Below are 57,671 nucleotides of genomic sequence, written 5' to 3'. Positions count from 1 at the left end.
AAATAAGCCAGTAACAATTGATGATTTCGGAATTCCAATCAGTTTCCAAGGAACCTATGTAAAAGACGGTTCTGTCTTTGAAAACAAATTCTAGCATAATAAAGATATCCAAGACATAAATTATCTCATACATAAAAAGAATACCTCAGAAAAAAGCTTTTTGAGCTAAATCTTAATTACAGTATAAGTTGTCTTATATCCTTTATTGCTATTGAGTAAAGCTAAGCCGGAAAATTCTTGATCAAGGAGAAGAATAGACTTAGCTCTGGCATAGAGCTTAAAGTGATATTTACCTTATCTGAACCTTTGAAATGTATAAGATGAGAGCCGAAGTAATGTACACAATTACCTAATGAGCCTCTATCAGGCTCGTGAAAGGGTGAAGTTAAAAACAGAAGAAAATGTCTTTGTGTAGGCTACTTCGGTCGGATTATACAAAGTATAGCCTGTCCTCTACGGGATACCGTCATGAACGATGGAGATATCCAATTCAATGTATGCCAGAAATTTAGAATTCTATGCTACCTCTAGATAATATTGTCATCATAAAAAGCAGACGTTTAATCTATAGGGGTCAGTATTTTCGGATATACTGTAGACAAAAAAGCGTGATACCTCTTGACAAAGGGGGATGCGATGTTGTATCTTTGTGGGTATAGGAACTACAAATGCTTTGATAAAAACTCAGATATGAATGGATCAGCTTATAACAGGATATTACGGATTGCACACAAATATTTTTGTGTGAGCTACCACCATAGACTGAAGCAAAGTGCAGAACTTACATATTGTCAATTTACAGTCGTAACCCTAAAATATCAAACTGTCAAAATAGAGTAGAAAAATTTATTTTATCCACATAATATCCGCAAACAGATGCTTACATAGTACTGTTTGCGGTTTTTTTTACTTTTTCTAAAAGAGCCTATTTCCTTAGTTAAACCACGACACTTTCTTAACTGTAAGACAAATTTATTTTAACTAAGAGACTGAATTTTCTTAGTTAAGAGAGTCTCGAAATGTAGTTATAAAGAGATGATATCTTAGTTAAAAGAATAGAACAAGTATGTTACAATACAGAAATACTCATTACGATAGTTTTTGTGTAAATCAAAAAGAAAGATAATTTCGCTTAAAAAGAAATAAATGACATATTAAACATCGTAATGCTGTCAATAAGGTACCGTGCTGGATTTTATTTGTCGACAACCGGATACCTCCTAAATTGACAAAAAGAAAGAGTACTCAAAAAAATATCACACAAATGGATCGTTGGTATGGCAATAACTATTCATGCCAATCTATCCAAACTATCTATTAATTAAAGTGATAAGTTGCAGCAAGAACCTGTGATAGATATGCTTTAATGAGAGAAGGAGTATTCTTTTTGACAGACTGTGTATCATCTCTGATAACCAATTGATTCAACTGCATAGATGAGATCTTTTTCTGCAATTAACCTATCATGTAGAAATAAATTATACTCATTTATTGTGATGTTTCGAGATCATATTACCTAATAAGAATGATTGCCAGAACTTTCTTTTCAAAATAAATTTGTGGCCATGACACTGTGGTTCTATTATGAGCTAAGAACCTGTGATAAACAGACTTTATAACCACTAACCTAATGAATATAATCGCCAAGTGCTCTCTTTTTGGAATATTGCTTTTACTCTGCACGTCTCTTATGGGCAAGCAACCCGGCACGGTAGTTTACAGCCTGAAAATCCTTGACAAAAACACCAAAGATCCACTGCCCTATGCAACTTTGCGAATATATGACGACAAAGGAGGCAAAGGATATAGCTGTAACAAGGATGGAGAGTTATCAATAGAACTGACAAGTGGCAAGAAACATACATTGATGGTAACCTATGTAGGGTATAAAAAGATAGTTCAAGAGATACTCCCCCAGAGCAATAAACGTATGGTAGTGTATATGACTCCGGACAATACAATGCTCAATGAAGTGATGATCACTGCATCAGAATCCAAAGGGATGAGCAGTGCTTCCGTGATCAACAAGGATGCCATGCGGCACCTGCAACCCTCAAGTTTTTCAGATATTATACAGTTACTTCCCGGTGGTAGATCTCGGGATCCTTTGCTTACGGTGCCCAATGCTATACACATCAGGGAGATTCCTACAGGCGATGAAAACTATGCGACCTCATCGTTGGGTGTTTCTTTTCTGATCGACAACATGCCCGTAAGAGAAGATGCCAACATGCAAGTAGTGCGAGGTGCAACGGACTATCTGTTTAAGAAAAGAAAGTTTATCAACAAAGGAGTGGATATGCGCACCATATCTACTGACAATATTAAAAGTGTAGAGATCATTCGGGGTATACCTTCTGTGCAATACGGCAATCTCACCAGTGGACTCGTCAAGATAAAACGTAAGCGTGACATGGAAGATATAGAAGCCCGCTTCAAAGCGGATATGAGCAGCCGGTTGTTTTATCTGGGTAGTGGAACCAATAACTTGTGGAGAAATTTCAATCTGTCGGGAGGTATAGATTATTTATCGGCAAAAGCCGATCCCCGCAATGTGCGCGAAAATTACCAAAGAATCACAGGCTCACTACGAGGAACCAAAACTTTCTACATAGGAGATGCAAGCCTGCAATGGCAATCTAATGTAGACTATACATTGTCCATAGACGACGAAAAAGTGGATCGAGACCTGATGCATAGCTATATCGACTCTTACCGCTCGTCATACAACAGGTTTGCCGTAGGTCATACATTAGAATACCAAAACCCCAAGAATAAATGGCTTCAGGATATTACGTTAGATTTTTCTTTCAGCACCCAACACGATCGCATCGATGTGGTAAAATATGTAGAGATCAGCGAGATAACACCTCTTTCCAACACAATGAAGCCGGGCGAACACGATGGTAAATATCTCACTGAAGCGTATACTTCAAATTATGCAGTAGACGGTAAACCTATTTATATAAATACCAAGCTCACGGGAGAGTCAAGACTTAACTTCAATAAGGTGGAAAATAAGTTGATATGGGGAGTAGAATGGCAATATGATGTAAATAAAGGAAAGGGCGAACTATTCGATATGGAAAAACCTCTGAGTCCTCGTATGGGCATAAGACCTATCAACTTCCATGATATACCTGCCGGGAATGAACTCTCTTTATTTGCGGAAACCAATACCTCTGTTCCCATAGGCAATAATATCCTTACCATACAGGCAGGGCTACGTAGTCTTTCCATCTTAAACCTTGATAAACAATACACCATGTACAAAAAAGTGTATTGTGATCCCCGATTGAATATTAAATGGGATTTCCCATCATGGAGCATTATAGGAAATCCCCTCCAAGTATCATTGTACGCAGGCATAGGCTGGAACAGCATGGCTCCCACAATAGCACAGTTATATCCTCTAAAAAGCTATTACGACCTCATAGAGCTCAACTACTTTCACACCAATCCCGATTACAGAAGGCTTTATCTCAAAACTTTTATCATACCGGGTCAAAGCGAGAAATTACAGCCAGCCCGAAATCTGAAAAAGGAAGTAAGAGTAGATGCAAGCTGGAAAGGTTATAACCTATCCATGACCTATTTTGTAGAAGATATGAAAAGCGGATTCAGACCCACTGCCGATCTCTCGTTTCTTTCCTACAAACGCTTCCATACGAAAGATCTCGACCATGCACATCTCACTGAGCGCCCCGATATAAATGTATTGCCTTTCTCTGAAGAGTCTTATGTAGCCTTTGTACCCAATACTTCAAACGGAAGCCGCACACTCAAGCGAGGTATAGAATTCATGGCATACACTCCCAGATATCCCAAAATCTACACTCGTTTTACTTTTTCCGGAGGATGGTTCAGGACCACTTACCGCAATAGCCAGGCACAGTACTATAGACCCGACATCGTGCTGAACGGCAAGGAATATAAATATGTAGGAGTATACAATGATTTAGAAGGTAATGTATATGAAATGCTCAATACCGATTTCAGAATAGATACACATATTCCACAACTCGGGCTCGGCGTGTCACTATCACTAGGAAGCGAGTGGATGCGAAGCTCAGAATCTCTGCCGATATCAAGATATCCCAATTACTATATTGATAGCAAGTTCGTCCAACATAACTATACGGAAGCAGATGCACAAGACCTTTATTTGCAATGGCTGCGCAGAAATAATGTATCATCACCCAAAACGCATATCCCCATGGAAAGCAACATAAACCTCAAAGCCACTAAATATCTTTTTGAACGAAAGCTGGAAATTGCCCTTTTCGTAAACAGGATAGTTAATTATGCACCACCTTACAAGCAGCTCGATATGACTATAAGACGAAGAAAGAGTCCATACTTCGGCATGGAGATGAATGTTAAGATTTAAGAGACATTATAAACTATGAAACCTATAACCAATATACTATGCCTCTACAGTATACTTCTTCTCATCATGGGGCTGAGCTCTTGTAAAGAATATACTGAAGATGAGATCATGAGCGAAGCATCCATTGCCTTTGACTTACCGAAGGGAATACTTCCGGAACGCTTGCATCTCGAAATGACTTGCACTAACATCAATAGCAAACTGCAATTTACCAATAACAACATCACAACTGACCAAGTAACACAGAGACTCGTACAAGGTATATACATCATACTCATAGAAGGTGTGATGGTATATAACGAGAATGGAGTAGAAAAAAGCTGCAGACTCAGAGGATACAAGGAGAATATCCATTTCCTGAGACAGAAGGAAGACATCCGCATAGAGGTCATACAATTAAAGATATGAATAAAGGAGTGAAGAATGAATAAAAGATTAATATTACTTTTATTGTCGACAATCTGTGCCAATATGCTCCTGAGAGCACAAGGCAAGCAAGCTACCCAAGACCAAGCTTATACTCTGATACAATCTGTGATGCACAGGTATGACTGCTATAGGAGCTTCTTGTCCGCGGCGACCGGCAATCCTGCACAACAAGGATACAAATATCCGTCCGGCTTATCCTCTTTCTATATTAAAGGAGATATAAAAGCAAGCAAATATCCTGTTTTTTATCAACAAGGAACGGGACACAAGGGATTGCTGTTCGAAGCTCAATCATATCTCAAACGTAAAAAGAATACACACTTATGGGGAGCAGCTCACTATAATGTCCAACACAAAAAGAATCTATCCTGGATCAGCAGTGCAGATGTAGAGATACTTTACCCATATTTCCTGGCTGATACGTTGGGCGGAGACCTCAGAGCTGAGGAATATGCCTTTCAAGGCGGATATTCAAAACAATGGGTAAAATGGAGTATTGGCGGGGAAGTCAATTATAGAGCATCTCAGGAGTATAGGACAGAAGATCCGCGTCCCCGCAACATTGTATCAGACCTGAACATAAAAGCAGGAGGCGCTTTCCTGTTATCAGATTCATATAATATAGGTCTCACGATAAAATACGGGGCTTATCAGCAACGAGGCGATGTGACGTTTTACAAAGAAACAGGCGGAATATCAGAGTTGCAAATGGATGGACTGGGGAGCCATTACGAAAGATTTGACGGCACAAAGTCTGATCTGTGCTATGAAATGTCCACGGTGCAAACATCACTAAACCTGCTCCCCATCAACAAAAAAGGATTCGATCTTAGCATCACTTACTCTCACACTGTGCTGGAAAGAATTATGTACGGGCTCAACCAAGCTCCTATCAACAGCTATTACAAGCATAGTTTACCGGTACGATTGGCTTACGTCAAGGATGGTACAAGCACTTTCTTCAGCGCAGGAATAATGGGAGAGTACAGTCATAAACAAGGTCGCAATAACATCATCAGTGAAAGCACAAAAGGAGAATACCTCCCTGTAGGGCATTTGCCGATGTATGCAGAGGAGTCTATGCACTCATCCGTATTTGCCTCTTATGCCTCCAAAGGAAAATCCGTAACATGGGACATAGCTCCCCGCATAGGAATAAGACATCTCAGCATGGAATATCTGTACCCTCACAGAAAACTTTTGCTCGGAAATCTGAATACTCATATGAGTTCAGGGATAACCTTGCATAAAAACAAATACATACTCCGTAGCGAGATTGGAGTGATGTACGATCACTGTTTTCGTCACACCCTCTCGGTACCAATCGGATTACTAAAGCCTTTTGAAAATAGATATCTGCACACCACTTTTGGCAGAATATCATCGAATCAATGGGCTATAAGTTGCTCAGAATCTTTCCATCTACAACTGAGCAAGAACCTGATCCTCTATACTACTCTCTTTGTGCAGGGACGTTTCTATTCGGACAAGAATAGAAGTTGCTCAAGCTCATTATCTTTTGGAATAAACTTCTAACAAAATCAAAGAAAATGAAGAAATCTTTACTCCCATTATTATTAGTCTTCCTGGCATTAGCTTCATGCCAAAAAGAAGACGTTATAGACATGACTCCGCAGGCATTGGAACTTAAACTGGCAGGTCCAGTAGATGTAAAAAATGCCTTATTCAAGAAAGTAGAAGCCAAGATACTTAACCTTGAAACAGGTCAAGAAGTATCGGTACCGACAGACAAGATCGAAGGCAACACTCTGAAATTGGAGCTGACTCCCGGCAATTATAAGGCAAAAGTAAAAGCCGATATGCAATTCACGAAACTGAAAGGCGAGCTTGCGGAAACAACTCTTACGAGTGAAATATCTTTTAAAATAACAGCGGGTAATACCTTGTCCGAAACGATGACATTTATGTACCGGCCATCAACACAGGGCTTTGTGATAGAAGAAATATATATTGGTGGTAGTATATATCCCAGCCGTGTACCATACAATGAGGATAAATACATCATTATTACCAATAACTCGGACGAAACGCTCTATGCTGATCAAGTAGCATTCTTTGAAACAGAATTCCAGACAATTGACAAACAGGATTATAAACCAAACATCATAGATAAAGCAATCGCTTTGAAAGCCATCTATTGTATCCCCGGCAAAGGAACCGATCATCCGGTAAAGCCCGGTAAATCAATCATAGTATGCGAAGGTGCTATTGATCATACCAAAATATGTGCATCTGCAGTAGACTTGAGCAAAGCCGATTTCGAATGGTATGATGCGGAGGTAAGTGGCATGGCAGAAGTGATCAATAATCCGCAAGTCCCGGATATGATAAACTATTATAGCGCCACAGCTCTGGCATGGTCACTGGACAATAAAGGAGCCACGACATTTGGTTTGGTCAAGCTTCCGATCTCCCAACAAGAATATCTTGAAAAGTATAAATATGATTATGAATATGACTTTTATGGTGCTCACTTTGAAAACAGTTGCTACAAAATACCTAATGAATGGGTATTAGATGCTGTAAATGTAAGCATAGAAACAGAGTTCCAATGGTTGCCCATAACCCCTTCTTTAGATGCGGGATGGACTTGGGTAAGCAAGATATTGTTAGACGAAAATAGATATGGATATGGTATCAAACGCAAATTGGTAGAACCGCAACCCCAGGGCAGAAAATTTCTGGTGGATACCAACAACTCTACCAAAGACTTTCTTCCTCACGAAAAACCTTCATTGAAAACCAAACCAATTGCTGATTATAAATAAAAGATACCATGAATAAGATTATAAAATACAGTTTCATCATCATCACAGCTTTATCATTAGGAAGCTGTCAAGACGAGGCTCCTCAGCCACAACCACAACCGCATATCGCATTTTCGGAATTAAAGGTGACTACAGATTTTGAAGAAGTGACTTTGCAAGTTGTAATTACGAACAAAAATACTCCAGAGAATGCTACATGTGGGTTTGTACTTTCTACACAACACAATCCCACTATACAGGACACACGAGTGGAGGTACAGAAAGATGATACAACCTACAAGGCAAAATTGAAAAATCTGGAGGAGAAAAAGACCTATTATATCAGAGCATACATGCAAAAATCGATCACAGAATATGCCTATAGTGATGAAGTTTCATTTACTACACCGGCATTGAAAGATCGCCCCACGATAATGATCAAAGGAGGAAGCTATATGATGGGTAGTCCCAAAGATGAGCCGGGATTTCCCGAGTGGCATGTAAACCGGGATGAATGCCCTATGCATCAAGTGACTTTAAAAGATTTTCGGATAGATGCCAAAGAGGTCACTTATGAACAATATTGCAAATTCCTCAATACCATACTCGAAAATCCTGATAACGATAAAGGAATAAAACTACCCAAAGATATCATCTCATGGATTTATACAGGCAAAAACGGATCTCCCGATTGTGGTATCCAGTTCGACGGAAAGAAATATATTGTAAAGGAGGGTAAAAACGAGTATCCTGCAGGATGGATACGTTTTCCGGGAGCAGTGGCTTATGCCAAATGGGTAGGAGGGCGTCTGCCTAGTGAATCTGAATGGGAATATGCATCACTGGGCGGTAATCAATCAAAAGGATATAGATATGCCGGAAGTAATGACATTGAAGAGGTAGCATGGTATGAGCTAAACAGTGGAGACAAAGTACATCCCGTAGCACAAAAGAAGCCCAATGAACTGGGATTATACGATATGAGCGGTAATGTGGGAGAATGGTGCGAAGATACCTATCACCTCGAAGATGTAGGTTACCAAGGGGCCCCCAATGATGGATCGGCATGGACTGAAGGCGGACGCGGACATATCATAAGAGGAGGATCATTTCAAAGTGAAAAATGGGATTGTCGCTCAAAATACCGCACATACAATGCTTGGTATTATTGCGGACATAATGTAGGCTTCAGAGTAGTATATGACATCAAATAATAACAAAATAGCCTATTCATGCAAGATATCGTGATTGAATGCAAAGATCTCGCATACAGCTATGGTGACAGACTGATATACGAAAATTTGTCGTTTAAGGTTCCTCAAGGAAGTATTTTGGGGTTATTGGGTAAAAACGGAACCGGCAAAACCACCACAATTAATCTGCTGAACGGCTATCTCAAACCATATCAAGGTGAGTGTCTTCTCTTTGGAGAAGATGCTCGCTCCTTGTCTGTCACAACACGCCGAAAAGTAGCATTATTACTTGAAGGGCATATTCAATATTCTTATATGAACATCCGGCAGATAGAACGTTTTTATGCACCGTTTTATCCTGAATGGGATGCAAGTATTTACTATGAACTGATGGGTAAGATGAGTATCAAACCAACACAAAAGATATGTAAGATGTCTTGTGGACAAAGATCCCAGGTTGCTTTGGGACTTATCCTGGCACAAAACGCCGATCTATTCATATTGGATGATTTTTCTCTCGGCCTGGATCCCGGCTATCGGCAGCTTTTTATTGATTATCTCTACGACTATGTCAAAGCGGAGAGCAAAACGGTCTTTGTTACATCTCATATTATACAAGATATGGAGAAGTTTATTGATGATTGTATCATACTTGATTATGGTAGGATACTCCTTCAAAGCTCCGTACGTGATCTGCTTGATACATTTCACAAATACGAGTTCGGTAGCAACAATGACTTATTACTGCGGCATCCTCACTTGTTACATGCCGAGAACCGTAAGGGACGTACCTCATTATACTCTTTCCTAACCTATGAAGAGGTGGAGAATATTCTCAAAGTATCGGGCGTAGAACACACCGACCTAAGATGTAGAAAATTGAGTTTGGAAGAGGCTTTCATAGGGCTTACCGGGAAATACTAAAAATATAACTATGATGATTAGGTCTATAATAACTAAAGAGTGGATCAAGATACGTAAATATGCCTTTTGGGCACTGATATTATCTATTGCGTTTGAAGGCTATCTGTTTATCCAATTATATGCGGTTTACAGACTCAGAGGATCTGTATTTTTATGGGAAATGGCTATCAGCAGAGATGTCATTTTTGTAGAACTGTACAGATACATACCTCTTATCATAGGAGTACTTGCAGGTCTCAGCCAATTTATACCTGAGATGCAGGACAAAAGGCTCAAACTCACTCTGCACCTTCCTTTTCATCAGCAAAAGATGATAGGCTATATGCTAGGCACCGGTCTCACGGTAACGGCACTTATATTCCTGGTAAATTTTTTGTTAATGGCCATTGTATTGCGTTGGGTGTTTGCTTCTGAGATCGTATGGCGCCTTATGATCACCACAATGGAGTGGTACCTTTCCGGACTAATAGGTTACATCCTTACTGCGTGGATCTGTCTGGAACCGCGATGGGTAAGGCGACTGCCCGGCATATTGCTCTCAGTCGCATGCATCTATATCTTATTCATCTCAAATAATCCCGAAGCATACAACAGCCTCCTCATTACTTTGCTACTATGCTTAGGTTTACTCACTTTACTACCGTTTGGAGCTGTACAACATTTTAAGAATGGCGAACAGGACCACTGATTCAAACATACCCATACAATTGTAAACGCATGATACGCTACTATAAAATAATCCTGTTTTCGCTGAGTTTTCTCTTATTATCCTGGTTGACCCCTCAACTTGCGTTCTATCTTTGGGCGGAGGATGATAGCCAACCCTTTACCGTCTACAGCAGCATCAGCAAGAGCTTTGCCATGTTTATGCCCTCAATAAACGGTGACATCAAATATACCGATTCAAAAGGGAAGCTATACACTGATAAGCAATTCGATAGCATCCTCCCCACTCTTTACTACAGGCAATTACAAGAAGATGGATGTTTTCCCGATTCATTGCACGGCATCCCTATAACACCCTCGCTGATGGAACGAGAGGCTTTCATATTCCGTCATTCCCCCATTGATATCAACCAGAAGAAAGTCGCTTTGTATCCGCTATTGGATTCGGCACCACAGAGGGGAGAATTCAAGATGCCTAACAATGTATTCCGAGTAACGCATTCAGGTCTCGAATTTATAGATATCAAGACAAACAAAGTAAAAGAAAATAAAAGCAGGATATTTACACACGAGCTACGAAAAGAAGGTGCTAACATGCCCATCCGATACATATCGGGAAATCTCACGACAGAAAAAGAATATGATCTGGGCTATTTTGTAGTGGATGAAAGAAATCAGCTTTTCCAAATCAGACAAGTGTCCGAAATGCCTGAAATAAGAAAGATCAGCCTACCTGAAGGACTCTTTATCCGTCATATCTTCGTCACAGAATATATCAATCGCCGGTTTTATGCATTCATCACAGATGTGCAAAACCGGCTGTACGTGATACAAGCTCCCAATTGTGAAGTAAAGAAAGTGCCTATAGGAACATTTGCCCCCGAAGAAGATTATCTGGTCATCATAGGTAATCTTTTCGACTGGAGTGTCCAAAAGATTACGCCTTCAGGTGTTACTTATTATGCACTGGACAGTAAGAGTCATTGCTTGATAGATAGCATGAAAGCAACACTACAACCTGATAAAATAGAAAAGATAGAGTCTTATCTGATGCCTATGGAACTATCTTTCTCATCTCATCTATCTCACCAAATTTATCCTCACTTAAAGTTATTAGGTGGAAATTATCTTTTTCTGAGTTGTATTTTATCCGTTATTTATCTTATCATACAACTCAAATTTAAGAAGAAGAAAATTAAATCAATCACAACAAAGACTCTATTCATATTATTAGGAAGCATACCAGCTCTACTGACTATCATGATCTTTGACCAAGATGATTAATCAACTTTCATTTTAACATCAATAACCCCATCCATCCAGAAAAAAGACAACTATTGCACAACCAAAATATTATTATACCTTTGAAAACACCATATTGATATCTTATTATCAATATGGATGCCATGATTATTTCCCATAAAACAACATTCACATGAAGAAAATCTTTACCATTCTGAGTTTACCGGGACTATTGTTACCGGTACTATTCTCTATCTTCACGTCATGCAAAACCGATGAAGAGCCTGAAGTGCCTATCAGCAAATTTGCACTTTCACAAACAGAGGTCAATATGACAGCAGGTGATAAAATCATACTCACTTTGAGTATTGAACCGGAACAATATCAGAAAGAGCAAGCCGAATGGAGCAGTTCTGCTCCGGCTGTAGCTACAGTAAATGCTAATGGTGAAATAAAAGCAGAGGCAAAAGGCGAAGCAGTAATAACAGTACGCCTCAAAGACAAAAAAGCCGAAGCCAAAGTAGTGGTCAAAGAATTTGTGCCGATTGAAAAAGTAACCTTCGTCCCTGAAAGTTATAAAGCGTTTATCGGTGAAGGGTTCAATGCCAAGGTAAAGTTGGAGCCCACACAAGCATCTATGAAAGCAGTGAGTTGGGAGATTACCGATCCATCCATTGCGACTATTGACAATGGCGGCAAAGTAACGCCGCTAAAACCGGGAAGCACTGATATCGTATATAAAATTCAAGGTAAGGTCTACAAAGCTCCACTTCAAGTCAAAGAACGGATCAAAGTAACCAACAAGGATCTTCAGGTTTTAGTGGGGGGAGAGATACTGATAGAGCTAGACAAAAACTTTGGAGATTATGGCAAAGAGACTATAGATGTAGAAGTTGAAGATAAGAGCGTACTGCTGCTTACCGATGACAAATCACTTACGTTTACAGGCATTAAATCCGGAAAAACAAAACTCAAGTTCAACACAAAAAATGCCGAAGGAGAGATAGAGATAACGGTGTCATATCCCCCAAAACTGCTATTGCCCAATATGGAATGGGGTAAAAAAATCGACGACATCAAGGCCTGGGAGAAAGAACACGGAGGCCAGCCGGAGGGCGAACTGAAATATGATGATGATCTCTGGATGGACTATCAGGATTTCACAGTAAGCACAAGCCCGATGCAACCGGTTCCATTCCGTCGTTACTACTTTGACGAGAAAGCTTTGAGTAAAAGTGTTGTCTTGTATCCTTATGTCCTTTGTTTTACAGACAGAGGAGGTGGTATGGGCAATTTCAGTCAGGAATTTATTGATCTACTTAAGAAAGAAGGTTATTCTGAACCCCAAAGCGCAGGAAATTCTTTTCTGAGCATCAATAAACAGAAAAGCCTATGGCTTATGATAGAAGTGTATAAACTCAAACAAAAGACCTATTTTGCTCTTACTTTCATGAAAAAGCCTTACTAATATTACAATCACAGACAAAAGACCGTAAAAGTCCAAACGTCTGTTACAAAGCGCTTGTGTCGTCAATAATTCCCATTGATTGCACAGGCGCTTCTATTTAATCTAAAATGATTGTAATAAAGCGTGCTTGATCTTTACTTTTATAAGGAAATTTTGGTGTTATATTTTATTTATCCCAATTAATTATAGCATTGTTTATAAACAATCGTACATATAATCCGATATTTACCTAAATGCAATCATATAATCAGGCTCTAAATTGCAAAAATCAACGGATTATTCTACATTTACATCTAAATTAAACCTGAATATGCCATCAAAAAGCAAATAAAAGAATGTGCAGAACTGAGGATTAGTCAACCTTAGATCACTTATAGCTTCGAATGTTATTTTGTGGTAAACCTAAAAAACAATTATGACTATTATCTTACTTCATAAGCCATAGTATTATGGTTCTTTATTCTTGTGGGCAGACTTATTATCACATCAGTCATGCACAAAAATTAACCGGATATTTATAAGATATCAAACTAATAAAAAACAAAACACAATTTGGTATGAGAATAAAAAATCTACCTAACAGCGATATTTCGGGCAAGTTTCTCGAAAGAGTAGCCCGAGTAGGTTGCTCTATATTGCTTTGTACTACATTCGCGACAAATATATACGCAAACAGTAGCAATACGACAAACATTTCTTTACTAAACACCTCTAACGTAACCTCAGTACAATCCCATGACATACAGAATCCGCAAAAAGAGAAAGTAACCGGGATAGTAAAAGATGATAAAGGCGAACCTCTCATCGGAGTAAGCGTTGTGGCTTCCAGCACAGGACAAGGCGGTCTTACTAATGTAGACGGTAAATTTACCATTACAGCAATCCAAGGAGACATGATCAAGTTTAGTTACGTAGGTTATCAACCTGTAACGATGAAGTTCACCGGTAAACCGATGGATGTAATCATGAAAGAGGACTCCAAAATCCTGAGTGAAGTGGTGGTAGTGGGCTATAGCACTCAGAAAAAAGAAAATCTTACAGGGTCCGTGGCCTCCATAACTAACAAGAAGCTACAAGACAGGCCTATCCAAAACCTTACCAATGGATTACAGGGACTTGCTCCGGGACTTACCATATCCGGCACTAACGGGGCACCCGGTATGGACAATGGACAGATACGTGTACGAGGCACAGGTACACTCAACAATGCTTCTCCTTATATCCTCATCGATGGTGTTGAAGCGGGCACGCTCAACGCTTTAGACCCTAACGATATTGCCAGCATATCTATCCTTAAAGATGCTGCTTCAGCTGCCATCTACGGCTCCAAAGCTTCCAACGGTGTTATCCTTGTGACTACCAAGAGGGGGATGAGCGGCAAACCCAGAGTTTCGTATAGCGGTTATGTAAGCTTTCAGAATGCCACTTGCCTGGTGGATAGGTTGAGCTCATACGATTACGCATCCATGCTCAACGGTATACTCGAAGCCGATGGTAAAACTCCGAAGTTCACTCCCGAGCAGCTTCAGAAGTTCAAAAATGGGAATGATCCCGCCTACCCCGATACTAACTGGTACGATCTGGCATATAAAACAGGTGTCATGCACCGCCACAACGTGAATATCACAGGAGGAACAGAAGGGGTGAGATATATGGCATCCGTAGGATACCTCAACCAAGAAGGAATCATGAAGAATGCAAGTCGTGAGCAGGTAAATGCACGAACCAACCTGGATCTGCAGATTACATCAAAACTCAACGCTCACCTCAATCTTGCCTATATCAAGAATCAATACTCTGATCCCAGCTCGGCTTATCTCGGAGGAAGTTCAGATCAGCTCATACGCCAGCTCAACCTGGTAGCTCCATGGATCGTATCGAGATACCCAGACGGCACTTGGGGCACTGTGTCCGATGGTAATCCTATAGCATGGCTTGACAATGGACTCAAAGTAAACCGTGACAATCATAACTTTACCGGTATCGGCAAAATTGATTATGACATTATCGACGGACTGAAATTCAGTATTACGGGATCGTATATCGGAGACTTGCAGAATTACAATTATTTCCAAAAATACTTCCGCTACAATGCAACCAAAGATACCGAGCCCAGCTACCTTGATGATCGATTCTACATATGGAGCCGTAAAAACTTCGACGCACTGCTCAACTATGAGAAAGCATTTGGCGAACACCACCTCAAAGGATTATTGGGATGGCACACCGAAGATTATAACTACAAAGAAGAGCATACCTATCGTAAGAATTTTCCCAATAACGACCTTACCGACCTGGATGCCGGGGATGTCTCTACGCAAACAAACAAAGGATTTACTCGCCAGCTCAAGATGCTCTCTTGGTTTGGACGTATCAATTATGATTTTGCCGGAAAATATCTGTTCGAAGCCAATTTGAGAGCCGACGGTTCCTCTCGTTTTTCCAAAGGTCACCGTTGGGGATACTTCCCCTCATTCTCTGCTGCATGGCGTCTATCACAGGAAGCATTTATGGAAAACACAGCCGGCTGGCTTAGTGATATGAAGATACGTGCATCATGGGGTATTCTGGGTAATCAGGAAGCTTTGACAGATTTCTATCCTGCACTTGATGTGTACGGTCTCAAACCCACTTATCCATTCAATGAAGAGCTACGCCCCGGATTTGCACACGACAACTACCGACTCTCCACCGTGTCGTGGGAGCGCTCGACCAACTGGGGTATCGGTTTGGATTTTGCATTGTTCAAAAACAAAGTCTCAGGAACCATAGACTATTACAATCGCAAAACTACAGGTATCATTATGGACGTAAGCGTACCTCGTGAGTTTGCTTTGGGAGCATACAAAGACAACGTCGGAGCCATGAGAAACAGTGGTTTGGAAGTGACTCTCGCATACAACGACACCAAAGGAGACTGGACATGGGGTGCCTCCGGTAACTTTGCATACAATAAGAATCGCATCTTGGATCTTGGAGACGTAGCTTATATGGACGATGGTACAATACGCAATGCTGTAAACCACTCCTTCAAATCCTATTATATTTACAAAACAGACGGATTTTTCAATTCTCAGCAAGAGGCTGACGAGTTTACGGCAAAGTTTGGGAATCCTTTTGGCGGTGGTAAGTTCAAAGCCGGAGACTTGCGCTATGTTGATGCCAACGGTGATGGTAAGCTCAATGGTGACGACCGTGTAATGTGCAACAGTACTGAGCCTGTATATACCTTCGCTCTAAACCTGAATGCCGGATGGAAAAACTTTGACTTATCCCTTATGTTTAGTGGTCAGGCCAAGGCTTCACGTCTTTATGATGCTTACGAAGTGGAAGGTGCTTTCCTTGGCGACTCTTCTCACCCAGCCACAATATGGAAAAAAGCATGGAGCGAAACCAATAAGGATCATGCCAAGATGCCTAGACTGTTTTACGGAACAGACTCACCCAGCAGTGCGCGACAAGTAAACTCATCTTTCTGGTTGTATAGCACTGATTTCATCCGTCTCAAGAACTTGCAGTTCGGCTACAACCTTCCCAAAAGCCTTATCACCAATTGGGGACTCAGCAACCTACGCATTTACTACTCAGCTGAAAACTTGTTTACTATCGACAGGATGAGAATCAATGTAGACCCCGAAGCTACCAGCGGACGTCTTTCTTCTTATCCTCTATTGCGCACTCACTCTGTAGGTGTTAATGTTACATTCTAATAAGATATATTGTATAACTATGATACGATTAAAAAACTATATAGCACTCGGAGCAGTAGCTCTGATCACAGCCTCTTGCTCGCTCGATACCGTCCCGCATGATGCTCTCCCGGGAAATACGGTATGGACAGAAAACGAAGCACAAAAATTTGCAGTCGGTTGCTATGATGGCTGGGAAAAAGGCCCCAGGCTGTTGTACTGGGATTGTACTTCGGATTTCGGATACAACCAATTCTCTTGGGAGGGATACAATCCCATAGGCAATGGCACCATCAGCCCCAGTAACCCCGGGGTGGATATGTATAATTTCACTATGATCCGTAGGTGTAATGAGTTTATGGGGAAAATAGGTGGCGTAAAGTTTGCAGAGGAGGGGGCTAAAAAGGACCTCACGGCTCAGGTGCGCCTGATACGCGCTTACAACTATTTTATACTCAACTGGAACTATGGCGGGGTACCTATTATAGGAGTATATAATAACTCTGAAGAAGCTAAAGTACCACGTGAAACGGAGGCTAATGTGCGCGCATTCATTGAGAAGGAGCTGGATGCTATCGTCCCTGAACTCAAAGCTACACCGGCCGAACTGGGACGTATGGGCAAAGGCGCAGCTCTGGCCTTGCGTATGCGCCAAGCACTTTACTACGGTGACTGGGCTACGGCCAAAGACCGTGCCAGAAAAATCATGGATCTCAATGTCTACAACCTGGAGCCGGTATACAGTGATATTTTTACTCTCAAAGGCAAAAAATCACGTGAGATAATCTTGGCTGTGGAATATATCCCCAACACCAAACCTCTTAGCAAGCACACAGGATGGGGCAATGGTGAGATCGGCTCGTTATACAACAATGGCTTTGGTGGATGGTCATGCCTTGTACCTACCAAAAACCTCGTGGATACTTATGAGATGGCCAACGGCCTCACCATACATGAGCCACAATCCGGATTTGATGCCACACATCCGTTCAAAGGTAGAGACCCTCGTATGGCTATGACTATCGAATATCCGGGGTGTAATTTTATTACCAATGATGGTTCTACGGTGGTATTGAATACGCTGGACAAGGAAATAAACGGCAAAGCCAATCCTAACTTCCCTACGGCAGCAGACAACTCCTCCAAGACAGCTCTCTCATGGGCAAAGTATACGCACCCCATGACGCAGTATGCCGATATATGGAGTACAGGGGCATCGCCCATTGTATTCCGCTATGCGGAAGTGTTACTCACCTTCGCCGAAGCGTCGAACGAACTCGCAGGCCCATCAAACGAGGTGTACCAAGCTATCGATGCTGTGCGTAAACGTGCCGGTATGCCCGCTGTGGATAAAGCCAAATATGCATCTAAAGAAACTCTGAGGGAGCTTATCCACAGAGAGCGTGGCGTGGAATTTGCAGGTGAAGGCCTGCGCCGTGACGACCTCTTGCGCTGGAAGACGGCTGACGGCAAACTACTTGCCGAGAAAGCTCTCAATGGCGTTTTGGAGCGCTACGTGGGCACTGTAAATGCTTCTGAGAAGAATCCTGAGTTGAGAGCAACTATCAACGTGAATGCATCTCCGAAAGATAAAAAGATAGAAGATCGCTCATTCAAACCTCACAATCGTTTCCTGCCTATACCACAATCAGCTTTGGACAATAATCCCAAACTGAAACAAAATACGGGTTACTAATGTAACGGTCTCTAATAATTATTAACAAGCATAATCCCCGCTTCACCGTATGCACGGTGGCGGGGATTATTGTATTATCCGACATTGAGAGTGAAAGGGTGGTGCAGTTGTATCAAACTCTTAGGATTTAGAGCAAAGCGCTGCTCCATGACAATGTCACATACACCTAAAGACTAATAACACATCTCACAACTCCGGCGTACTAAATAACGTCCCAAAAGATTTATCATTTTTGTAAGCACTCATGCTTCTCATCGGGAAATAAGCGACGATCATTTATGAGAGTACTGCGACAAGAACGGTGAGAATATTATTGAAACAGTGTAGGGTTAGTGTAAAAGAGATATTCTTTCCACTGAGAATGTATGCCCCGGTTAGTATTATGGCCAAGGGGAGATAAGACAGAAAATCCATGAAAACATGCACATGGATCAGATCAAATAAAATAAGAGAGATAGGAGCCAATACAATCACAGGAATGTATCGTGAAAGCTTTCCTATCATAATATGCCTAAAAATGATTTCCTCCACATAAGGGCCTAAGATGCCGAGCAGTAGTAAAGGAAATATGATAGGAACCTCGTTGGATACTTGATTGAATCCTTGTTGATTAAATGAAAGATCGTTATCTCCCTGTAGCAATGAAGTGAGAGCATTTCCCAAAATGGCCAATGCAAAGGCCAGGAACAAAAAACCTATTTTCTTAGCCGGCTTTTCTTTGAAATAGCTGAAATTGTAGAACACTTCTTTCCCATAAAAAACGACAGCCAATACTATGGGCAATGTGTATATAATAACATTAGCAATAAATCCTTGTGCTAATTGTATCGGGAGCAGTGACAAAATAAACATTTGGGAAGTTTGAGAACCCAATAATATAATATACACTACTCCTAAAATGGCGGCTTTGGTAATATCCAAATTATTTTTCATAAAAAAAGTTTTAGTTAGAAGCTGCAAAGTTAGTAAACATAATTATAAAAATAACATATTAACGCCATGAATCGGAGAATTTTATAGTTTAAAATGCTTTGTCAGAGCCAAAATGAATAGAAATCCTGACAAAATGATAGTTTGGAGGATTGTATCGGCACAACAGCATGGAAAATAAAAGGCTGATAAACTTGTAACTAAATAAGTTGAATAACTAGAAGATTTTCTCAAAATTGACCGTTTTTTAGTTACGTCATGAGGCTTATTTGTACAAAGTCTAAATAAGAAATCACTTTTTTCCGCCCTAAATCCATCGAAAAGTATGGCTAAATAAATTGGAGGCTCATATGCTATGAATAAAATTAATAATTGAAGAAAGTATACCTATTATCTTCTATTTGTTTAATCACAATAAAAAATAGTGGATTTGCTACGGAGGAGGATAAATCTATTAGGATAAGTCTATCGTCCGTATAAGATAGGATGATTGACCGTATAGGATAAGTGAGCTGACCGTGTACGATAGGATGGTTGACTGTGTACGATAAGTCGGCCAACTCTGTACATGGATTTGCTGACTTATTATGATAGGTTGGAGAGAAGTGCAAGTGAAGATAAAGATAATAAGGTAGAAGATTGGAGGAGTGAAAGCAACCACTTGGATGGGCTATGGGTTAGGGGGATTGAAGTGATGATGAAACTCAGGCGATAGCATCATTGTATAAGAGCCATACCTTAGTGATACTCCATGTAGTGTAAGGGAGCGAGATACGGGATAAAAGGAGGAAATAATGAGGTGAGATACAACGGGAACCTGTCCGTAGAAGGACAAGCTATGCAATGGATGTGCAGTGATAGAGTATGATGTGTTATAGTCTCCATGTCTTGATAAATTGATCTTAACCGGCATGCAATATTGATCTGTGATTCTAGTAGGATCGTCCAACAACAAAGATACAACATCTTGCCCCCTTTGTCAAGTGCAGATCAGAAGCGTCTCCATGAAAAATAGGCGGATTATGGGAGGATAGTGCAAACTGACATTATGATATCTCAATATGCGTTTTGATATGACAAGTGCAAAGGTGGTGTTATATTGGCTATATATAGGAGACCAAGATATTATCCACAACTTATGCACAAGTTGTTGATACTTTATCGAGAGTTATCAACAACTCAGGTAAGACTGTTGATAACTCTTGATATGGATATCGAGCTAAGACAGACATGGAGTGTGCGCTGACGGATGACGAAACCTTGCAAAGTAAAACCAATGATGAGAAAATGTATGAAAGTACAGGATGAGACCGTTGCATAGCAGGCCAATTGCTTCGTTGCTTGCGAGATTCTCGCTTGGTCATTTACGGGAAGTAAACTCCCTGTGCACTCACTCTAGCGCCTTGCACTTTACCCTCTCTGCCCGGTCAAAGTGTCTTTTGTCGGCTTTGCCTCCAAAATCCATGAGACTGTTGACTTTTGCAACAGTCTCAGGATACTACATCGCACCAGGAACCGACGGATCATAAACAGCAATAGCAATACCACGGAGGTGTCGCTATCATTTATTTATCATATAAGGTAATGCGGGAAGCTTATGGAGCGTCACCTATACGAATGAACCTATACCCCTGACTTTTGAGCCACTGTACAGCACGGGGCATAGCTATACGCATATTCTTCTCTGCTTTGAGAGAGTCGTGAAATACAATGATAGATCCATTTCTGGCATAAGTAACCACATTGTTGAAAACCTGATCGGGTGACAACTTAGCGTTGTAATCACGTGTCACCACATCCCACATGATGATTTCGTACCGTTGCCCCAACTCACGCACTTGCGGGAAACGCAGGTGACCATGTGGCGGACGAAAGTAACGTGATTGTATCAACTCATGCGCCTCCTCCACGTCTTCGATATACGACCTTGTAGAGTGTTCCAATCCTTTGATATGATGGTAGGTGTGATTGCCCACCTGATGTCCTCGTCTTTTGATCTCTTCGAAAAGATCAGGATAGCGTCGTACATTGTCGGCCACACAAAAGAAAGTGGCCTTGACATCCAACTCATCCAATGTGTCGAGCACCCAGGGGGTAACCTCGGGGATGGGGCCATCATCGAAAGTGAGGTAGGCACTCATGCCCTTGTGCGAGGGGATGCACCACCGCGCACCCGGGATGAGGGCGCGGTAGAACATCGGTACTCTACAAAGAAATTTTTCTAACAAATTATCGCTTTTTTATCACTGAGCACTACTGTCTCCCGCTATAGGCTGGGCTGAGGAGTCGGCATGTTGGGACGGTTGCTGTGTGGCTATCTGTCTGTCCGGCTCCGGTGATAGTATCTTAGTATATTGTTCGAGACGAGGTATATAGTTGTTGAGTACAGCGCTATTGTATTGGTTAGCTATTTTCACCACGGTAATAGCTGTACCCATCTCTTTTTCCACCTCTCCTTCATGGAATGCCTGTAGGAACTTATCGCTATCAAGCGTGAAGAACCAGTCTACCGCACGCATCGAGCGAGACATCACCTGACGGGCTACATCTTCGGCCTCTTTCTTCATATCAGCTTCGAAAAGAAGTTGGATGAGATTGAGACTTGACCTGTCATGTGGCAAGACATCGGGCTGGAGTACTGCCAAGCATTTTTTCAATGCTGCTTGTGCTTTAGCCTTGTCTCCTCTATCGAGCAATGCTTTTGCTAAGGGCGCAAACACATGGCTACGGAATGAATACATGGAGTTACGGCAGGTGTAATCGAAATAAACGCCTTTTTTCTCCGCACCACCATAGCGGAACTTATTCATCACTAAGTCATAGGTCTTGTCTACGTCTATAGGCTCCACATCTACGCTGTCCGAAACCAAATCAATAGGTAGCAGTTGCACTGCATATCCTGACTGTACAAGGAAATTGGGCAGGTTGGTAAAGGCGTCACGAGGACTGCTGATAGTCCAGTATATAGGTCGCTTCCATTGGTTGGCATTGATTACATCCAACACGGCTAGGCCATCCAAACCTACATAACGCATATCCTTGAGCGATATAGGGAATTGATTTAGTATCAGCCCCTTCATATTGTCAGGGAAGTGTTTGATAGCATTTTCCTTATTGACGGGAGCAATGAGTGTTCGAGACGGGATTACAGACTCGTTGCGTATATTTTGTGACACCAAAGCAGCTAAGGCATGATCGAGATCCATAGGGGTATTAGTATCCGCTATACGACCGATATCATTATAATAGGTAAACTGCCCGTTCATGTATTTAAGCGGTAGAGGCTTAGCATTGTAGGCCTGGCGATGCTTCTGATCGATATACCAGTTACTGCCCAGATAGCTTAGGTTAGCTGTATGCACATCGGTGCGCACACCCTCAACATCTTGGATGTACCAGAGAGGGAAGGTATCATTATCACCAAAGCAAAAAAGCACTGCGTCTTTGTCACAACTCTCGAGGTAATTGATACCGAGGTCACGAGCGATGGTACGGCCGGATCGATCGTGATCGTCCCAGTTCTGACCCGCCATCTGTATGGGTACTATCAGCCCCAACACGGTGGCGAGGATTGCGGCTGGCACCTCTTTGAGCTTGGCTCTTTGCAGAAGCTCCCAAAGAGCCGCCACACCGAAGCCTATCCATATGGCAAAGGCGTAGAATGACCCCGCATAGGCATAGTCACGCTCTCGAGGTTCGCCGGGAGTTTGATTGAGATAGACCACAATGGCTAAGCCTGTCATAAAGAATAGGAAGAATGTAACCCAGAAACTTTCGGTACCCTTCTCTCCTTTCAAGAGCTGGAATACGATACCTAGTATACCGAGCAATAAGGGAAGCAGATAATAGACATTGTGTCCTTTATTTTGGGTGATGTCATCGGGCATATTATTGGTATTGCCCACGATCATGCGGTCGATAACAGGTATCCCTGTGAAGGCATTACCGTACAACATACCACCGTCGCCTTGTATATCATTTTGCCGTCCGGCAAAATTCCACATGAAATAGCGCCAATACATGTAATTGACCTGATACTTGAAGAAGTACATCAGATTGTCACCGAATGATGGGACACTGTAATCATCGGGAGCTCTATCCATCCAGATATTATAGCCTTGTATATGCCGTGGATTTGAAGAGAATACGCGGGGGAAAAGCATCTGAGAGTCTGATGAGTATTCGTATTCCGATTTCTTATACAGCACGACGTACTTGTCTTTGTCATGAATATCTTTCTTGGGCTGGGAGCTTATCACATCGCCTGTCTCTTTGATGCTCAAAGGTCGGGACGCAAATGTGGGGCCGAAAACGAGCGGTTTACTTCCATACTGCTCACGTGCCAGATATTTACGCAAAGCAAAGGCATTGCTGGGATCATTTTCATTCATAGGAGTATTGGCGACTGCTCTTACCAAAATAACTCCGTATGAAGAGAACCCGATCACAATGACTGTAAGACACAGCTGAATGGTGTGAAGAAGTTTGATATTGAGCTTCTTGGACTTGAACAGCCACACAGCAAGGATGGCGCTCAATACAACACCGATCAGGAGACCATCGCCAAAGAAAGGTATCCCCATAAGCATCACGCTTAGGAGGAAGGATATCCGAAGGCGATTCATATTCCCTTTACGTCCACGCAGATTGAGTTCCATCTCATAGATAGCCCATACCAAGCATGCTCCGAGTACCACGAGATAAATATACAAGCCGGAATTGAAACTGAGTCCCAGTGTATTGACGGCGAATATATCAAAGACGCCGGCTACCTTGGGCACTCCCTGCACTATCCCATACATCATGATGATGATGAGCGCAAAAGAGACCAGAATGGTATATATAGCCCCCTTGGCTGTAGGCTTGGTAAAACGTCTGTAATAGTAGACGAGAGCCATGGCGGGGATACACAGGAGGTTGAGCAAGTGTACACCGATGCTGAGTCCCATGAAGTAGGCTATGAGGATGATCCAGATATCGGCACGCTCTTCGTGCATGCGGTCTTCCCACTTAAACATCATCCAGAATACAAGTGCGGTAAAGAATGAGCTGAAAGCGTATACCTCTGCTTCCACGGCACTAAACCAGAAGGAATCTGTAAAGGTATAGAGCATCGCTCCTACAAGACCGCTTCCAAGAATAACGAGTCCTTGCCCCATAGTCATCTCCTTGGAGTTGTTCTCATCATATGGTCGGAACGTGGGGACAATGACGCGACGAGCCATGTGCGTGATGGTCCAGAAAAGAAGTAATATAGTGAACCCGCTGAGAATAGCACTTGTGGCATTGCACAAGACGGCTACACGTGTGGGATCCGAAGTAAAGTTGGAGAATATATTATATACCAGCATGAAGAAGGGAGTACCGGGCGGGTGACCCACTTCGAGTTTGTTAACACATGCAATAAATTCGGCGCAGTCCCAAAGACTCGCAGTAGGGCCTATTGTGAGTAAATATACTGCTGATGAGATCACAAAGGTGAGCCACCCCAACAGATTATTGGCCAGATTAAAACGTTTCCAATTCATGTATTAAGTTTTGTTCTTACAAAATTCTACTATTTTGAACGAAGGCGTAAGAAATTTTATTATCCGACAAAGATAACAATAAACAAGAATAATGGTATAACGCTTGTGCAAGAATGCAAAAGATAAGGTATTAATGGTCAAAAAGACTACTCAAAAGGGATCAGCGAACCATGATCTTCTTAACGACAGCCGATTTACCGGGTTGCTGTACTCTGAATAGATGTGCTCCCTGGTTGAACCGATGAGGCACAGTGAAATAACCTGATATGCCGGTAAACGACGATGAATATTTCTTCTCCCCGAGAAGGTCAAATACTTCCAGCCGAACATTCCCTCCGGTAGGAGCAAATTGTATATCGATAAGCCCGTCCGAGCCACGCTGGGTGATATTTACCGTATTTCCCGGTATGGCAGAGCGTGTAAAGTTATTGGCATCATAGCTAAGTTTGAGGTTGACCTCCGAGGGTGAAGCCTCATGAGTCTGCACTTTGCTTTGCTCACGCAGTGTTTCCACCTCTCTTACATTGAAGATATAGGGCGAAAAGGCTTTTTTCCATCGTGGGTCACTAAAAGCAGCGGGAAAATCCAGGGATCTTACATCATAAATAGTATAAGGAGATCCATATACAATGTACATGCGATAAGATTTCTCGGGTGTGAAGCTGTACGGATTGTAAAACAGACCAGACGGCAACATCGTACTCGAAAAGGTTTGCGGAGTTATTTGCAAAAAGGATTGTTGAGGGTTGAATGCCTGATTGGGATCATACATCAATGGCACATTGATACCATAGTGATTCTTATTACCCCACAATGTATTGAGCTGAGAATTAAGACTAAAGGGCGTACCATTCTTGGTGTCCGGTTTCTGACCGAATGCCAAGTGAGTACAGGCCACCATATACAGCATCATGAGGGCGCCAACGACAAAGTATTTCTTTAATTCGTATTGCATCTTTATTTTAACGAAGCATAAAGTAAATTATTTTAGGCGAATAAAACAACTTACTCGCACTACATCTGCCTTGTATGACATATCTTAAAATGGATAGTTTAATGAACCTCAGGCATGACTCAAAAATACTTCTTACTACTTCACATAGTCCGGATACAACCGGATCATTGCGCACACTCTCCTCGCATCTATACTAACTACCACATATAGAAGCAGGAGCTGGTAGCTCTTTCTATGAAGCAGATGGGGCCAAACAAATAACCATGTCAGACCCCATCTCACTTATCTGTCCACAGGCAACTCTTACATTACACGCTTGAGCTCTTCAAGATTCTTCTGAGCTTCTTGGTTACCCATACGCGCACTCTGTATGAAACAAGCTTCTGCTTCCTTCAGCTTGCCGGTTTTGGCAAGAGCCACACCTTTGACATTGAGTACGTCTGCATTGTTCTGGTCAGCAGCACTGATCACTTCTAATGCATGAGTGGGATTATTGAGTTGTATCTGAGAAATAGCGTAGTTGATCTTGGCGATTCTATCTTTTGGGAAAAGCTCCATGGCTACACGCATAGCTTTGATATACTCGTCGCTTCCCTTCTCAAATGTATTGGCCACTCGATAAAGTTCCTCCTGGCTCAGCAGCACGGGGTTCTTTCTGTATACTTCCAAGGCTTCGTCTGTGGTAAACTCTTTCACCACGAACGATGCTGTGAGTGTATTGCGGCGCAATTTGGGGTAATATTCATTGAGAAGTAAGTTGTAAGTCACGCCATTGTCCAGCTTTCTGATCTCTGCTTCACGGCGAACATCAGTATTGTTCTTTTCGATGATGGCAAGAATCTCACCTTTGTTGCCGAGATTGCTTCCCGAAACCAAGTTTGAGAGTCCATTCCAGTCTTCACCGTACCATTTTACATTGAGATTCTTACCGGAAAGGTCATAATTGCGTTTCATGTAACTGGCCAAAGCTTCAGCACGACGCTGTGATAGCTTCATATTACTATTGAAATTACCTTCGGGTGATGCGTATCCGGCCAACATAAAGTCTGAAATCTTCAGATTCTTGTCCGTTTGCAACTTCTTCATAAAAGCAGAGATGTTGTCAAGCTCTGACTGGTTGTTCTTAAAGTCTTTGAGTATCTCGGCACGTCCTTGCTTATAATTGATATAAGCTTCCATGCTCTCACTGCGTCTTTTTACCTTCTCAATTTGAGGCACGATGAGAACAAGATGGAACGATGGCTGAAGGGGTTTGAGATGAGCGTCAAGGATGTTTAGGGCATTTTGCTCCACATCACAATTGGCACAGCCTGTTACTTTTTCTTCTACAATAAGCTTTGCGTCGCGCATCCAAGGTTGATAGTCGTACTGTCTGTTGAATACCACAGCCGATCTCTTACCGCTTTTATATTCCTTGAGCGATGCCACCTTACCGGCAGCAAACATAGATGCATAGGGCTCAACTTGATTGAGAGCCACTTGGCGCTTCACTGATTTATAGCGATTGCACCCTGCTACATAGAAGGAATCAACAGGAATTTTATACACCCCATCCTTTGAAACAAGGAAAGGTGTCAGTTGCACCATCTGGCTACTCTTGAGGTTTATCTGGCCGAAATCAGCCGTCAACTTCACATCTACAATGCCTTTGTGATCCTTACCTCCCGGTTTCATTTCCACAGATGCATTCTTATAATTTACTTTACCTCCGTAAGCTTCCTGAGCATATGTGCTCACTGCAAATAGGATCATGGATGCCAACAAAAGCAAATTCTTGTAATATCTATTACTCATAATGTTTAAAAGATTATCAAAAACATACTCAGTTTAAGGTAAGATAAATTGCATATAACCTTACAAATATACTCATTTAGTTGGATAAATATTATATTTTTTAAACATTATCACCCCTTCTGATGAAATATCCCTGATTATTTAACTCTAAACCGTATTTTGACTCCAAAATTATTGCAATATATTAGTTTTTAAGTATATTTGCACATAAGGTAGATTCATATAACAATACAGAAAGAGCGTTTAAGGTATGTTTCCTTTTTCGACAAAAATTTAAATATTCTTAAATAGCCTCTTTGTTTTAATACTTAACATCATTATCGATGTCTTCATGTTTTTTATAATCATGTGTAAGCATTGATATGCATAAAATACTGCACAAAATGAGAAAAATTATAGGAGCACTCCTTTTTCTTGTTACGATGAGTTTTGCATCTGCTCAGCACGTAGCGCTCAAGAATAACTTGTTATATGATGCAACCGGCACACCAAACCTTGCGCTGGAGTTTGCCTTCAGCAAAAAGACCACGCTGGATATTTACGGCGGAGTCAATCCCTTTACATTCTCTGATGGTAAGAAATGGAAGCATTGGCTGGCACAGCCCGAGTTTCGCTATTGGTTCTGTGAAGCGTTCAACGGAGCTTTTATAGGTGTGCACGGCCATGTAGGACAAATGAATGTAGCCAATGTAAAAGGCATACAGCTTGGATACACTACGACCAAAAGCGAATGGGGTGAGATGAATAAATACCGCTACGAAGGATGGTTTTACGGTGGCGGTGTGAGCCTTGGTTATCAATTCATCCTCGGTGATCATTGGAACCTCGAAGCCAGTGTCGGTGGCGGATACATCCACTTCGACTATGACAAATACAACTGTGGCAATTGTGGTACAAAAATAGCCTCAGATCTCAAAAAAGATTATTTCGGCCTTACCCGTGCTACCATCTCCCTTGTATACCTTTTCAATTAAGTAAGGAATATCAAGCAGGATTATTCCTGTAATAAAATATCGCAGGTGTGGCAAAACCTCTCATTTTGCCATACCTGTTTTTATTTATACATATGGAGACTGTTGACTTTTGCAACAGTCTCAGCTTGTGCTCTTGGTGTGTTTTCTAACAAAAAAGCAGATGCCTATAAATGAGACAGCTGCTTTCTTATAATGATATTGTTATACCTTAGGGGGATTCTTAGAATTCCGCATTGTTTGGCGTTCTGGGGAATGGAATTACATCTCTGATGTTTGCCATGCCTGTAACGAAGAGTAATAATCGCTCGAAGCCAAGGCCAAAACCTGAGTGAGGAGCTGTGCCATAGCGACGAGAATCGAGATACCACCAAATATCTTTTTCAGGAACCCCCATTTCGTTAGCTCTTTTGATTAGTTTGTCATAGTCTGACTCACGCTCTGAACCTCCGATGATCTCTCCAATTTTTGGGAACAAAACGTCCATACCTCTTACCGTCTTGTCGTCATCATTCATCTTCATATAGAAACTTTTGATCTCCTTGGGATAATCAGTCATGATTACGGGAGTTTTGAAGTGGTCCTCTACAAGATAACGCTCATGCTCGCTGGCGAGGTCTGCTCCCCAATAAACGGGGAATTCGAATTTGCGACCATCCTTTACAGCCTTCTCAAGGATCTCTATACCCTCTGTGTATGCAAGGCGTTTGAATGGTTTTTCCAAAACAAATTTGAGACGATCGATGAGTTCTTTGTCAAAGTGCTCTGCAAGGAATGTGATATCATCTAAACAATGATCCAAAGCCCACTGCACACAATATTTGATAAAGTCTTCAGCCAAATCCATATTTTCTTGGATTTCCAAGAAAGCGACTTCAGGCTCTATCATCCAAAACTCCGCTAAGTGGCGAGGAGTATTAGAGTTCTCTGCACGGAATGTGGGCCCGAATGTATAAATCGCACCTAGTGCCATAGCAGCCATCTCGCCTTCGAGCTGGCCGGAAACAGTAAGTGCTGTGTGTTTTCCAAAGAAGTCTTTGGAGTAATCCACTTCGCCTGTCTCTGTTTTGGGCATGTTGTCCATGTCCAGCGTTGTTACTTGGAACATCTGTCCCGCTCCTTCGCAGTCACTACCTGTAATCAGTGGTGCATGGAAGTAGAAGAATCCTCTTTCATGGAAAAAGGTATGTATAGCCATGGCCATGTGGTGGCGCATACGATAGATGGCTCCAAACGTATTGGTACGTGGGCGTAAATGCGCTATTTCACGCAGAAACTCCAGTGAGTGACCTTTCTTTTGTAACGGATAGGTGGCAGGATCTGCCGTGCCGTACACTTCTATTTCCTGAGCTTGGATCTCTACATGCTGACCGGCTCCTTGTGACTCTACTAATTGTCCTACCACACTGATGCAAGCTCCGGTGGTGATTTTGGCAAGTGTTTCGTCTTGAAAAAGAGTCAGATCGGCTACTACCTGAATATTATGGATAGTGGAACCGTCATTCAGTGCAATAAAACTTACGGCTTTGTTACCGCGACGAGTGCGAACCCAGCCTTTTGCGTTCACTTGCTGTCCTATCAGATCTCCCTTGAGAAGATCGATGATTTTTGTTCTTTTCATCGTTTAGGCAATTTCAATACAATTATTCAAATGCGCCCATGCGCAGGTTGTTTACTTCTTGTTCGTTGAGATAACGCCATTTGCCGCGAGGCAGGTTCCTCTTGGTAAGACCGGCAAAATACACACGGTCGAGTTTCATCACACGGTATCCCAAATGCTCGAATATACGACGCACAATACGATTACGTCCGGAGTGTATCTCAATACCTACTTGAGTTTGATCATCTTCTTTTACATAGCTAATGGCATCAGCATGTATCTCCCCGTCTTCAAGCTCTATACCATCGGCAATCTTTTGCATATCCTCTATGGATACGGGCTTATTGAGCCATACATGGTATATTTTTTTCTTGAGGAAAGCCGGGTGTGTAAGTTTGGCTGCCAGATCACCGTCATTGGTGATCAGAAGCACGCCGGTGGTATTCCTGTCGAGACGTCCTACAGGATAGATCCGCTCAGGGCAAGCGTGGCGTACGATGTCCATAACTGTGGTACGGCACTCAGGATCATCCGATGTGGTCACACAGTTTTTGGGCTTATTGAGCAATACATATACTTTGCTCTCTATCTCCACTTTTTTGCCTTTGTATTCTATTACGTGCTGGCGTGTCACCCGTGTTCCGAGCTCAGTGGCTACTTGCCCGTTTACGGTGATCTCTCCATTTTGGATTAGCTGATCAGCTTCGCGTCGGGAGCATACTCCGGCATTAGCCAAGTATTTGTTCAAGCGGATCTCTTCGTTAGGATCGGATACTACTTCTTTATACTTAATGGGTCTGATAGGCTCACGGGTCGGCTTTTGCGGACGACCGCCATTGTTAAAAGTTTTTCTCGGGTTACGATTTCTATCGTATCCCCCTCCGCCACCGTTATTGGGCCTTCTTTGCTGAGGGCGTTGTGGTCTTTGCCTTCGTTCTTCATAAGGGCTACCGGCTCTATACCCTTCTGTAGGATAAGGTTGGTAAGAACCTCTCTCATGATATGCCCCCCTATCTTGATATGAACCTCTATCCTGATAAGAGTTTCTGTCTTGGTAAGAGCCTCTATCTTGATATGATGCCCCTCTTTCTTGATAGGAAGGTCTGTCATATGAAGATCTCTGTGGTCTGTTACTGTTTTGGTATGAGGGCCTTTCATCACGATCTCTGTAAGAGGGTGAAGAGTATGAGTCACGTGGAGTTCTGCCTGAAGAGGACGGATAAGAAGGTCTTTGTGGACGTTCGAATCTTGTTGTGTTTTCTTCAGTTGTTTCTCTTCTGGTAAAAGACGGGCTGGTTGCCCTGATCGGTTCTGCACCGATGCGGATGCGGCGACGCTTGTGCGTTCCGGCAGCTTCGCTATCGGAATTAATAGCCGTGCCATTAGCCGAGGCTATGGGACGCGCAGTACGACGGACAGTCTTATCATCAGCAGAAGATTCATCAGAACTTGCCTCGCGGCGGATTCTAAAAATCTGTTCTTCTTTTTTTTCGGGATCTTTCCCTTGTTCGTCATTAATCATTGATACTGAATTGATTTAGATAATTAAGCAGCCTCACGGTTGCGTTACAAATGAATTGTTTATTAAAATTAGATTATTATTCCTTTTTCTAATAATGGAGTAGTTTGGGATCACAAAATTAGCTAAAAGAATTTATAAACCCACATAATTTGAGGGAGTTATTGCTTTTAGCTCTTTTTTTACCTCTTCCGATACATTTAATGTGTCAATAAAACGTTCCATAGACTCGGCTGTAATGGCCTCATTGGTTCGGGTAAGAGCTTTGAGTGTTTCATAAGGCTTTGGATAACCTTCACGGCGCAATACGGTTTGTATAGCTTCTGCAATTACCATATAGTGATTGTCAAGATCACGGGCTATAGCTTCTTTGTTGATCAGTAATTTTCCAAAGCCTTTTCTGAGGCTTTCTAATGCGATCATAGTGTGAGCCAAAGGTACACCGGCATTGCGCAGTACAGTAGAATCAGTGAGATCGCGTTGGAGTCTTGAAATAGGAAGTTTACGAGCCAAAAACCCATAAATAGCATTGGCCATGCCCAAGTTACCCTCCGCATTTTCAAAATCTATAGGGTTCACTTTGTGAGGCATGGCAGATGAACCCACTTCTCCTTCTTTGATCTTTTGTTTGAAATATTCCATGGAAATATACATCCAAAAGTCACGAGCCATGTCTATCATGATCACGTTGATGCGAGTGAGTGCATCAAAGAGTGATGCTAGATTATCATAGTTGGATATTTGAGTAGTAAACATCTCTCGCTCCAGTCCCATCGATTCTACGAAGTTTGCGGCAAACCTTCGCCAGTCGTGCTCTGGATATGCTACGCGGTGTGCATTGAAATTCCCTGTGGCACCGCCAAACTTGGCGGAGTGGGGTATAGCAAGTAATTGTGTACGTTGTGTGCGTAGGCGGTAGATGAATACTTCAATCTCTTTGCCCAGTCGAGTAGGTGATGCAGGCTGCCCATGAGTTTTGGCCAGCATGGGGATATTATTCCATTCGGATGCTAAGGCATCAAGATATGCAATAAGCTTGTCGAGCAAAGGTAATAGGGCGTCGAACAAGGCTTCCTTGATCATCAGAGGGAAAGCTGTATTGTTGATATCTTGTGAGGTAAGCCCGAAATGTACAAATTCTTTTTCTTCACCTATGCCCAAAGCTTCGAATCGTTCCTTGATAAAATATTCCACAGCCTTTACGTCATGATTGGTTACGTTTTCAATCTCTTTGATGCTTCGAGCATCTTGCGGGCTGAAGTTGCGATAGATATTGTGCAAAGCCTCCTCTCTTTGTGGATTCATTTGCTTGCCAAGCTCTGGCAACTCATGAGATAAGGCTATGAAGTACAAGATTTCTACCCGTACTCTGTAGGCTATCAAAGCTTCTTCAGAGAAATAAGAGCTCAAGCATTCTACTTTGTTTCTGTATCGACCATCGATCGGAGAAATAGCATTTAAGGCATCAAACTGCATCTTTTGATATGAAATATTTTAGTTTTACAATTACGGTACAATGAATTGTCCTGTAAGTTCAATTTCGTTTTTATTACTCTCGTCTACGGCATAGCCCTCACAGGCTTGCTTTGATTCGTTATTCGAGAATTTATTTTTACTCCCTAAAATTAGTTATAATTATCCGACTCTGCACACTCTCAATGCTTCAAAATCAGTCATCAAGTTTTTTGCTTATCATATCAGTCAGGCATGGAATGGTCAGTACATTGAAAAAAAGAGGCTGTCTCAGCAATAAAATATTGTGAGACAGCCTTATTGTAATAAATCAGTAATATCGGATGTTGATATTAGAAGTTGGGTTTACCATCTGCAGCTCCTGCATTGGTATCCCACCAAAGTTTGGTGCCGCCATTGTCCGGACCACCAAGAAGTTTGATGGCTTTTTCAAGCTCGGCACTGTTGTTTTTGCGCTCACTATCAGGGAAAGGCAAGCGACGTATCATGATCTTAGAATCAATGGTACCCGCACTATTATTGACAATGATAGGGAAAAGACGTGGATAACCTGTACGACGAAACTCTGACCAAGCTTCCTGACCCTCTGGCCAGTTGGCGATCCATTTTTGGGTAATGATCTTTTCTAATTTTTTCTCATTATCATCGCCATCATTCCATGCCACTGTCACTGTAGACACAGGTTGGCTATTATATTTGGGTTCTTTTATATCTTCATAAGCAGTGGGTTTGTTGGTTGAGTTTTTGATGTACTCATCCGCTCCTGTCACTCCACGAAGGTTAAAAGAGGTTTTGATACCCATTTCATAAAGACTTTGAGCAGTACCACCCATATTGCTCCAACCACGCAATACTCCTTCTGCACGAATGAAGTAAACTTCGGCAGCAGTCATGAGCTGTACGGGTGTAGAGTGGGCATTGACTTGCATGTAAGCATCTGAAAGAGTCGAGTAATTTTTTCTCAAATCTTTGTTGACCATATGGGTTCCCTGACGTATACCTTGATAATGCTCCTTGCCATATTTCTTCACGATTTCTTCATCCGTTGCGAAGGAGAAGTATTTGCTGATACGAGGATCTTTGAGGCCTACCATAATAGATTCCATATCAGCACTCATGCGTGAATCTCCGTATGCATCAGCAACGATACAAAGCGGATTCTTCATTGACTTGGTAGATACCAGCACATCTTTGTTTTCCAGTACCCCGGCTTTGTCGCTCATCGCAAGTTCGCCTTGTTTTTTTGCCAAATCAGGGTTTACCTTAGAGATGCGGATAGCTACGCGCAAACGAAGAGAGTTGGCAAGCTTGAGCCACATGTTGAAATCACCACCGAAGATATCATCGTAGTCTTTCAGTGCATTTACATCTTTGTTAGGCCCTGCTTGATAATCCCGGATCAATTTCACGGCTTCATCAAGTTCTTTGAAGAATTGGCTGTAGATCTCTTTTTGACTGTCATATACACTGGATACACCACCTTCGCCATACTTTGAGTAGGGTATTGGACCGTATATATCAGTCATACGCTGCATTCCCATTACTTTCAAAATCAATGCAACACCATACACCTCGCTAAACTTCTTATCTTTTCCTATCGCATTTTTGGTTTCAAGCCAAGGCTTCATAATATTATTGTTGTAGCGCTCGAATGAATGAGAGTTCCACCCCGTCATCATAAAGTAATTGATATTGTTGAGGTCATTATTGAACGGTGTAGGGGGAGTCAAATAGCCGGAGAAAAGATCTGCACTTAGATTTTGCATAATCTGGAATGCCCAGTCGGAGTTGTCATAGTTGAAGTAGATAGACTGCTCCATTTGAGGTATGCCCCCCGCTACATATAAGAAGTGTGCTTCTTTCTTTTTGCCTGAAACACCCGACTCATTGGTATTATATTCGTCAAAACTACTTGTACAACTGCTCAAAGCAATTACTCCTGATGCAATTGCAATGGCGTATGTAAAAAATTTATTTTTCATTGCTTTGTAATAATTAGAAGTTCACATTTAGGCTAATACCAAAGCTGCGGGTTGAAGGCAAACTGAAGTTATCTGCGTTACCACCACCATTGCCACTCGTGCTAAGGGCAATTTCGGGATCATAAGGAGCATCTCTGTAAATGAAGAAGAGGTTGCGACCTATAAATGATATGCGTGCGCCTGTAATGAACTTGGTTTTATCAATGAGAATTTTGGGTAAATTATAAGAAAGAGATAACTCACGCAAGCGGATGTTTGTAGCTTTGTAAAGAGCTACATCTGCAGCTGTTGCTTTCTGATAATATTTCTGAGCATTAATGAGACCAGTAAACTCTTCTGAGCTGATGAGCTTATTATTGGCATCATATTTATTGAGTACGGCAGGAACCTTTACACCTCCGGCATTACGAGCATTACCTGTTTGCTCACTACGACCTTTTGCTGATAGCATAGCCTCTGTAGTGGAAATCACATTGCCGCCAAAACGTCCGTCGAGCTGGAATCCTAATGAGAAGTTCTTATAGCGGAATTCATTGTACATACCCAGGTTGAAATCAGGATTTACATTTCCTATTCTCTCTTCATCACTAGTTTGTGATAGCTGGTAATCTTCACTTCCTTTTTGGCTGAGGATTACACGCCCTTGTTCATCTCTTTTGATGCGTTTTGCGTACATCTCACCCCATTCTTTACCCTCGTACAAGCGATAGCTGAAAGCTCCTGCACTAAGCGGAAGCCCCTTGTCTTTGTACACATCAGGAAGAGATATTATCTTATTTTTATTGGTGGCGAAGTTGAGGGTTCCTGTCCATTCGAAGTCATTGTTGCGTATGGGTGTAAATCCTAATGTAGCTTCGAAACCTCTGTTTTGTACTTTACCGGCATTGATATAATACTGAGAGTAACCTGAACCTGATGTATTATCTACCAAGAAGTATTGATTTACAGTGTTGGTTTGATACCATGCCATGTCTAGAGTAAGGCGGCTATCAAACATGCGAAGGTTGAGACCTGCTTCCACTGATGTAGACTTTTCAGGCTTCAAATCTGTAAATGGTTTTACTGTATTAGCTTCGATACCACCGCCGGCTTTGAGTTTGTCCAATGGATTGGTAAGTCCCCATGGCATATCATTACCTACTTGTGTCCATGACAAACGCAATTTGCCGAAGTTGAGCCATGAAGGTAAAACATCGTTGTCACGCATGAGCTTGCTGAAAATGAATGAGGATCCTATAGAAGGATAGAAGAAGCTTCTATTTTGCTTAGGCAGTGTAGAGGACCAGTCATTACGTGCAGTGAAGTCAAGGTATACAAGGTCATCATAACCGAGTGATGCTGTGCCGAATACACTTTGCAACTGTCTGTGCTCTTTGGTCTGACCTACTCCAGGCTTATCGCCGTTGATATAGTTATTTACATCAAAGATGCCGGGGATCTGCAAATCACCAAGTTTATATTCATGTTTACGAACTTGGTTGTCGGAGATGCTTGAGCCTAATGTGGCCAAAACAGATAGTTTGCCAAATGTTTTATTGAACTGCAACAACATGTCTCCGTAAGCCCAGATAAATTGATCATTCATGTATTCGTAACGTCCCCCGCGTTTTCCTGAAGGGAAAGCTGCAGCCATTACTTTACGTTCGTTTTCTATCCAAGTACGGTCATAGCTACCTCTGAGCTGGAAGTTGAGGTAATCTGTAAGATTGAACTTTAAGTTCAACTTAGTGATCGCCTTATTCATATTGCTCAGGTAATTGTGGTTATTTACCAGCCAGTAAGGATTGAAGTTGATATCTCCGATTACAGGCCAGTTTTGTTGCATCATGTTTGTCTTAGGATCAAACAACTCGTAGTCTTGTTTGTATTTGTTGAATGAATCTGTGCCATCGGCATACAAATAAAGTCCCACTACAGGGTTAAAGTATTGTCCCGGAGAGGTCGGAGCGTGGTTGATTTTTTGTTTAGTAAGAGCCACACTACCATCGACTTCAATGAATTTGTCAAATAAATTGGTTGTAGAGCGCAATGAAATATTGTGCTTTGACATTGTATTTTTATCTACGATACCTGCAGCAGAAGTGTTTTGGTAAGATAGGAAGTTCTGAAGTTTCTCGCTACCTCCGGAAATGTTCACCCCTGTGATAAATGAAGTTCCCGTACGGAAGAAATCTCTTACAAAGCTATTGTTAACAGCCTGTTTAGGACCCCATCCTGCATCAGTTACTTTGGATACTCCGTTTACACCCATACCATAATCACCTTGGAATTTGTAGGTCATATAAGGTACGTCAGCCTGAAATGCAGAGCTGATATTGATAGAAGTTTTACCTTCTTTACCCTTTTTAGTTGTTATCATGATAACCCCGTTGGCAGCTTGGCTACCATAGAGAGCAGCAGCAGATGCACCCTTGAGCACGTTGATGCTTTCAATATCATCTGCATTGATGGCTGATAATCCGTCACCTACGTCGATACCACCACCGTAGCCACCTTCGGCTCCTGTCTGGCTAAATGCTCCACTATTGATAGGTGTACCATCGACTACATATAGAGGTTGGTTATTGCCAAAGATAGAGCGGTTACCACGAAGTATAATTTTTACAGAACTACCAACACTGGATCCGGATCCGGATACAGACATACCGGCTGTTTTACCGGCAAAATTTGAGAGGAAGTTAGTGGTGGGGACCTCTGTCAGAGCCTTACCACTTATTTTTTGGGTAGCATAGGGCAAGCTCTTTTCAGATCTTTTGATACCCATAGCTGTCACAACAACTTCGCCGAGCATCTTACTGTCCGGAGCAAGTTTTACATTGATGGTGGTTTTACTTCCAACTTTGATTTCTTGAGGAGTGTAGCCCAGATAAGAAAAAAGCAAAACATCATTGGGCGATGCTTTGATAGTGAATTTTCCATTGGCATCTGTAACTGTTCCGATTGTAGTGTTGCTTTTGATCACAACGCTTGCTTGGATCAATGGCTCATTGTTTTCGTCCACAACGGTTCCTGTGATTGCCTTTTGAGCAAAAGCCATGTTGGGGATTAGGATCAATAATGCCATCAATGACCATAAAAAGTTTCTTTTCATAGGATTTAGAACTTTTTTTAATTTACATTGAGTAATGTTTGCCTATACTTTATAAAGTATTTTATTTAAGAGCTTGATTACTAAAATCAAAACTCGGCGCAAAGCTACTTCTAAAAAACATCAAAAACAACAAAAAACGACTAAATAACATCTTTTATATAAAACTTCAATAAGAAGAGAAATATTCCAATTTATCCCAATTGCTTATTGGATGCGGAATTTATGAGTTTTATGGTATGTTACCAGATATAGTACATTTATTTATACACTTAATTTGATGTTAAAAAAATATGTTTTTGATTAATTGTCTTTAATACAATTAATTGGTGGCGCCATACCCCTTGTAATTAATATTAGCATTATGAGACCGTTGCATAGCAGGCCAATTGCTTCGTTGCTTGCGAGATTCGCGCTTGATCATTTACCAGAAGTAAACTCCCTGTGCACTCACTCTTAGCGCCCTGCACTTTACCTTCTCTGCCCGGTCAAAGTGTCTTTTGTCGGCTTTGCCTCCAAAATCCATGAGACTGTTGACTTTTGCAACAGTCTCATTTTACGAAATTTCCTTATTTCAGTAAAAAAGAAGGGCATGTCATTTTTATGACACACCCTTCACATCTTACAGTTTAAAATACCGGATTATTTGTATAGCTCTATTTCTGCGATTGATGCAAATGCACTATAATAAGAATCCAAAATCTCTAATTTTATTAGTTTACAACTCACAGGAGCATAGAATTCAAGATTGAAAGATGCAGGAGGATTTACTGTTGCTCCATTTAAAGTATATGCGCCCTGAACTTCCCAATCTGTTCCATTTTCGCTTGTCAATAATTTAACTTTCTTTGCAGAGTATCCCTCATAACGATTATCTGGTGTTATGATCTTTATACCACTTAGCTTTTCTTGTTGTGACATCTCTATCTCTAAATTGAGATTCGGTGTAGAACGAGCTCCCAACCATATAGTTTTGATATTTTTGTCAATAACATTCTCAGCCTTATAAGTCGCGCTATATTGATTGTTCGCTTTGGCTTTTAGTTCTTTGCTATCTATAGCTGTCTTCTTAGTTAAGTCACCGTTCTCTTTAATATTGATTTTGTTTTTAGTAAAATCAACGAAGAATTGTCCGAAGTTCTCACTTACTTTAATGTTGTTTGAAGTCTTCTCGATTCTCAATACAGCTAATGCTCCGTCAGTATAATTCTTTAGAAGATTGTAATCTTTGAAAGCAATTTTCAATGGTTGCTCTGATTTTAGTTCTCCTTTTTTGACTACTACAGAGCGATTCACAAAATTCACTATGCCTTCTGGGGCTGATTTAAGTTTCTTATCGTTTGCTGTATTATATTCGTTGAGCAGTGTTGTGTCTGCTGATGTTGCCAGCGTAATATTTACATCTTCATTAGCCGGAGCAGTAAGATAAGCATAAAACTTGATGGTGTCTTTTGGCCCTGATATTGATGTCGGATTTTCTATCACTTCCAGCTTCTCTGTATTGAAGGGGGTTATTCCGGTACTTACGTAGGCCTTTATGGACGTAACGTCTATTTTTTCGGTTGGATTTAGTTCCGATCCTATTTCAATGCCTTTGTCACAAGATGTGAAAATAGGACTGCAAAACACAACGGAAGCAAATGCCAAAAGTAATTTCTTTTTCATTCTTAATTAGATGTTTTTTATATCGGGAGAGAGTCTTCTGATGATCATCCCTCCCGCTAATAATTAATCAATTTTTGTACGCCCTTTACCGTCTGATCTAATATTGTCCATCCATCTTGGAGCGGCTTTTTCCATATATTTCTCGTCGCTTGTATTGTAGATATTCATGTCCGGAGCTCCTTTTATCGAATTCTTCAATAGACTTCCTTTGCCTTCGTCCATCTTCCAATACATCATCAAGCCCGGAGTAGTAGGACTTACGGAAAACTCATTCTCCTGGATTTGTTTTTGGCTGCGAGCTATGTTCCATATGCGCACTTCGCTCATCATACATGCGTTTCTAAAGTATTGCGCACTGGAGCTTGCCACCCATATCTTCTCTCCAAGATTGAATACTGTACCGGCGGGCTTATCCGTATCGAGATCTTTTTGTCCATTGATATATAGTGTTACTTTAGTCCCGTCATAGGTGACTGCGATATGGTACCAAGAGTTAGGTTCAAAGACAGCATTAGATCTGTCGAATTGTCCGGCTTTGCCGAATTTCACTTGTAGCGTATTAAATGGTGTAGCAGCATCCCCGAAGCGCATATAGATTTCAGAGTCTTTACCCCAGTTACCGAACAAAGCTTGATTATTGATAACAAATCCGCTCATGTTTACACGCATTTCTACGGTCCAAGACTTAAGATCCACTGATTTCTCAGCATTAGCCATACCACAGCGGTAACCCAACTTGTCACTCCCTAAGACAGGGGCTTGGGTAACGATTACCGGTTCTATGATATAAACCAAACGATCGGCTCCCGGTAAGATAGCCATATTGTTACCTCCCGCATTGGAGAGTTTGAAGGCAACAGCGTATTTCTCACCCGAGTCTTTCATCTCTGCACTCAGAGGCTTCACTGTGATTTTCAGCGGATTTGAGAATGTGCTACCCTTTTTTATCAACACTTTGGTGTCCGATACCGTAACCATAGCTTTGGGAAGCGGTTTGTAATTGGTATTGTTTTGCTTGTTGAAAGCAGCCAGAGCTTCCTCATCAATCTGTAGAGAAAAGTCTACGTCTGTATTCTGAAGGTCTGATACCCTTACACTGATATCCGTACTCACGTTTTCATTTGCCACTTTCAGTTTCTCAGACTGGTTGGTGCGCGTATTGGTTTGTGCTATGTAAGCCTGATCCTTTTTTGCGGAATATTCTGCGTCGTTGCACCCGGCTATGAGCACAGATATCATCAAGGTAAGGAATAGACCGTTAGTCTTATTTCTAAAAAATTTCATAGGTCTTTGATGTTTGTTATTTGATGACAGGATTCATTAGTTGGATAGACTTACGCAACCAAGGATAAGTAGCGCCTTTCATATCTCTCATGTCAATGCCTGCTACATTGTCGGCCGGCGTGGCGAGGTATTCATATTCCATATGATAGGAACCTACTCCGCCCTTGCGATAAGTGACCCCGTTTATTACAGGATTGTACTGAGCATAAGTCATGATCTGTCCCATAGGTCTGCCTCCAGTCTGAGCATGGCTTTCGAAATTTACAGTGATGATCACTTTTTTGCAGATATCCTCTACAGATAAAACCGATTTGAAGTGGTCTATTTGGCTTGAGAATCGACTCTTTGAGGGTTGTGAGCCATCATCATAAGCCTGAAGAATAAAATAATTGAAATACTTACCATACTTAGCTGGTACAGCTTCCGGCTCACCATCTATGACCAAAAGTTTCTTTCTTCCGGCTTCATCTTGTGCCATCGGACCAATACGCTTAGCCAATGTTTCTACGAAAAGAGGCATGAGGGTACGATCTTTTTCTGATTTATTTAGTTCCCATAGCTCTTTCTTGGTTTGGAAAGGCTGGGCATAGCTGGGCTCCGCATCAATATCAAAGCCATCATAGCCATATTTATATACTGTATCACAGATTGCATTCGCATATTTGATCACTGCAGCTTGGCGTTTTTTCAGCCCTTCTTCATCATTCGCGGTAGACCATCCCCAATATTCGTATCTCCACTCTTCCCATGTTTTACCTGCTTTTTCCATTTCTTTGGGCATGGCAGGGGTGATCTGGTCCCCGATGTCAAAGATGAGCCCGCATGCAAGGGCTTTAGTACCCTTGACTTCTTGTACAAAGCGCAGATCTTTGATCTGTTCGGCAGTGGGGTTTTTCCAACCACCCCACAGAGATACAAAATCCACTGAGTCGGGCAGGCCGGCCAAAGAACCTTGAAGACTCGATCCTGTACCTGTCCAGTTACCAAACCACCCGAATGCTACAGCATGGTCAGTTTTTTTGTATTCTCTCAGTTGCTTGTAGTAAGCTTCACTTTTATTAGTTCCTACAAGGCTGAGGGGTTCTTTTATTTCTGTCTCAGTCCATTTGCTGCAAGATGTCAGTAACGTGCAAGCAGTGATCAGGAATGATGAAATTATATTTAAGTTTTTCATTTGTCTTATCAATATATTATTACTTTTTCTGCCACCACATTTTAGTTCCATAGTCATCAGCCCCACCCAACAGCTTCACTGCTTCTGTGTAATTGGTCGGATTTTTCACTTTCTCTTCATTGTCGAACGGAATTCTGTTAGGAACCAACAAGGTGTAGCCATTCTTGGAAGTGGGGATGTCAAATACTTTGGGGTATCCTGTACGACGTATTTCGTTCCATGCCTCTTGTCCATTAGGGTACATGGCTATCCACTTCTGCGTGATGAGGCGTTCCATCTGAACTTCAGGGCTGTCAGTGCTACTCCATTTAATAGTGATACTGCTGGAAGCCGGCATGTTTTGTCCGTACCCGCCTTCTGCATCTTTATAGGAGTTGGGCTTGTTGGTGGTGTTTTTCAGGTACTCATCAGCATTGCCTGCACCCCATTGATCGAATGATGCTTTTACACCTTGATTGTACAACTCTTCTACACTTCCCCCCATGCCTGTCCAACCTGCAAGGGCTCCTTCTGCTTTACAGAAGTAAACTTCGGCCAATGTCATCCAGACTCCTCTTGAGGTTTCTTCCACATTTGCAGCGGAATACAGTGCAGTAGCAATTTTCTTATCACCTACATTGGCTCCTGCCAAACAACCTACTATTTTTCTGTCTTCTACGGCTTTTGATGCTGGTTTGAAGTACTTCTCAATTCTAGGGTCTTTGTAGCCATTCATATAAGCATCGATATCACCACATGCTCGGCTGTCTCCCCACTCTACAGAGGTTTTGTACAATCCGCTGGGCACGTATGTGATAAGGCAATTGTCATCATTGGAAGTCATGACGCCTGATTTCACCGCTTCTTCACCATATTTTTTTGCGATTTCGGGCTCTGCAAAGCGTATTCTGATAGCCATGCGCAGTTTTAGCGAATTGGCAAATTTGAGCCATTTAGAGAAATCTCCGTTGTATATTTTGTCAAATTCGGCATTGAACTTCTTGCCTTGATTGGCTACTACAAAGCCTTCGAGAAATTTGATAGAAGTATCCAGATCTTGGAACAAAGAGATGTAAATATCCTTCTGAGAATTATAAGCCTTTGGGTTGTTAGCATTTAGCCCCATCGGAAAAGGGCCGTACTTATCCGTAAGGCTAAGCATAGCGTAAGTTCTGAGGATGAGAGCCCAGTTGTAGTTGAGGTCTTCCTTTGTGGAGAGTCTTTTGATTTCGTTGAAGGCACTTACAACTTTCGGTGTCATATCTGAGAATGGATATCTCACCCATCCGTCCGGAGCATTGAATCTGGCAAAGTTTTTATTGGTAAAACCATTGTTGCTATATGTAAGATATCGCCCCAAGTAATTACCGATAAGGTCCATATTCATTTGATATGCATTCTCCTGCTCGGGAAACGCATTGTTTTCCAATTGTACGAGGAAAGAGCCTATTTGATAGTTATCGATACTCAAATCCGTACTGCTGGCGCTTTCTCCCGGGTTGTTTATCTTCTCAAAATCAGAAGTACACCCCGTAAGCATTACTGCAGCCAAAGAGATGAGGCAGCTTATTTTCATAGCCTTCCCGATATATTTATTTTTCATACTTTTCAGAGTAATAAATTAGATTAGAATTGCAGTTTAATGTTGAATCCGAAGTTTCTCAAGCTAGGCTGCATAAAGTAGTCAAAGCCTTGGTAGTAAGTTCCTGTCGAAGCCGTGAGCTCAGGGTCAAATGGAGCTTTGTTATAGATCATAAACAGGTTTCTGGCAGTGATGCCAAGTGAGAGCTTTGCTTTGTTGCTCAGCCATTTGGAAGGAAGGGTATATGATAAGTGAGCTTCTTGCAGGCGTACATTCGTGGCATCGTAGATGTATTGTGACCACAGAGGATTGTCGCCGCCTGTAACGCTGTAGAAACCTTCTGCACTGATAATGCCTTTGTTCACGGGGATACCTCCGTTGTCACGGGCTATTGCGGAAGCTTTCGATACACCGTATTCGTCCAAAATAGCTTGAGTTTGTGAGAGAACTATACCTCCAAATCGAGCGGAGAACATGAACCCAAAATTGATACCTTTCCATGTAAAATCGTTAACCCATCCCAGATTGCCTTTGGGCAATACTGATCCTTTGAATATAGGAGAGGGTAGGTCGGTAAGCATAATATTACCTTTGGCGTCAAGGATAGCGTTGCCTTCGGGATCTCTTTTGATATCCTTGTTAATGTAGATATCACCCATAGAACCTCCTTCTTTGAGGTACACATTGGCTCCGTTGAGACCGCCTTTGGAGATCGGCTCTTTGGAACCCGGGATAAGCTCTATAATCTTGTTTCTGTTTGTGCTATAGGTCAAGACACTGTTCCAGTTAAAATCACCCCATGTATTGTTATAACCCAGAGACAATTCCAAACCTCTGTTTCTCACATTGCCGGCTTGTATATACTCATGATCAAAGCCTTCGGTAGGTGTTATAGGCATCAAGAATGTCTGATTTTTTGTATTGGATTGGTAGAATGTAGCATCAAGGCTCAACTTATTATTGAGGAATTTAGCTGTGATACCACCTTCCCATGAGTAAGTCTGCTCGGGGAAGAAATCTTGAGGGAATTTGTACGTTACAGTGCTGTAGCTCTGTGAAGCAGGGTTGTAAACGTATCTGTTGGGCGAAGAAATGTGAGCAGGGATAGGTGATCCTACTTTTGCCCATGATGCCCTTGCTTTGAGGTAATTGAACCATTCCGGTAATTTTACCATGTCAGAGATGATACCGGACAAACCTACGGAGGGGTAGAAGAATGGATTACCGTTGGTGTACGCCAAAGCGGAGTCCCAATCTTCGCGTCCTGTCATCGTAAGATAGAGCATGTTTTTCCATCCCAACTCCACGTTGGCAAAAACAGAGTTGCTCAAGTGTGAGTGATCTGTATATATAGGTCTGTTGTCATTGGTGGGGGTGCCGTAGTTGATTTGGTTAGGATTGAACATATTCGATGGGTTTCTAAGCCCTCCTTGGAAACCTCTACTGTCCAAATCGGTCTTATTGGTAGATATACCGATATTGGACGAGATAGAATAATCATCGAAGCGTTTGTTAATGTTTGCCATCAAGTCCGCATATACCGATTTCTCTTCGGTTTTGTTATATCCGTAGAATCCGTAAGGAGAGTGGGCAAAGATATCGATGGTGCTGGCATATCTTTTATCTTCATATAAGATATTGGCAATATCCGCTCTGGCACGTCCTGTGACATCGAGCCAATCGAAGATCTGATATTTCAGTGATATGTTACCCATGTATCTCTTTTTGTCGGCATATCGGTTCATGCGATTAGCCGTCCAGTATGGGTTCTGCATTTTTAAGGCATCACCGAAGTTCCAGTTTTGCGTATAAATTTTTCTGGTAGGATCCCATATCTCATAGGTGCGTACTGACTCGAAGCTCTCGCCTCTAGGAAATAGGTATAGAGCTACGAGGGGGTTGAAATACTGCCCCTGTGCCATGAGGTTCTGATCCTTCTGCTTCACGAAATTAAAGCCGAAGTCCAGTGTCAGCTTGTCATCCAAGAATTTAGTCGTGTTCCTGAAGGTGAAGTTGTAACGGTCGTACTTGCTATTGGGTATAATACCTTTTGCATTGGTAGAGCCTATGGATAGGTAAGTCTGATTTTTTTCATTCCCGATAGTCAGAGATACAGTATTCTGAATGTTGGAGCCGGTGTTGAAAAATTTCTTTGGGTCATAAGCCCCGAAAGGCGATGCTTGTTTACTGCCCCAGGTTTTAACTTCTCCTGTATTGTTTATGTACTCTGTCTGGAACTCCGGCATGATGAAGGGGGCAGAAAACGAAGAGCTGTTGGATAACATCACAGAAATCTTACCTTCTCTACCCTTTTTAGTTGTAATCATGATCACACCTTGTGCTGCCGACGAACCATATAAAGCAGCTGCTGCAGGGCCACTAAGAACCGAAATGGATGCAATGTCATCCGGGTTGATATCTGATATACCTTCACCGGTGGGCTGACTTGAGTATATGCCTTCCGTGGCTCCGCCATTGGTGTTGAAGATGGGCACACCGTCTATTACGTACAGGGCTTGGTTGCTCTGGGTCATAGATTTAGGTCCACGCATTACCACACGGGTAGCACCGCCGATACCTGCTGATGAAGCATTGATGTTTACCCCCGCTACTTTGCCGGAGAGGGCGTTCATGAAGTTAGCATCTTTCACCGTGGTAAGAGCCTCGCTTTTTACTTCCTGAACATTGTAGCTCAGAGCTTTCTGCGAACGTTTGATGCCGAGAGCGGTTACTACCACAGCATCAAGAGCCGTAGCATCCTCTTGCATCACAATCTTGAGAGAGGTTTGGTTGGTTACGTTCACGGTTTGTGGTTTGTAACCCACGTAGGTGATCTCAAGCGTTGCGCCCGGGGTCACTTGCAATGTGAAGTTGCCGTCTACATCGGTAGTGGCACCGGAGGAAGTCCCTTTGATGGCTACGCTCACGCCTATCAGAGCTTCGCCTTTGTTGTCAGTAACATTCCCTTTTACGGTTATTTTTTTCCCCTGTTGCATGTTGAGCTCGGGAAGATTTACACTCTCGTTCTTGTCCGCAACAGTGGCAGCCTGCAGGTGGCCGGCTCCCAATAACGGCATTGAAAGTACGAGTGTCAATAAACCAAAGTGCTTTTGTTTCATAGTGAATTTATAAGTGGTATATATGATTTTTTCTTAGTTTATATTCAATTAATTTCAATAAATGGCCTTGTTTGTGTGGTTTTTTAGTAATACACGTTGTGTTTCCGTTTATAACTAAATGCAAAGTTAATTTTATTTCGGTTCTTGGTTATATTTCTGATGTATTTTAAAATTATTAACGTTTTGCATTTTTATATGCGAGTTTTTTTTATCTTATATTTATTAAGTGGGTTTTGCATGTGGGGTAAAAAGTGTAAATAGTTGGTAAAAAGATGAAATCAATTAAATTCTTTTAAAATAACAGCCTTTTCGATTATCTGATGATGTTGGTATAGAAGTTTTGTTTGGGCTTGCATCCTATGAAGAGACCGTTGCATAGCAAGCAAATTGCGTCGTTGCTTGCGAGATTCGCGCTAGGTCATTTACCTGAAGTAAACTCCCTGTGCACTCACTCTTAGCGCCTTGCACTTTACCCTCTCTGCCCGGTCAAAGTGTCTTTTGTCGGCTTTGCCTCCAAAATCCATGAGGCTGTTGACTTTTGCAACAGTCTCATGAAACGTCATACTTATTTACATAGAAATTTGTCTGCTTAGATTGAGTATGCTGTGGTTTGTTGAAGTCTTGATATTTACTGATGAAAATTCTATCGTATACGGACTAATGACCTATCATATAAGGTCATTAGTCCGTATACGATAAAACAATTGTCCGTCTATGATAAAACGATTGTCCGTATAGGATAGGTCATTCGTCCGTATAGGATGAAATTTTGGAGCCTCCGATATAGGGAAATATATAGAGGTTTTGGCATGGTTAAAGGCGTGCAAGCCGTTTATCTACATTCAAGCTCATGTGATGGGCTACCACTCTTCGTCCCAGTCAAAAAACTCGAAGTCTTGCGGCATATCGTCGCTGAATTGTTCCAGCTCACGGCGATCTTTCTTTGTAGGTCTCCCCAAACCTTTGGCTCTGTCTACAAAGCCTGATATTTTCTGCATCTCAAGGATTTCATATTGGTCGGGTGGGGTAATGTTTTCCATAAAATCCTTGACAAGCTTTGCTCCCATCCTATTTTGCGATAGTTGTAGCACCTTGAACGAATAGGTTATGGGAGGCTTCTTTACGGATATCACATCGCCTACCTTTATGGTGCGTGAGGGCTTGGCTGCGGTATTGTTGATCATGACCCTGTTTTTCTTACAAGCGTCGGTGGCTATGGAGCGGGTTTTAAATATCCTTACAGCCCACATCCATTTGTCTATTCTTACTTCTTCCATTGTTTGTTACTCAATTGTCATATTGGGAAGAGAGGGGGTTCGGTGGCTATTCGGGCTTTTACTCCTACAAGGAGCAGTTGTCAACATTGTGACTTACTCTCCATCGTATTTCCCCTAATGACTCTTCCTCTGTCTATACCCGGTGTGTGGAGGTGCGAGTCATTATCAGTATATTGCATATACATCTTGTATGCGACATCGCATAGCACACGGTAAACATCCATGTAAATATAGTTATATTTCATGGTATTGAGCGTAAAGACGTGATTGATCTCATATAGCATGTGAAGGATACCCCCCCCCTATACGGACAGCCATGAAACTACAGTGGAATATATGCGATACATTGGGAAATGGTTTCTGGCATTCTGCCCTGTCTGTGATTATCTTGGCTGACTGTGCCAAGTTGTAAATATCTTACTAAACGTATACATAAGGTAAGTGAATCAAGGTCTACTATGCAAGTATCTTGAGATATAGGCTACATCTGTCAATTATTTCATGTATTTTTGTGGTTGTTAGACGGTTGCGGTATTTGTCGGGGATAAGGTGTTGTCCTCGTAGATTTGATACGCTTCTTCTAATTAATTACAATTGTAGTAATCAAAGATACTGATTTAATGGATTTTCAAGATAACAGACCGAAACTATTAGGGATGACTCTTGCAGAGCTCACCGATTTTGCCGTAGGTCTGGGCATGCCCCGCTTTACGGGCAAGCAGATTGCCGAGTGGCTTTACAAGAAAAAGGTTGCTTCGGTGGATGAAATGACTAATATATCCAAGCGCAATAGAGACTTATTACACGCTCACTCTACAGTGGGGCGGTATGTACCGCTATGTTCGGAGCTCTCAACAGACGGTACTCGGAAATATCTGTTCGAAGTGAAAAATAATGGCAAGGTGGAGGCTGTGTATATACCCGATGGCGAGCGTGCTACTTTGTGTATATCTTCGCAGATTGGTTGTAAGATGGATTGCCTTTTCTGCATGACCGGTAAACAAGGGTGGAAGGGCAATCTCAGTGCTGCCGAGATATTGAATCAGGTGTTTTCTGTGGAGGAATCCGACCTGATCACCAATATCGTTTTTATGGGAATGGGCGAGCCGCTGGACAACCTGGACGCCGTGCTGCGCTGTATAGAAGTCATGACGGCGGAGTGGGGACTGGCGTGGAGTCCTAAGCGCATTACACTATCAACCGTGGGGGTGCGCAAAGGTCTGGAACGCTTCCTGAATGAGACCACTTGCCACCTGGCAGTGAGCTTGCACAACCCTTATCCGGAAGAACGTATGGAGATTATGCCTGCTGAGAAAGGTATGGCGCTCATGGATACGCTAGATCTAATCAGACAATATGATTTTTCAGGACAGCGGAGGGTATCCTTTGAATACATTGTATTCAGAGGGCGCAATGATTCACCGCAGCACGCAGCTCAGTTGGCCAAAATACTGAAGGGTATACCGTGCCGCATCAACCTGATACGCTTTCATAAAATACCCGATGTGGATCTTGCCCCTGTAAATGATGCACGTATGGAAGAGTTTAGACACTCATTGGAAAACAAAGGATTCACAGCTACCATAAGAGCCTCGCGTGGTGAAGATATTTCGGCCGCGTGTGGCATGTTGTCAACAAAAAAACAGATGGGATTATAGGCTTTTCCCTGATGGCCAAAGGGGAGTATCCACTTCCCTTTTCTTATAATAATCACTTAATAATCACATAATTTCTTATTGAGGTTTATCGTTTCGAATGGCAAAGTTGCTAATAGACATAAATTTATTTGAAAATGTTTGTGGACATCTTAATTATTGGTTAGCTTTGTTCCGTCGTACATTATGGAATTGATATTATATGTCAACTTAAACTTTGTGACAAAACCTCTACATAAATCTTCTACGTTATGGCAGAAAAGACAACCATAAAAACACTGAAAGACGTTGTAATACGTTTCTCAGGAGACTCCGGAGACGGTATGCAACTTACCGGAACAATCTTTTCCGATCTGTCCGCGATGTATGGAAACTCTATTTCCACATTGCCTGATTTCCCCGCAGAAATTCGTGCACCACAAGGAACTCTCAGCGGAGTATCCGGCTTTCAGGTACACATCGGAACAAGTAGTGTATACACACCCGGAGCTAAAGCCGACGTGTTGGTGGCTATGAACCCCGCCGCACTGAAGGTAAACAAAAAGAACCTTAAACCGAACTCCATCATTATCATAGATAGTGACTCTTTTGGAGCAAAAGATCTCGAAAAAGCAGAATTTTCTACCGATGATCCACTCTCAGAGATAGGCCTCACTACCCAGCAGTTAGTGGCGGCTCCCATATCTTCAATGGTCAAGGATAATCTGAAGGAATTCGGCTTGGACAATAAATCAGCGCTCCGATGCAAGAATATGTTTGCTTTGGGGCTTATCTGTTGGTTGTTCGACAGACCGTTGGATCATGCCAAAGACTTTATCAACAGAAAATTCGGTAAGAAACCAGCCGTGCGAGATGCCAATAACAGGGCATTGTACGATGGATTTAACTTCGGAGCCAATACACATGCCAGTGCTAGCATATACCGTGTAGAGAGCCAGAAGCAAACGCCCGGTTACTATGTAGATATCAATGGTAATAAGGCTACATCTTTAGGATTGGTTGCGGCTAGCGAGCGATCAGGGCTTCCTCTCTTTTTGGGTAGTTACCCCATCACTCCGGCAACTGATATTTTGCACGAATTGGCCAAACTCAAAGCTCTGGGCGTGAAAACGGTGCAGGCGGAAGATGAAATCGCCGGGATCTGTACTGCTATAGGAGCTTCTTTTGCTGGTAACCTTGCAGTTACCACAACTTCTGGGCCCGGACTTGCTCTCAAGAGTGAAGCTATCGGCTTGGCTATTATGGCGGAATTACCCCTTGTAATAGTAGACGTACAACGTGGTGGTCCTTCTACGGGATTGCCAACCAAGACCGAACAGACCGATTTGATGCAGGCTCTATACGGACACAACGGTGAGTCGCCTCTGCCTATTATATCCGGTATTACTCCCGGACAATGCTTTGATGCAGCTTATTGGGCTGCCAAAATAGCTGTGGAATTTATGACACCCGTCATACTGCTTACTGACTCATTTATAGCCAATGGCTCTACCGCTTGGCGCATTCCCACAATCGAAGATTATCCTTCTATTACTCCAAATACGGTAAAGCAATTCGATACTAAACCTGAAAAATGGTGTGCTTATACCCGTAACGAAGATACAATGGTAAGATACTGGGCATTTCCCGGTGATGAAGGCTATCAGCACCGTTTAGGCGGGTTGGAAAAGGACTATTACACCGGAGCTATCAGTACAGACTCGGCCAATCATGAGAAGATGGTCGCTGTGAGACAGCAAAAGGTGGATAATGTAGCTTCTGTGATTCCTGATGTGAAGGTACAGGGTGATGTTGCTGATGCTGACCTGCTCATCGTAGGGTGGGGCGGTACCTATGGGCACTTGTACGAAGCAATGGAAGAATTACGCGAGCGAGGTCATAAGGTAGCATTGGCTCATTTTATGTTTATCAATCCGTTACCCCGCAATGCTCGGGATGTTCTTACCCGATACTCTAAAGTCGTGGTTGTGGAGCAAAACAGCGGACAATTTGCCAAGTATCTCAGAGGTATGATCGATGGTTTTGTGCCCAAGCAGTACAACCGTGTCACCGGTCAACCGCTCGATGAGGGAGAACTCTTGGATGCCTTAACTAAAATCATGGAGGAATAATATTTATGGAAACGATGAATAAATGCGCTTTTGAAGCTAAAGATTATAAAAGCGACCAATACGTGCGGTGGTGCCCGGGTTGTGGTGACCATGCAGTAGTCGCAACCATGCAGAAGGCTATGGCTGAGGTTGGGGTAGCTCCTCATAACTCGGTAGTGATATCCGGTATCGGTTGCTCCTCACGCTTGCCTTACTATATGAATACATACGGATTCCATACTATTCATGGAAGAGGCGCTGCCATAGCAACCGGTGTAAAGACGGCAAATCCTGATATGATGGTATGGCTGGCTACAGGTGACGGCGACAGCTTGGCTATCGGTGGTAACCATTTTATCCATGCAGTCAGGAGGAATGTTGATATCAACATTGTGCTGTTCAACAACCGTATTTATGGTCTCACCAAAGGTCAGTATTCGCCCACTTCGGCTCGAGGCTTTATTTCCAAGAGCTCGCCTTACGGTACTGTGGAAGATCCTTTCATCCCGGCAGAACTTTGTTTGGGAGCACGCGGGCAGTTCTTTGCGCGTAGCCTCGATGTGGATATGAAGAACCTTCAGCTCTGTATGGTGCAGGGCGCTAAACACCAGGGAACTTCAGTAATAGAAGTGTTGGTAAACTGTGTGATCTTCAATGATGGTATTCACAAAGGTTACTCACTCAAAGAAGTACGTGACGATATGACTATTACATTGCAGCATGGCAAGCCTATGATCTTTGGTAAGGATAAAAACAAAGGTATTGTTCTGGATGGCTTTAAGCTCAAAGCAGTGACTATAGGTGAGGATGGCTATACTATGGATGATATCTTGGTGCATGATGCTCACGAAGAGAACAATACTTTACACATGATGCTTTCCATGATGGGGGGAGACCTCCCCATTGCTATGGGTGTAATACGTGATGTACAGACTCCTGTATATGATCAGGAGGTAAAGACTCAGATCGAAGAGCTCCAAGCCAAAGATCCTACACGTACACTGCATGATCTCCTTATGCAAGGCGCTGTGTGGCAGGTTAAGGAAGAATGATAGTCCCTCCTGTACCATAACATAATCTGAAAACAATAAGGGTCGATCTGAGATGCTTCTCAGTCGACCCTTATTCGTTTCCTATTACTGGTTTTTATTCCCGATTAACAAGCTTTATAATTTATTTTGAGCTGTACGCCTTTATTATATCATTTGTTGGTGTTGTTCTCGTGAGGCTCAGTGGGTATGTTACGTTTGAGTATAAGGCGTAATGATCGGTCGTAGGTCACATAATTCCACATCCAGTTGAAGAGTACTACCACCTTGTTACGTACTGAGAGTATCGAGCGTAAGTGGACTACCAACCATAATACCCATGCCAGGAAACCACTCCATTTGATTTTACCTATCTCAGCCACAGCCCTGTTTCTACCTATAGTAGCCATGGAGCCGAGATCCTTGTATCTGAAGGGGTGTAGAGCTTTCTTTTCTTCTATCCTTTTTAAGTTTACTGCTAGTTGTGATGCTTGCTGTAGTGCTACTTGCGCCAGTTGCGGATGTCCGTGAGGATATTTAGGGTCATCAGTAAGTAGTGACTGATCACCTATAACATATACATCACGAATGCCTTTGATAGCATTATATTCATCCACAAGTATGCGTCTTGCATGACCTATGGCATCGGATGGTACCCCTTCTACGGCATTGGCTATGATACCACTAACCCAGATCACCGTTTTGCTCCTCAAAGTGGTATTGTCCTTGAACGTAATTGTTTCTCCGTCATAGTCTGTTACCAGTGTGTTTTGGTGCAACTCTACACCCAGCGATTTCAACCCATTTTTTGCCGCTTCAGAGCTTTGAGGCGACATGGCCAAAAGCAATCTCGGTGAAGCATCAATCAAATGGATGTGAAAATGCCGGATGTCAAGGTCAGGGTAATCCTTGGGGATTACATAATTCTTCATTTCGGCTAATGCTCCTGCTATCTCCACTCCTGATGGACCTCCTCCTACAATGACTATATTGAGTAGAGCATCTCTCTCTTCCGGTTTTGAGGTAAACAAGGATTTCTCTATGTTTTGTAGCAATACATTGCGTAGGTTCATCGATTCATACAGCGATTTCATAGGTAGCGCGTAGCGTGCGATGTGTTTGTTCCCAAAATAATTTGTAGTGCCTCCACAGGCCAATACCAAATAGTCATACTTTAGTTCGCCTATATTGGTGCGTATCGTTTTATTCTCTGTATCCACAGCTTCCAAGGCAGCAAGTCGGAAGTAAAAGTTCTTCCGCCTTCGCAGTACGGACCTGAAAGGGAAAGCTATGGAGCTTGGCTCCAACCCTGATGAAGCCACTTGATAGATCAGTGGAGGAAATTGATGGTAATTGTTCTTATCTATCAGTACAGTCTGAAACTTTTTATCATCTATCTTCTGTGCCAGTTTAAGCCCACCGAAACCTCCACCGATAATCACTAATCGGGGTAATTTACTGTCGGGTATGTTCGCATTCATATTATAATGTATCGGTGTTATTAAAATAATTTATGTTATAGAATACAACATCCATTAAAGAAAAAAGGTTGTATTTGCTGTGTGAGAGGTTGGGTCAATCAGGATAATATTGTTAGAGACCGTTGCATAGCAGGCAAATTGCCTCGTTGCTTGCGAGATTCGCGCTTGGTCATTTACCTGAAGTAAACTCCCTGTGCGCTCACTCTTAGCGCCTTGCACTTTACCTTCTCTGCCCGGTCAAAGTGTCTTTTGTCGGCTTTGCCTCCAAAATCCACGAGACTGTTGACTTTTGCAACAGTCTCTGTTAATCACCTGTTTTGAATTGCTTATCGGTTTGTGGGTATGCTATAGCTATCAGCAAGAATATCTCATTTTCTTGATCAGATAGGGATGCAATCTATAAATTATTATTCCTGTGAGAGAGATTGCCAGTACCATGCCTAGAATCCATTTTACATTCATAATACTTTCCCGTATTTTCGAGCCCGATTTGTTCAGGCGATTTTGGTCATATTGCATGCATAGCGTGTCTGTCTTCTTTAGAGAATATAATGTCTGCTCCTGTTCCTGTTGTTTGTTTGTAGTTGCATAAAGGTACCGTTTCATTCTTTTCACTTGGGTCTTATGCATGTTGCCCGAAGGAATCCCCGTGATCTCGGTAATTTCTTCCTCTATAGTCATACTCCTAGTCTCGGCGATCCTTTTCTCTGCTTTACTTTTTACAGAACTATCTACACTAACCAGCCCTATGGATGTATGTGCTGCCACTACCTGGATCGGTTTTTTAGAAGTTCTGCAGCTCGTATTTAAAGCCACCATAGCCGATAATGCGATAAAGTATATAAAATTTGTATTCATGTTGTGTCTGAAATTATAAACATTGGCTTTTGTCCTTATTAATTCTCTAAGCATTCCTTCGGTAATGATAGTCTATCCCCATGAGCCCTCCGGCAAAGGTCATTACTTCTCCATACGCCACCAGTACACTTGTGTGTATTTCCCCTTGAGGTGGGGCATAGAAGGCGACAAAGAGTAGACACATCCCAGCCGTAGCCAGGAGGCAAGCCATTATCAGTTCCGTGTATCTTAGTTGATGATGTGTTGGTTTCATAGCCTTGCATACTCCCTCAGGGCATCAAAGCAGGGGCACTCCTTCAGCCATTCGTCATGAGTGATCATACCGTCTTTGTTGCGATCGGGGCTCAAGTCTCGATGCCCGCATACGGTGGCATAGGGATAGTCGGCTCTAAGTACTCTCAGAAGTCTGATGATCGCCCTTTTCTGTGCATCTGTCCTTGTGTCTGCGGCTTTGCCCGTAGTGGAGAGTCCCCCCTCGTAGCATATTCCTATACTTTGGCTATTGTAACCCAAAGTATGTGCCCCAATGTGGTTGGTGGGTCTCATGGATTCTATTTCTCCGTCACGACGTATGTAAAAGTGGTAACCTGCCATTTTGAACCCACGCATCCTATGATCTTGATCGAGCTGAAAAGCTGTATAAGTCATGTTGCAGCGGGTAGCGGAGCAGTGGATAATGATATATCGAACATCTTGTTTTTTCATTGTAAATATGTAAATATAAAAGATAAATAAAATGGAATATAAGGTACTCTCTTCCTGCCTCACCCAAGTCATGCCGGCAGATGACATAGGTGGGGAAGAATAGTAGGGATGTCTAAAGATGAGTGTAATGCGTAGAATATGGATAGGTCGCTCAACTTACAGCCAGATAGCTTCATGCTCTTCCCAATCTTCTCCGGCGCATGCTTTCCGGAGTAGGATTGGGCAAAGAGCATTCACATCAGCTTTTTTTCAACTTATCTGCTCTATAATAGCAAGGCAACTATTACAGTCCGCTCCCGGGATCAATAACGGGAGTTACGGGCTTTTTCGGTTCTTTTTTGAGTTTATTATACCCTTTCGGAACTGGGAAATATTGCATTTTTTCTAAACGCCTGAAGCTCGATTTGGCCATGAACAAAATCTTGGCATGAGAGATGTTCTTTTCTACATCAAATTTTTGAGGATCATCTACAGACTTGCTTCTAAAAGAAGGTCTGAAGCTTCCCAAGGGGCCTGCATCCACTACATATCCCAGACTGCATAGCTCCTTGAGAGATGCTACAAACTTGTAAAACACGGCTGCTACATCAGGTTCGCTTACCGTGGAGCCATCGCTCATTTTTTTACAAAGCTCTGTAAATGTAAAACGTTGTCTTTGGCACACAGGACGTGCCACATAGATTTTTGTGCCTTTCTTTTCGCCTACTTTCAGCACTCTTTCATTCAAAGAAAAATTCATAATAAATAAAGTTTTAATAAATTAATAAACAAGGCATTCCTCTCCGGATTGGTAGTGTCAATAATATAAGTTTACCGGAGGGCCTGCTTCACAAAGATATAACATTTACACCCCCTTTGTCAAGTGTTTTTGGCGTTTCTGTGCAAATAAATATTTTGTAAAAGAATGCCTGTTTTTACGTCAAAATATAGTAGCTTGATCTTCACCCTATTGCTTGTATTGTGGTGGCAAAAAGTGTAGAATATAATGTCGCTTTGGTTTCTTTTGATGTTATGTGCACCGTATATATTTAACAATATAAGTATCTTAAAGCCTGACTTATTTAACGCTATGCTTCTTACCTGTAATAAAGCCTTTGGAGGAGGTCCCCGCACCCTCATTACTATTATGAGACCGTTGCATAGCAGGCCAATTGCTTCGTTGCTTGCGAGATTCGCGCTTGGTCATTTACCTGAAGTAAACTCCCTGTGCACTCACTCTTAGCGCCTTGCACTTTACCTTCTCTGCCCGGTCAAAGTGTCTTTTGTGGGCTTTGCCTCCAAAATCCACGAGACTGTTGACTTTTGCAACAGTCTCATTATATCTTGTGTCAAATTTTGCGTAGGCATTTCTCGATAAACAACCATTCCGATCCGATAACTTATGAGAAAAAATAGGCAGGGCTTGTGCCTTTTCAAAAATATTTTAACTATTTTTACTTACGATCATTACTATAATTATGGGAAAATCT

40 protein-coding genes (1 of these 40 cut by a window edge) are annotated in these 57,671 nt (G+C 42.1%); 16 read left to right on the top strand and 24 right to left on the bottom strand.

Annotated features, from left to right (window positions below; genetic code table 11):
- The 12 genes from VYJ22_RS11560 to VYJ22_RS11505 all read left to right on the top strand — a co-directional run.
- A protein-coding gene (locus VYJ22_RS11560) for a thiol-activated cytolysin family protein (protein WP_329904258.1) crosses the window boundary here: on the top strand, positions 1 to 94 show its end. The gene continues 521 nt to the left of window position 1, outside the view; the window shows 94 of its 615 coding nt (coding positions 522–615); its start codon lies beyond the left edge, outside the window; it ends in the stop codon at positions 92 to 94.
- A gap of 1,596 nt (positions 95 to 1,690) precedes the next feature.
- The gene (locus VYJ22_RS11555) at positions 1,691 to 4,390 is read left to right on the top strand and encodes a TonB-dependent receptor (protein ID WP_329904257.1); all 2,700 of its coding nucleotides are present in this window, start codon (positions 1,691 to 1,693) and stop codon (positions 4,388 to 4,390) included.
- A gap of 15 nt (positions 4,391 to 4,405) precedes the next feature.
- On the top strand, positions 4,406 to 4,798 hold the full coding sequence (locus VYJ22_RS11550) for a hypothetical protein (RefSeq protein ID WP_329904255.1): 393 nt from the start codon (positions 4,406 to 4,408) through the stop codon (positions 4,796 to 4,798).
- A gap of 15 nt (positions 4,799 to 4,813) precedes the next feature.
- Positions 4,814 to 6,355 (top strand): DUF6850 family outer membrane beta-barrel protein, encoded by a 1,542-nt coding sequence (locus VYJ22_RS11545; RefSeq protein WP_329904254.1) that lies wholly within the window; start codon positions 4,814 to 4,816, stop codon positions 6,353 to 6,355.
- Positions 6,356 to 6,369: 14 nt separating this feature from the next.
- A complete protein-coding gene (locus VYJ22_RS11540) occupies positions 6,370 to 7,608 on the top strand; it encodes a DUF4876 domain-containing protein (protein ID WP_329904253.1) in 1,239 nt (412 codons plus the stop codon).
- 8 nt (positions 7,609 to 7,616) lie between these two features.
- Positions 7,617 to 8,801 carry a formylglycine-generating enzyme family protein gene (locus tag VYJ22_RS11535; RefSeq protein ID WP_329904252.1) on the top strand — a complete coding sequence of 395 codons (1,185 nt, stop codon included), beginning with the start codon at positions 7,617 to 7,619 and terminating at the stop codon, positions 8,799 to 8,801.
- An 18-nt stretch (positions 8,802 to 8,819) separates the two neighbouring features.
- Positions 8,820 to 9,704, top strand: a complete 885-nt coding sequence (locus tag VYJ22_RS11530; protein WP_329904250.1) for an ABC transporter ATP-binding protein — start codon at positions 8,820 to 8,822, stop codon at positions 9,702 to 9,704.
- Positions 9,705 to 9,714: 10 nt separating this feature from the next.
- Complete coding sequence (locus tag VYJ22_RS11525; protein WP_329904249.1) at positions 9,715 to 10,392, top strand: hypothetical protein; 678 nt, start codon at positions 9,715 to 9,717, stop codon at positions 10,390 to 10,392.
- A 29-nt stretch (positions 10,393 to 10,421) separates the two neighbouring features.
- A complete protein-coding gene (locus tag VYJ22_RS11520; protein WP_329904248.1) occupies positions 10,422 to 11,654 on the top strand; it encodes a DUF4857 domain-containing protein in 1,233 nt (410 codons plus the stop codon).
- 151 nt (positions 11,655 to 11,805) lie between these two features.
- On the top strand, positions 11,806 to 13,080 hold the full coding sequence (locus VYJ22_RS11515; RefSeq protein ID WP_329904247.1) for an Ig-like domain-containing protein: 1,275 nt from the start codon (positions 11,806 to 11,808) through the stop codon (positions 13,078 to 13,080).
- A gap of 557 nt (positions 13,081 to 13,637) precedes the next feature.
- Positions 13,638 to 16,790 (top strand): SusC/RagA family TonB-linked outer membrane protein, encoded by a 3,153-nt coding sequence (locus tag VYJ22_RS11510; protein WP_329904246.1) that lies wholly within the window; start codon positions 13,638 to 13,640, stop codon positions 16,788 to 16,790.
- A gap of 19 nt (positions 16,791 to 16,809) precedes the next feature.
- Positions 16,810 to 18,465 (top strand): RagB/SusD family nutrient uptake outer membrane protein, encoded by a 1,656-nt coding sequence (locus VYJ22_RS11505; RefSeq protein ID WP_329904244.1) that lies wholly within the window; start codon positions 16,810 to 16,812, stop codon positions 18,463 to 18,465.
- Between the two features lie 276 nt (positions 18,466 to 18,741).
- Here VYJ22_RS11505 and VYJ22_RS11500 read toward each other — a convergent pair whose 3' ends face one another.
- From VYJ22_RS11500 to VYJ22_RS11475, 6 genes are all read right to left on the bottom strand, one after another.
- Positions 18,742 to 19,398, bottom strand: coding sequence for a CPBP family intramembrane glutamic endopeptidase (locus VYJ22_RS11500; protein WP_329904243.1), 657 nt, complete (start codon positions 19,396 to 19,398; stop codon positions 18,742 to 18,744).
- Between the two features lie 1,133 nt (positions 19,399 to 20,531).
- A complete protein-coding gene (locus VYJ22_RS11495) occupies positions 20,532 to 20,759 on the bottom strand; it encodes a hypothetical protein (RefSeq protein ID WP_329904241.1) in 228 nt (75 codons plus the stop codon).
- A gap of 231 nt (positions 20,760 to 20,990) precedes the next feature.
- On the bottom strand, positions 20,991 to 21,593 hold the full coding sequence (locus VYJ22_RS11490) for a polysaccharide deacetylase family protein (protein ID WP_329904239.1): 603 nt from the start codon (positions 21,591 to 21,593) through the stop codon (positions 20,991 to 20,993).
- A gap of 45 nt (positions 21,594 to 21,638) precedes the next feature.
- Entirely contained in the window at positions 21,639 to 24,923 is a 3,285-nt protein-coding gene (locus tag VYJ22_RS11485; RefSeq protein ID WP_329904237.1) for a glycosyltransferase family 117 protein, read from the bottom strand.
- 160 nt (positions 24,924 to 25,083) lie between these two features.
- Positions 25,084 to 25,878 carry a hypothetical protein gene (locus tag VYJ22_RS11480; protein ID WP_329904236.1) on the bottom strand — a complete coding sequence of 265 codons (795 nt, stop codon included), beginning with the start codon at positions 25,876 to 25,878 and terminating at the stop codon, positions 25,084 to 25,086.
- Positions 25,879 to 26,181: 303 nt separating this feature from the next.
- Positions 26,182 to 27,672 carry a DUF3868 domain-containing protein gene (locus VYJ22_RS11475; protein WP_329904235.1) on the bottom strand — a complete coding sequence of 497 codons (1,491 nt, stop codon included), beginning with the start codon at positions 27,670 to 27,672 and terminating at the stop codon, positions 26,182 to 26,184.
- A gap of 383 nt (positions 27,673 to 28,055) precedes the next feature.
- Here VYJ22_RS11475 and VYJ22_RS11470 point away from each other — a divergent pair, with 383 nt between their 5' ends.
- Entirely contained in the window at positions 28,056 to 28,646 is a 591-nt protein-coding gene (locus tag VYJ22_RS11470; protein ID WP_329904234.1) for a DUF3575 domain-containing protein, read from the top strand.
- 220 nt (positions 28,647 to 28,866) lie between these two features.
- Here the strand turns inward: VYJ22_RS11470 and asnS are convergent, their stop codons facing one another.
- From asnS to VYJ22_RS11410, 12 genes are all read right to left on the bottom strand, one after another.
- A complete protein-coding gene (gene asnS, locus VYJ22_RS11465) occupies positions 28,867 to 30,264 on the bottom strand; it encodes an asparagine--tRNA ligase (protein WP_329904233.1) in 1,398 nt (465 codons plus the stop codon).
- 22 nt (positions 30,265 to 30,286) lie between these two features.
- Positions 30,287 to 31,765, bottom strand: a complete 1,479-nt coding sequence (locus tag VYJ22_RS11460; RefSeq protein WP_329904232.1) for a pseudouridine synthase — start codon at positions 31,763 to 31,765, stop codon at positions 30,287 to 30,289.
- Positions 31,766 to 31,897: 132 nt separating this feature from the next.
- Positions 31,898 to 33,238: an adenylosuccinate lyase gene (gene purB / locus VYJ22_RS11455; RefSeq protein ID WP_329904231.1), complete on the bottom strand. Its 1,341-nt coding sequence runs from the start codon at positions 33,236 to 33,238 to the stop codon at positions 31,898 to 31,900.
- 329 nt (positions 33,239 to 33,567) lie between these two features.
- Positions 33,568 to 35,217: a RagB/SusD family nutrient uptake outer membrane protein gene (locus VYJ22_RS11450; protein ID WP_329904230.1), complete on the bottom strand. Its 1,650-nt coding sequence runs from the start codon at positions 35,215 to 35,217 to the stop codon at positions 33,568 to 33,570.
- A 13-nt stretch (positions 35,218 to 35,230) separates the two neighbouring features.
- Positions 35,231 to 38,308 (bottom strand): SusC/RagA family TonB-linked outer membrane protein, encoded by a 3,078-nt coding sequence (locus VYJ22_RS11445; RefSeq protein WP_329904229.1) that lies wholly within the window; start codon positions 38,306 to 38,308, stop codon positions 35,231 to 35,233.
- A gap of 639 nt (positions 38,309 to 38,947) precedes the next feature.
- Entirely contained in the window at positions 38,948 to 39,970 is a 1,023-nt protein-coding gene (locus VYJ22_RS11440) for a discoidin domain-containing protein (RefSeq protein ID WP_329904228.1), read from the bottom strand.
- A 63-nt stretch (positions 39,971 to 40,033) separates the two neighbouring features.
- On the bottom strand, positions 40,034 to 41,254 hold the full coding sequence (locus VYJ22_RS11435; RefSeq protein ID WP_329904226.1) for a DUF1735 and LamG domain-containing protein: 1,221 nt from the start codon (positions 41,252 to 41,254) through the stop codon (positions 40,034 to 40,036).
- A 16-nt stretch (positions 41,255 to 41,270) separates the two neighbouring features.
- Complete coding sequence (locus VYJ22_RS11430) at positions 41,271 to 42,428, bottom strand: glycoside hydrolase family 18 (protein WP_329904224.1); 1,158 nt, start codon at positions 42,426 to 42,428, stop codon at positions 41,271 to 41,273.
- A gap of 19 nt (positions 42,429 to 42,447) precedes the next feature.
- Entirely contained in the window at positions 42,448 to 44,010 is a 1,563-nt protein-coding gene (locus VYJ22_RS11425) for a SusD/RagB family nutrient-binding outer membrane lipoprotein (protein ID WP_329904223.1), read from the bottom strand.
- A gap of 23 nt (positions 44,011 to 44,033) precedes the next feature.
- Entirely contained in the window at positions 44,034 to 47,108 is a 3,075-nt protein-coding gene (locus VYJ22_RS11420; protein WP_329904221.1) for a SusC/RagA family TonB-linked outer membrane protein, read from the bottom strand.
- Between the two features lie 860 nt (positions 47,109 to 47,968).
- Entirely contained in the window at positions 47,969 to 48,385 is a 417-nt protein-coding gene (locus tag VYJ22_RS11415; RefSeq protein ID WP_329904219.1) for an RNA-binding S4 domain-containing protein, read from the bottom strand.
- Positions 48,386 to 48,465: 80 nt separating this feature from the next.
- Positions 48,466 to 48,630: a hypothetical protein gene (locus tag VYJ22_RS11410; protein WP_329904218.1), complete on the bottom strand. Its 165-nt coding sequence runs from the start codon at positions 48,628 to 48,630 to the stop codon at positions 48,466 to 48,468.
- 375 nt (positions 48,631 to 49,005) lie between these two features.
- On the opposite strand from VYJ22_RS11410, the gene rlmN reads away from it, so the two are divergent.
- The 3 genes from rlmN to VYJ22_RS11395 all read left to right on the top strand — a co-directional run bounded on the left by rlmN (position 49,006) and on the right by VYJ22_RS11395 (position 53,182).
- A complete protein-coding gene (gene rlmN, locus VYJ22_RS11405; RefSeq protein ID WP_329904217.1) occupies positions 49,006 to 50,043 on the top strand; it encodes a 23S rRNA (adenine(2503)-C(2))-methyltransferase RlmN in 1,038 nt (345 codons plus the stop codon).
- A gap of 248 nt (positions 50,044 to 50,291) precedes the next feature.
- Positions 50,292 to 52,151 carry a 2-oxoacid:acceptor oxidoreductase subunit alpha gene (locus VYJ22_RS11400; RefSeq protein ID WP_329904215.1) on the top strand — a complete coding sequence of 620 codons (1,860 nt, stop codon included), beginning with the start codon at positions 50,292 to 50,294 and terminating at the stop codon, positions 52,149 to 52,151.
- Positions 52,152 to 52,156: 5 nt separating this feature from the next.
- Positions 52,157 to 53,182 (top strand): 2-oxoacid:ferredoxin oxidoreductase subunit beta, encoded by a 1,026-nt coding sequence (locus VYJ22_RS11395; protein ID WP_329904214.1) that lies wholly within the window; start codon positions 52,157 to 52,159, stop codon positions 53,180 to 53,182.
- A gap of 149 nt (positions 53,183 to 53,331) precedes the next feature.
- On the opposite strand, the gene VYJ22_RS11390 is transcribed toward VYJ22_RS11395, so the two are convergent.
- The 6 genes from VYJ22_RS11390 to VYJ22_RS11365 all read right to left on the bottom strand — a co-directional run bounded on the left by VYJ22_RS11390 (position 53,332) and on the right by VYJ22_RS11365 (position 57,388).
- Positions 53,332 to 54,639, bottom strand: coding sequence for an NAD(P)/FAD-dependent oxidoreductase (locus VYJ22_RS11390; RefSeq protein WP_329904212.1), 1,308 nt, complete (start codon positions 54,637 to 54,639; stop codon positions 53,332 to 53,334).
- Positions 54,640 to 54,993: 354 nt separating this feature from the next.
- The gene (locus VYJ22_RS11385; RefSeq protein ID WP_329904211.1) at positions 54,994 to 55,407 is read right to left on the bottom strand and encodes a hypothetical protein; all 414 of its coding nucleotides are present in this window, start codon (positions 55,405 to 55,407) and stop codon (positions 54,994 to 54,996) included.
- A gap of 136 nt (positions 55,408 to 55,543) precedes the next feature.
- Entirely contained in the window at positions 55,544 to 55,750 is a 207-nt protein-coding gene (locus tag VYJ22_RS11380; RefSeq protein ID WP_329904209.1) for a hypothetical protein, read from the bottom strand.
- Positions 55,747 to 56,202, bottom strand: coding sequence for an N-acetylmuramoyl-L-alanine amidase (locus tag VYJ22_RS11375; protein ID WP_329904207.1), 456 nt, complete (start codon positions 56,200 to 56,202; stop codon positions 55,747 to 55,749). The genes VYJ22_RS11380 and VYJ22_RS11375 overlap by 4 nt, the downstream gene beginning before the upstream one ends.
- Before the next feature lie 283 nt (positions 56,203 to 56,485).
- Positions 56,486 to 56,941 (bottom strand): HU family DNA-binding protein, encoded by a 456-nt coding sequence (locus VYJ22_RS11370; RefSeq protein ID WP_329904205.1) that lies wholly within the window; start codon positions 56,939 to 56,941, stop codon positions 56,486 to 56,488.
- A 318-nt stretch (positions 56,942 to 57,259) separates the two neighbouring features.
- Positions 57,260 to 57,388 (bottom strand): hypothetical protein, encoded by a 129-nt coding sequence (locus tag VYJ22_RS11365; protein WP_329904203.1) that lies wholly within the window; start codon positions 57,386 to 57,388, stop codon positions 57,260 to 57,262.
- Positions 57,389 to 57,671: the final 283 nt, after the last annotated feature.

The sequence above is a fragment of the Porphyromonas pogonae genome (assembly GCF_036320655.1).
GTDB classification, from domain to species: Bacteria; Bacteroidota; Bacteroidia; order Bacteroidales; family Porphyromonadaceae; genus Porphyromonas; species Porphyromonas pogonae.
This window is presented reverse-complemented; position numbering and strand designations above follow the sequence as displayed.

What these genes read in the sequence shown, in the direction of transcription:
- VYJ22_RS11525 (WP_329904249.1), top strand. Translation starts at nt 9,715, where the DNA reads ATGATGATTAGGTCTATAATAACTAAAGAGTGGATCAAGATACGTAAA.
- VYJ22_RS11400 (WP_329904215.1), top strand. Translation starts at nt 50,292, where the DNA reads ATGGCAGAAAAGACAACCATAAAAACACTGAAAGACGTTGTAATACGT.
- VYJ22_RS11530 (WP_329904250.1), top strand. Translation starts at nt 8,820, where the DNA reads ATGCAAGATATCGTGATTGAATGCAAAGATCTCGCATACAGCTATGGT.
- VYJ22_RS11435 (WP_329904226.1), bottom strand. Translation starts at nt 41,254, where the DNA reads ATGAAATTTTTTAGAAATAAGACTAACGGTCTATTCCTTACCTTGATG.
- VYJ22_RS11545 (WP_329904254.1), top strand. Translation starts at nt 4,814, where the DNA reads ATGAATAAAAGATTAATATTACTTTTATTGTCGACAATCTGTGCCAAT.
- VYJ22_RS11515 (WP_329904247.1), top strand. Translation starts at nt 11,806, where the DNA reads ATGAAGAAAATCTTTACCATTCTGAGTTTACCGGGACTATTGTTACCG.
- VYJ22_RS11425 (WP_329904223.1), bottom strand. Translation starts at nt 44,010, where the DNA reads ATGAAAAATAAATATATCGGGAAGGCTATGAAAATAAGCTGCCTCATC.
- VYJ22_RS11535 (WP_329904252.1), top strand. Translation starts at nt 7,617, where the DNA reads ATGAATAAGATTATAAAATACAGTTTCATCATCATCACAGCTTTATCA.
- VYJ22_RS11555 (WP_329904257.1), top strand. Translation starts at nt 1,691, where the DNA reads ATGGGCAAGCAACCCGGCACGGTAGTTTACAGCCTGAAAATCCTTGAC.
- VYJ22_RS11475 (WP_329904235.1), bottom strand. Translation starts at nt 27,672, where the DNA reads ATGAGTAATAGATATTACAAGAATTTGCTTTTGTTGGCATCCATGATC.
- VYJ22_RS11485 (WP_329904237.1), bottom strand. Translation starts at nt 24,923, where the DNA reads ATGAATTGGAAACGTTTTAATCTGGCCAATAATCTGTTGGGGTGGCTC.
- VYJ22_RS11365 (WP_329904203.1), bottom strand. Translation starts at nt 57,388, where the DNA reads ATGACCAAGCGCGAATCTCGCAAGCAACGAAGCAATTGGCCTGCTATG.
- VYJ22_RS11480 (WP_329904236.1), bottom strand. Translation starts at nt 25,878, where the DNA reads ATGCAATACGAATTAAAGAAATACTTTGTCGTTGGCGCCCTCATGATG.
- purB (WP_329904231.1), bottom strand. Translation starts at nt 33,238, where the DNA reads ATGCAGTTTGATGCCTTAAATGCTATTTCTCCGATCGATGGTCGATAC.
- VYJ22_RS11510 (WP_329904246.1), top strand. Translation starts at nt 13,638, where the DNA reads ATGAGAATAAAAAATCTACCTAACAGCGATATTTCGGGCAAGTTTCTC.
- VYJ22_RS11430 (WP_329904224.1), bottom strand. Translation starts at nt 42,428, where the DNA reads ATGAAAAACTTAAATATAATTTCATCATTCCTGATCACTGCTTGCACG.
- VYJ22_RS11375 (WP_329904207.1), bottom strand. Translation starts at nt 56,202, where the DNA reads ATGAAAAAACAAGATGTTCGATATATCATTATCCACTGCTCCGCTACC.
- VYJ22_RS11380 (WP_329904209.1), bottom strand. Translation starts at nt 55,750, where the DNA reads ATGAAACCAACACATCATCAACTAAGATACACGGAACTGATAATGGCT.
- VYJ22_RS11370 (WP_329904205.1), bottom strand. Translation starts at nt 56,941, where the DNA reads ATGAATTTTTCTTTGAATGAAAGAGTGCTGAAAGTAGGCGAAAAGAAA.
- asnS (WP_329904233.1), bottom strand. Translation starts at nt 30,264, where the DNA reads ATGAAAAGAACAAAAATCATCGATCTTCTCAAGGGAGATCTGATAGGA.
- VYJ22_RS11420 (WP_329904221.1), bottom strand. Translation starts at nt 47,108, where the DNA reads ATGAAACAAAAGCACTTTGGTTTATTGACACTCGTACTTTCAATGCCG.
- VYJ22_RS11470 (WP_329904234.1), top strand. Translation starts at nt 28,056, where the DNA reads ATGAGAAAAATTATAGGAGCACTCCTTTTTCTTGTTACGATGAGTTTT.
- VYJ22_RS11520 (WP_329904248.1), top strand. Translation starts at nt 10,422, where the DNA reads ATGATACGCTACTATAAAATAATCCTGTTTTCGCTGAGTTTTCTCTTA.
- VYJ22_RS11390 (WP_329904212.1), bottom strand. Translation starts at nt 54,639, where the DNA reads ATGAATGCGAACATACCCGACAGTAAATTACCCCGATTAGTGATTATC.
- VYJ22_RS11505 (WP_329904244.1), top strand. Translation starts at nt 16,810, where the DNA reads ATGATACGATTAAAAAACTATATAGCACTCGGAGCAGTAGCTCTGATC.
- VYJ22_RS11540 (WP_329904253.1), top strand. Translation starts at nt 6,370, where the DNA reads ATGAAGAAATCTTTACTCCCATTATTATTAGTCTTCCTGGCATTAGCT.
- VYJ22_RS11445 (WP_329904229.1), bottom strand. Translation starts at nt 38,308, where the DNA reads ATGAAAAGAAACTTTTTATGGTCATTGATGGCATTATTGATCCTAATC.
- VYJ22_RS11495 (WP_329904241.1), bottom strand. Translation starts at nt 20,759, where the DNA reads ATGACCAAGCGAGAATCTCGCAAGCAACGAAGCAATTGGCCTGCTATG.
- VYJ22_RS11415 (WP_329904219.1), bottom strand. Translation starts at nt 48,385, where the DNA reads ATGGAAGAAGTAAGAATAGACAAATGGATGTGGGCTGTAAGGATATTT.
- VYJ22_RS11550 (WP_329904255.1), top strand. Translation starts at nt 4,406, where the DNA reads ATGAAACCTATAACCAATATACTATGCCTCTACAGTATACTTCTTCTC.
- VYJ22_RS11500 (WP_329904243.1), bottom strand. Translation starts at nt 19,398, where the DNA reads ATGAAAAATAATTTGGATATTACCAAAGCCGCCATTTTAGGAGTAGTG.
- rlmN (WP_329904217.1), top strand. Translation starts at nt 49,006, where the DNA reads ATGGATTTTCAAGATAACAGACCGAAACTATTAGGGATGACTCTTGCA.
- VYJ22_RS11440 (WP_329904228.1), bottom strand. Translation starts at nt 39,970, where the DNA reads ATGAAAAAGAAATTACTTTTGGCATTTGCTTCCGTTGTGTTTTGCAGT.
- VYJ22_RS11450 (WP_329904230.1), bottom strand. Translation starts at nt 35,217, where the DNA reads ATGAAAAATAAATTTTTTACATACGCCATTGCAATTGCATCAGGAGTA.
- VYJ22_RS11395 (WP_329904214.1), top strand. Translation starts at nt 52,157, where the DNA reads ATGGAAACGATGAATAAATGCGCTTTTGAAGCTAAAGATTATAAAAGC.
- VYJ22_RS11410 (WP_329904218.1), bottom strand. Translation starts at nt 48,630, where the DNA reads ATGAAATATAACTATATTTACATGGATGTTTACCGTGTGCTATGCGAT.
- VYJ22_RS11490 (WP_329904239.1), bottom strand. Translation starts at nt 21,593, where the DNA reads ATGTTCTACCGCGCCCTCATCCCGGGTGCGCGGTGGTGCATCCCCTCG.
- VYJ22_RS11460 (WP_329904232.1), bottom strand. Translation starts at nt 31,765, where the DNA reads ATGATTAATGACGAACAAGGGAAAGATCCCGAAAAAAAAGAAGAACAG.